The 57,671-nt window shown below is 48.3% G+C and carries 52 protein-coding genes and 1 pseudogene (2 of these 53 cut by a window edge); 42 read left to right on the top strand and 11 right to left on the bottom strand.

Going from position 1 to position 57,671, the window contains the following annotated elements; all coding sequences use genetic code 11:
• From Q0785_RS02640 to Q0785_RS02755, 24 genes and pseudogenes are all read left to right on the top strand, one after another.
• On the top strand, positions 1 to 510 hold the 3' portion of the coding sequence (locus Q0785_RS02640) for a TAXI family TRAP transporter solute-binding subunit (protein WP_298825005.1). 480 nt of this gene lie to the left of the window's left edge; only the last 510 of its 990 coding nucleotides appear in the window; its start codon lies off the left edge, out of view; its stop codon occupies positions 508 to 510.
• 28 nt (positions 511 to 538) lie between these two features.
• A complete protein-coding gene (locus tag Q0785_RS02645) occupies positions 539 to 964 on the top strand; it encodes a DUF1850 domain-containing protein (RefSeq protein WP_223636004.1) in 426 nt (141 codons plus the stop codon).
• Positions 961 to 2,988, top strand: a complete 2,028-nt coding sequence (locus Q0785_RS02650; protein WP_298825007.1) for a TRAP transporter permease — start codon at positions 961 to 963, stop codon at positions 2,986 to 2,988. Before Q0785_RS02645 ends, Q0785_RS02650 begins: the two co-directional genes overlap by 4 nt.
• Before the next feature lie 86 nt (positions 2,989 to 3,074).
• Positions 3,075 to 4,208, top strand: a complete 1,134-nt coding sequence (locus Q0785_RS02655; RefSeq protein ID WP_298825010.1) for a M20 family metallopeptidase — start codon at positions 3,075 to 3,077, stop codon at positions 4,206 to 4,208.
• A 217-nt stretch (positions 4,209 to 4,425) separates the two neighbouring features.
• Positions 4,426 to 5,274: a MurR/RpiR family transcriptional regulator gene (locus Q0785_RS02660; RefSeq protein ID WP_223635040.1), complete on the top strand. Its 849-nt coding sequence runs from the start codon at positions 4,426 to 4,428 to the stop codon at positions 5,272 to 5,274.
• Positions 5,275 to 5,404: 130 nt separating this feature from the next.
• A complete protein-coding gene (murQ, locus tag Q0785_RS02665) occupies positions 5,405 to 6,289 on the top strand; it encodes an N-acetylmuramic acid 6-phosphate etherase (protein WP_223635043.1) in 885 nt (294 codons plus the stop codon).
• Between the two features lie 24 nt (positions 6,290 to 6,313).
• Positions 6,314 to 7,693: a PTS transporter subunit EIIC gene (locus Q0785_RS02670; protein ID WP_298825020.1), complete on the top strand. Its 1,380-nt coding sequence runs from the start codon at positions 6,314 to 6,316 to the stop codon at positions 7,691 to 7,693.
• Positions 7,694 to 7,766: 73 nt separating this feature from the next.
• Positions 7,767 to 8,819, top strand: a complete 1,053-nt coding sequence (locus Q0785_RS02675; protein WP_298825024.1) for a MupG family TIM beta-alpha barrel fold protein — start codon at positions 7,767 to 7,769, stop codon at positions 8,817 to 8,819.
• Positions 8,820 to 9,069: 250 nt separating this feature from the next.
• Positions 9,070 to 10,698 carry a serine hydrolase gene (locus Q0785_RS02680; protein WP_223635054.1) on the top strand — a complete coding sequence of 543 codons (1,629 nt, stop codon included), beginning with the start codon at positions 9,070 to 9,072 and terminating at the stop codon, positions 10,696 to 10,698.
• A gap of 17 nt (positions 10,699 to 10,715) precedes the next feature.
• Positions 10,716 to 12,821: a glycoside hydrolase family 3 protein gene (locus Q0785_RS02685; RefSeq protein WP_298825028.1), complete on the top strand. Its 2,106-nt coding sequence runs from the start codon at positions 10,716 to 10,718 to the stop codon at positions 12,819 to 12,821.
• A 20-nt stretch (positions 12,822 to 12,841) separates the two neighbouring features.
• The gene (locus Q0785_RS02690) at positions 12,842 to 14,095 is read left to right on the top strand and encodes a DUF1343 domain-containing protein (protein ID WP_298825030.1); all 1,254 of its coding nucleotides are present in this window, start codon (positions 12,842 to 12,844) and stop codon (positions 14,093 to 14,095) included.
• Positions 14,096 to 14,371: 276 nt separating this feature from the next.
• On the top strand, positions 14,372 to 16,288 hold the full coding sequence (gene nagE / locus Q0785_RS02695) for an N-acetylglucosamine-specific PTS transporter subunit IIBC (RefSeq protein ID WP_298825032.1): 1,917 nt from the start codon (positions 14,372 to 14,374) through the stop codon (positions 16,286 to 16,288).
• Between the two features lie 64 nt (positions 16,289 to 16,352).
• Positions 16,353 to 17,513 (top strand): N-acetylglucosamine-6-phosphate deacetylase, encoded by a 1,161-nt coding sequence (gene nagA, locus Q0785_RS02700; protein WP_298825035.1) that lies wholly within the window; start codon positions 16,353 to 16,355, stop codon positions 17,511 to 17,513.
• 5 nt (positions 17,514 to 17,518) lie between these two features.
• A complete protein-coding gene (gene nagB / locus Q0785_RS02705; protein ID WP_298825038.1) occupies positions 17,519 to 18,259 on the top strand; it encodes a glucosamine-6-phosphate deaminase in 741 nt (246 codons plus the stop codon).
• Between the two features lie 5 nt (positions 18,260 to 18,264).
• The gene (locus Q0785_RS02710; RefSeq protein ID WP_298825041.1) at positions 18,265 to 18,987 is read left to right on the top strand and encodes a GntR family transcriptional regulator; all 723 of its coding nucleotides are present in this window, start codon (positions 18,265 to 18,267) and stop codon (positions 18,985 to 18,987) included.
• Between the two features lie 65 nt (positions 18,988 to 19,052).
• Positions 19,053 to 19,322 carry a phosphocarrier protein HPr gene (locus tag Q0785_RS02715; protein WP_298825044.1) on the top strand — a complete coding sequence of 90 codons (270 nt, stop codon included), beginning with the start codon at positions 19,053 to 19,055 and terminating at the stop codon, positions 19,320 to 19,322.
• 213 nt (positions 19,323 to 19,535) lie between these two features.
• Positions 19,536 to 20,348, top strand: coding sequence for an HTH domain-containing protein (locus tag Q0785_RS02720; RefSeq protein ID WP_298825047.1), 813 nt, complete (start codon positions 19,536 to 19,538; stop codon positions 20,346 to 20,348).
• Positions 20,349 to 20,434: 86 nt separating this feature from the next.
• Complete coding sequence (locus tag Q0785_RS02725; protein ID WP_298825050.1) at positions 20,435 to 21,649, top strand: PTS sugar transporter subunit IIA; 1,215 nt, start codon at positions 20,435 to 20,437, stop codon at positions 21,647 to 21,649.
• A gap of 39 nt (positions 21,650 to 21,688) precedes the next feature.
• The gene (locus Q0785_RS02730; RefSeq protein ID WP_223635081.1) at positions 21,689 to 22,126 is read left to right on the top strand and encodes a PTS sugar transporter subunit IIA; all 438 of its coding nucleotides are present in this window, start codon (positions 21,689 to 21,691) and stop codon (positions 22,124 to 22,126) included.
• 2 nt (positions 22,127 to 22,128) lie between these two features.
• Positions 22,129 to 22,398: a PTS sugar transporter subunit IIB gene (locus Q0785_RS02735; protein ID WP_223635084.1), complete on the top strand. Its 270-nt coding sequence runs from the start codon at positions 22,129 to 22,131 to the stop codon at positions 22,396 to 22,398.
• Positions 22,399 to 22,447: 49 nt separating this feature from the next.
• A pseudogene (locus Q0785_RS02740) lies at positions 22,448 to 23,732 on the top strand (PTS ascorbate transporter subunit IIC).
• Between the two features lie 23 nt (positions 23,733 to 23,755).
• Positions 23,756 to 24,748: a phosphotriesterase gene (locus tag Q0785_RS02745; protein WP_298825063.1), complete on the top strand. Its 993-nt coding sequence runs from the start codon at positions 23,756 to 23,758 to the stop codon at positions 24,746 to 24,748.
• A gap of 13 nt (positions 24,749 to 24,761) precedes the next feature.
• On the top strand, positions 24,762 to 25,496 hold the full coding sequence (locus tag Q0785_RS02750; RefSeq protein WP_298825066.1) for a creatininase family protein: 735 nt from the start codon (positions 24,762 to 24,764) through the stop codon (positions 25,494 to 25,496).
• A gap of 28 nt (positions 25,497 to 25,524) precedes the next feature.
• Positions 25,525 to 26,259: an SIS domain-containing protein gene (locus Q0785_RS02755; RefSeq protein WP_223635096.1), complete on the top strand. Its 735-nt coding sequence runs from the start codon at positions 25,525 to 25,527 to the stop codon at positions 26,257 to 26,259.
• Positions 26,260 to 26,524: 265 nt separating this feature from the next.
• On the opposite strand, the gene Q0785_RS02760 is transcribed toward Q0785_RS02755, so the two are convergent.
• The 4 genes from Q0785_RS02760 to Q0785_RS02775 form a co-directional block, all read right to left on the bottom strand.
• The gene (locus Q0785_RS02760; protein WP_223635098.1) at positions 26,525 to 27,847 is read right to left on the bottom strand and encodes a citrate:proton symporter; all 1,323 of its coding nucleotides are present in this window, start codon (positions 27,845 to 27,847) and stop codon (positions 26,525 to 26,527) included.
• A 179-nt stretch (positions 27,848 to 28,026) separates the two neighbouring features.
• Positions 28,027 to 28,734, bottom strand: coding sequence for a response regulator (locus Q0785_RS02765; protein WP_223635100.1), 708 nt, complete (start codon positions 28,732 to 28,734; stop codon positions 28,027 to 28,029).
• Positions 28,731 to 30,380: a sensor histidine kinase gene (locus Q0785_RS02770; RefSeq protein WP_223635102.1), complete on the bottom strand. Its 1,650-nt coding sequence runs from the start codon at positions 30,378 to 30,380 to the stop codon at positions 28,731 to 28,733. The genes Q0785_RS02765 and Q0785_RS02770 overlap by 4 nt, the downstream gene beginning before the upstream one ends.
• Before the next feature lie 334 nt (positions 30,381 to 30,714).
• Entirely contained in the window at positions 30,715 to 31,323 is a 609-nt protein-coding gene (locus Q0785_RS02775) for a YdhK family protein (protein ID WP_223635104.1), read from the bottom strand.
• Between the two features lie 134 nt (positions 31,324 to 31,457).
• Here Q0785_RS02775 and Q0785_RS02780 point away from each other — a divergent pair, with 134 nt between their 5' ends.
• From Q0785_RS02780 to Q0785_RS02790, 3 genes are read left to right on the top strand one after another with little or no spacing between them, the layout of a single operon-like run.
• Positions 31,458 to 32,444: a F510_1955 family glycosylhydrolase gene (locus tag Q0785_RS02780; protein ID WP_298825081.1), complete on the top strand. Its 987-nt coding sequence runs from the start codon at positions 31,458 to 31,460 to the stop codon at positions 32,442 to 32,444.
• A 34-nt stretch (positions 32,445 to 32,478) separates the two neighbouring features.
• Positions 32,479 to 33,867: a HAMP domain-containing sensor histidine kinase gene (locus tag Q0785_RS02785; protein WP_298825084.1), complete on the top strand. Its 1,389-nt coding sequence runs from the start codon at positions 32,479 to 32,481 to the stop codon at positions 33,865 to 33,867.
• Entirely contained in the window at positions 33,860 to 34,528 is a 669-nt protein-coding gene (locus Q0785_RS02790) for a response regulator transcription factor (RefSeq protein WP_298826116.1), read from the top strand. The genes Q0785_RS02785 and Q0785_RS02790 overlap by 8 nt, the downstream gene beginning before the upstream one ends.
• A gap of 324 nt (positions 34,529 to 34,852) precedes the next feature.
• Here the strand turns inward: Q0785_RS02790 and Q0785_RS02795 are convergent, their stop codons facing one another.
• The 4 genes from Q0785_RS02795 to Q0785_RS02810 all read right to left on the bottom strand — a co-directional run bounded on the left by Q0785_RS02795 (position 34,853) and on the right by Q0785_RS02810 (position 37,969).
• On the bottom strand, positions 34,853 to 36,331 hold the full coding sequence (locus Q0785_RS02795) for an FAD-dependent oxidoreductase (protein WP_298825087.1): 1,479 nt from the start codon (positions 36,329 to 36,331) through the stop codon (positions 34,853 to 34,855).
• Between the two features lie 669 nt (positions 36,332 to 37,000).
• Positions 37,001 to 37,327, bottom strand: coding sequence for a four-helix bundle copper-binding protein (locus Q0785_RS02800; protein ID WP_146558115.1), 327 nt, complete (start codon positions 37,325 to 37,327; stop codon positions 37,001 to 37,003).
• A gap of 100 nt (positions 37,328 to 37,427) precedes the next feature.
• Positions 37,428 to 37,682, bottom strand: a complete 255-nt coding sequence (locus tag Q0785_RS02805) for a hypothetical protein (RefSeq protein ID WP_223635116.1) — start codon at positions 37,680 to 37,682, stop codon at positions 37,428 to 37,430.
• A 29-nt stretch (positions 37,683 to 37,711) separates the two neighbouring features.
• Positions 37,712 to 37,969 carry an SHOCT domain-containing protein gene (locus Q0785_RS02810; protein WP_298825096.1) on the bottom strand — a complete coding sequence of 86 codons (258 nt, stop codon included), beginning with the start codon at positions 37,967 to 37,969 and terminating at the stop codon, positions 37,712 to 37,714.
• Positions 37,970 to 38,137: 168 nt separating this feature from the next.
• Between Q0785_RS02810 and Q0785_RS02815 the strand changes: the two genes are divergently transcribed.
• The 5 genes from Q0785_RS02815 (at position 38,138) to Q0785_RS02835 (ending at position 42,832) form a co-directional block, all read left to right on the top strand.
• Entirely contained in the window at positions 38,138 to 38,677 is a 540-nt protein-coding gene (locus tag Q0785_RS02815) for a GNAT family protein (protein WP_298825099.1), read from the top strand.
• Between the two features lie 505 nt (positions 38,678 to 39,182).
• Positions 39,183 to 39,908: an ABC transporter ATP-binding protein gene (locus Q0785_RS02820; protein WP_298825102.1), complete on the top strand. Its 726-nt coding sequence runs from the start codon at positions 39,183 to 39,185 to the stop codon at positions 39,906 to 39,908.
• Entirely contained in the window at positions 39,905 to 40,927 is a 1,023-nt protein-coding gene (locus tag Q0785_RS02825) for an ABC transporter permease (RefSeq protein ID WP_298825105.1), read from the top strand. The genes Q0785_RS02820 and Q0785_RS02825 overlap by 4 nt, the downstream gene beginning before the upstream one ends.
• Positions 40,928 to 41,776: 849 nt before the next feature.
• On the top strand, positions 41,777 to 42,061 hold the full coding sequence (locus Q0785_RS02830; protein WP_223635130.1) for a DUF5316 domain-containing protein: 285 nt from the start codon (positions 41,777 to 41,779) through the stop codon (positions 42,059 to 42,061).
• A gap of 18 nt (positions 42,062 to 42,079) precedes the next feature.
• Positions 42,080 to 42,832 carry a class I SAM-dependent methyltransferase gene (locus Q0785_RS02835; protein WP_223635133.1) on the top strand — a complete coding sequence of 251 codons (753 nt, stop codon included), beginning with the start codon at positions 42,080 to 42,082 and terminating at the stop codon, positions 42,830 to 42,832.
• Between the two features lie 597 nt (positions 42,833 to 43,429).
• On the opposite strand, the gene Q0785_RS02840 is transcribed toward Q0785_RS02835, so the two are convergent.
• Together Q0785_RS02840 and Q0785_RS02845 are read right to left on the bottom strand one after the other, a co-directional pair.
• Positions 43,430 to 43,786 carry a DUF1801 domain-containing protein gene (locus Q0785_RS02840; protein ID WP_298825118.1) on the bottom strand — a complete coding sequence of 119 codons (357 nt, stop codon included), beginning with the start codon at positions 43,784 to 43,786 and terminating at the stop codon, positions 43,430 to 43,432.
• Positions 43,787 to 43,799: 13 nt separating this feature from the next.
• Positions 43,800 to 44,318 (bottom strand): XRE family transcriptional regulator, encoded by a 519-nt coding sequence (locus Q0785_RS02845; RefSeq protein ID WP_298825121.1) that lies wholly within the window; start codon positions 44,316 to 44,318, stop codon positions 43,800 to 43,802.
• A gap of 159 nt (positions 44,319 to 44,477) precedes the next feature.
• On the opposite strand from Q0785_RS02845, the gene Q0785_RS02850 reads away from it, so the two are divergent.
• Both Q0785_RS02850 and Q0785_RS02855 read left to right on the top strand, forming a co-directional pair.
• Positions 44,478 to 45,788 (top strand): MFS transporter, encoded by a 1,311-nt coding sequence (locus Q0785_RS02850; RefSeq protein ID WP_298825124.1) that lies wholly within the window; start codon positions 44,478 to 44,480, stop codon positions 45,786 to 45,788.
• Positions 45,789 to 45,814: 26 nt separating this feature from the next.
• Positions 45,815 to 46,798, top strand: a complete 984-nt coding sequence (locus Q0785_RS02855) for an ornithine cyclodeaminase family protein (protein WP_298825127.1) — start codon at positions 45,815 to 45,817, stop codon at positions 46,796 to 46,798.
• 1,303 nt (positions 46,799 to 48,101) lie between these two features.
• Here Q0785_RS02855 and Q0785_RS02860 read toward each other — a convergent pair.
• Positions 48,102 to 48,662 carry a maltose acetyltransferase domain-containing protein gene (locus Q0785_RS02860; protein WP_298825130.1) on the bottom strand — a complete coding sequence of 187 codons (561 nt, stop codon included), beginning with the start codon at positions 48,660 to 48,662 and terminating at the stop codon, positions 48,102 to 48,104.
• Between the two features lie 114 nt (positions 48,663 to 48,776).
• Between Q0785_RS02860 and Q0785_RS02865 the strand changes: the two genes are divergently transcribed.
• The 8 genes from Q0785_RS02865 to Q0785_RS02900 form a co-directional block, all read left to right on the top strand.
• A complete protein-coding gene (locus Q0785_RS02865; protein WP_298825133.1) occupies positions 48,777 to 49,418 on the top strand; it encodes an alpha/beta family hydrolase in 642 nt (213 codons plus the stop codon).
• 695 nt (positions 49,419 to 50,113) lie between these two features.
• Positions 50,114 to 51,703: an alpha-glucosidase gene (locus tag Q0785_RS02870; RefSeq protein ID WP_298825135.1), complete on the top strand. Its 1,590-nt coding sequence runs from the start codon at positions 50,114 to 50,116 to the stop codon at positions 51,701 to 51,703.
• Between the two features lie 22 nt (positions 51,704 to 51,725).
• Entirely contained in the window at positions 51,726 to 52,601 is an 876-nt protein-coding gene (locus Q0785_RS02875; protein ID WP_290185399.1) for an ROK family protein, read from the top strand.
• A gap of 233 nt (positions 52,602 to 52,834) precedes the next feature.
• Positions 52,835 to 54,139: an ABC transporter substrate-binding protein gene (locus tag Q0785_RS02880; RefSeq protein ID WP_223635156.1), complete on the top strand. Its 1,305-nt coding sequence runs from the start codon at positions 52,835 to 52,837 to the stop codon at positions 54,137 to 54,139.
• A gap of 113 nt (positions 54,140 to 54,252) precedes the next feature.
• Positions 54,253 to 55,113, top strand: a complete 861-nt coding sequence (locus Q0785_RS02885; protein ID WP_223635158.1) for a sugar ABC transporter permease — start codon at positions 54,253 to 54,255, stop codon at positions 55,111 to 55,113.
• On the top strand, positions 55,113 to 55,928 hold the full coding sequence (locus Q0785_RS02890) for a carbohydrate ABC transporter permease (protein WP_191716359.1): 816 nt from the start codon (positions 55,113 to 55,115) through the stop codon (positions 55,926 to 55,928). The genes Q0785_RS02885 and Q0785_RS02890 overlap by 1 nt, the downstream gene beginning before the upstream one ends.
• A 12-nt stretch (positions 55,929 to 55,940) precedes the next feature.
• Entirely contained in the window at positions 55,941 to 56,960 is a 1,020-nt protein-coding gene (locus tag Q0785_RS02895; protein ID WP_223635159.1) for a LacI family DNA-binding transcriptional regulator, read from the top strand.
• A gap of 12 nt (positions 56,961 to 56,972) precedes the next feature.
• Positions 56,973 to 57,671, top strand: partial view of an alpha-glucosidase gene (locus tag Q0785_RS02900; RefSeq protein ID WP_223635161.1) — the 5' portion only. The gene runs 942 nt beyond the window's last position; 699 of the gene's 1,641 nt are visible here — the first part of the coding sequence; it begins with the start codon at positions 56,973 to 56,975; its stop codon lies off the right edge, out of view.

The following is a 57,671-nucleotide window of genomic DNA, read 5'->3' on the forward strand; positions in this document are numbered from 1 at the left end:
CAGAATTCCGGAGTGGAAGTGAATGCGCGTACGCTGTTGGAAGGCTACGGCATCACATATGACGACATCGATGTGGATTACCTGGGTTACGCGGAAGCGGCTGACGGCCTGCGTGCAGGACAAATCGACGCGGCTTTCCTGACAAGCGGCTTGCCGAACGCATCCTTGCTGGAGCTGTCTGAAACACTGGACATCCGCATGGTTTCCATTGCGCCGGAAGACGTTGAGCGTGTGGCGGAGGATCAGTCCTACTTTATCGCGCTTGAAATTCCAGCAGGAACTTATGGCAATGAAGAAGCCATTCCAACTGCAGCAATCATGAACGCTTTAGTGGTCCACTCGGATATGAGTGAAGACGACGTCTACGAATTGACTAAAACCTTCTTTGAAAATCTGGATACGCTGGAGAATTCCCACCAGGCAGCTGCCGACATCACTTTAGAAGCTGCACAGGAAGGCTTGGTAGCGCCGCTGCATCCAGGGGCACAGCGTTACTACGATGAGCAATAAAGTTTTGGCGGGAGGAGCATGTTTGATTGTGCTCCTTTTTTTCCTGTTTTGGCGGATTCCTGTCGTACAGTTCGACTTTGGAGAAGAACGTTATTATTTAAAGGAAACGGACTTTACGCTGCAGTGGATCCATTCAGTCGAAAAGGAAGAATGGCTGGAATTTTATGAACGGGACGGAGATAGTCTGCTGCTGGCGGAAACGAAGTTCAAAACTTACGGCGCGGGTGTTCCTTCTGATGGCGAAATCATATCTTCAGAAGATGGATATGTCCATATGAAGATCGGCCGCCTTTTCAATGAAATGAATTTGACGGTTTCCCGAAATGCACAAACGACGATCATCACAGCCGATCAGGAAATTCCGTTGTATGACTATACGGAAGACTATGAGCTTGTTGCAATCACGATTGAATTTATTCATCTTTGGAATTATGCAAGGGGGAACAAGCTATGACAAAAGACAACCGGGATTTGGACGTCGAAAGCGTTTCAGCCCATGAAGAAGACAAAAACATCAGCCAGGAAGTGCTGGAGAAATACGATACGGATGCCAAAGTCCGCAAACTGAAAAACCGCAAACTGGTCTTGTTGATTGCGGCGATTGCCATCGCCTACACCCTTTACCATCTATACGTGACCTTCAATCCGCTTCCTGCCCTCCAAGCGCGTTCCATCCACGTCGCCGTCGGTATGGGGCTGATTTTCCTGGTCTATCCGACATTCAAAAAGCAGGATCGCACGAAGATTCCATTCTATGATTGGATTTTGTTTATCTTCAGTCTGGGCACCGCCGGCTACTTGATGTATGAATACAACGACATCATGACGACGCGCGGCGGGATTCCGAATACATTGGATATCGTTTTTGCCATCCTGACCGTTGTGCTGGTTCTTGAGGCAGCACGGCGCGTAACCGGCATCATCCTGCCGATTCTCGCATTGGTGTTTTTGGCTTATCCGTTCATCAGCCATTTTGTCTGGATGCCGAATATGCTGATGACGCGGCCGTTCGACCTTGGCGATATTTTCGGCCAGCTGTACTTGAAGACGGAAGGTCTCTATTCGACGGCCATCTCCGCTTCCTTGCAATTCATTTTCCTGTTCATCCTATTCGGTGCATTCCTCGCCAAATCGGGAATGGGCCAATTGTTCAATGACCTTGCCATGGCCTTAGCGGGCAGCAAGCAAGGGGGACCAGCCAAAGTAGCGGTCATTTCCAGTGGATTCATGGGCAGCATCAACGGTTCGGCGATAGCCAATGTGGTCGGTACCGGTGCTTTCACCATTCCATTGATGAAAAAAATCGGCTACAATAAAAACTTTTCCGGCGCCGTAGAAGCGAGTGCCTCTGTGGGTGGGCAGATTTTGCCGCCGATCATGGGGGCGAGTGCCTTCATCATGGCGGAAACGACAGGGATAGCCTATGGTACAATTGCCCTTGCGGCTTTACTGCCGGCAGTGTTGTATTTCCTCGGGGTCATCATGCAGGTCCATTTCCGTGCCGGCAAAGAAAACCTGAAAGGCATTCCGAAAGCGGATCTGCCGAGAACCAAAGAAGTGCTGAAGGAAAAAGGGCATTTGCTGCTGCCGATTGTCGGTTTGATTTTCATGCTTTATACAGGCATGCCAATCGCTTACGCAGCATTCTATACCATCGTCCTGACAGTCATCATTGCGGGGCTCAGAAAATCGACGCGCATGGGTTTCAAGGATATTCTCGAAGCGATGGAAAACGGGGCACGCCAATCGCTGTCCGTCATGATCGCCTGTGCGGTCGTCGGCATCATCATCGGTGTGGTCAGCCTGACGAGCTTCGGTACCGTCATGACTTCAGCAATTACAAGCTTTGGTGCAGGATCGCTTTTCTGGACGCTGTTCCTGACGATGCTTGCTTCGATTGTTCTGGGGATGGGCTTGCCGTCCATTCCGGCTTATATCATCACAGCGACCATGACAGCGCCGGCACTTGCTGAATTCGGCATTCCGGTTCTGGTGGCACATTTGTTTGTCTTCTATTTTGGTATTTTCGCCAATATCACACCACCGGTCGCCCTTGCCGCATTTGCCGGTGCGGGGATATCCGGAGGCGATCCGATGAGGACCGGCTTGAACGCATTGCGCCTGTCGATCGCCGGTTTCATCATCCCGTATCTGTTTGTCTATAATCCAGCGATGCTGATGATCGACACGACAGATATCGCGGTCAATGCCACCGAATTTGCCTTGCCGCCGATATGGGAAATCCTGCTGATCACCATCACCGCCATCATTGGCATTATCGGGTTGAGTGCAGCAGCGGAAGGGTATTTCCAGACAAAGCTCAATGTCCTGTTCCGCGTCGTTCTCGGAGCAGGAGCGCTGATGCTGATCGTTCCGGAAACCTTGACGGATATCATCGGCCTGACGATTGTATTGGGAATTTTCGTCATCAATTTCCTGAAGAGCAAAAAAGAAAATACGGCAGCTGCTGCTTCGTAAACAATAGGTATATCGGCCGGACCGCAGATTTTCTGCCGTCCGGCTTTTTTTGATAGAATAAAGGGAAAATGGGAGGATCGGCGAACATGAAAGAATTCATTGAGGCAAACCACCAGCCGATGCTGGAATTGATAGAAAGCCTGGTCAACATCGACAGCGGCTCCTACCTGAAAAGCGGAATCGACCGCGTGGGTGAGGTTCTTGCAGAGGAATACAAGATGATCGGGTTTGATACAGAAGTACATGAGCAGGAGCGTTTCGGCAATAATCTGGTCATTCATCATCCAGAAGCAAAAACACCTAAAATTGTCATGATCGCTCATCTGGATACCGTATTTCCAGAAGGAACCGCAGAAAAACGGCCGTTCCATGTGGCAGACGATTTGGCGCACGGACCGGGTGTCATCGATATGAAAGCAAGCCACGCCACTGCTTTATTCGCCATCAAAGCTTTGATGAACAGCGGCAGTGAAGCTTATAAAAATGTGGTGTTGGTGCTGAATACGGATGAGGAAATCGGTTCTGTTGCATCCCGCAGCTTAATTGAAAGAATTGCCGCAGATAAGAAGTACGCATTGATATTGGAACCGGCACAAAACGGCCAGCTCGTCAGTGAACGCAAAGGAGGCGGGAAATACTTCCTGAACGTATTCGGCAAGTCGGCACATGCAGGCATCGAACCGGAAAACGGGGCAAGTGCCATTGAAGAACTGGCGCGGAAAATTCTCAAACTGCATGCGTTGAGCGAACCGGAAAAAGGCATCACAATCAATGTCGGCCTGATCAAGGGTGGAACATCAGTCAATACCATCGCACCTTTTGCCGAAGCGGGAATCGATTTGCGGATCCAAACACCCGAAGACGGTGAACGGCTGGACAGAGCCATCAAAGAAATCTGCAGCTACACTGAAACACCGGGAACGACAGTGGAATTGACCGGCCACATCACACGGCCAGCCTGGGTGTTGACGGAGGAATCGCGCCGCTTAATCGACATCATTGCCGAAGAAGGAGCTAAACTGGGTATGTCACTGAAGCATGAGAAGAGCGGCGGCGGATCAGACGCCAACCTGACGGCTCATATCGGCATTCCATCAATTGATGGTTTGGGTCCAGTCGGAGGCAATGCCCATCAGGAAACCGAATATTTGGTAGTGTCCTCACTGACTGAACGGACCTTGCTGCTGGCGAATGTGATTGAGCGGTTGAGTGGGGGATAAGGGGCCGCAGAGGAAAAATCGCTGAAGACGGAAGCTTTCCGGCAAACACAAAAGTTATCACGCTGCCTCCCCCTTCATTGAGATAATGGACTCAACATCTATCCGACTTTCATGTATGCTTGATAAGTCGAGTGAACTAAGATGTTTTACGCACCGCCTTTAAAATGGGGCCGTGTAATTGATAGATGACAGAAACAGAAGTACAGGGGGTTCAAAGATGACTTCTTTGATGCAAAAAATAAAAGACGTACTGCCGCAACTATCAGAGGCAGAAGGGCGGATCGGCGACTATGTTCTTGAAAATCCGGAAGCTGTCCCCCATATGACGACGAAAGAACTGGCGCAAAAATCAGGTGTTAGCGAAGCGACCATCATCCGTTTCTGCAAATCGATCGGCATCGGCAGCTTTAAATCCTTCAAACTGGCACTCATGAAAGATTTGACTTTAACAGATACCAGCCTCACCGATTTTTCGGTGCTGAACAAAAAGGATTCGCCATATGATCTTTTTCATAAAGTCATCCATGTCAATAAATCAGCGATTGAATCGTGCGCGGATTCCATGGACCGGAAAGAACTGGCCAAAGCAGTGGAAGCGATTCAGTATGCTAACAAAATTGTCTTTTTCGGTGTTGGGGGCTCATCTACGGCCGCAGTTGATGCTCAGTATAAATTCACCAAACTGGGCTATCACTCGATCACTTCCCTTGATTTTCATTATATGCTGTCGATTATTCCTCATTTGACGGAAAACGATGTTTTCGTGGCGATCAGCACTTCCGGAAAAACCAAGGATGTTTTAGAGCTCACCCGTTTTGCACAAAGAAAAGGGGCGACCGCCATCGCCATCACGACACTCAGTAAATCACCATTGTACAAAGAGGCTGACATCCGGCTATGCACACCAAATGTTGAACAGGACTTCCGTATTGGCAGCATTCCCTCGCGGATGACGCAATTGACAGTCATCGATACCTTGTATATGAGCATTTTCCATCATGTCGGCGAGAAGGTTTTGCAGCAATACTATGATGCCCGAAGTGAAATGGAAAATTTAAGAAGATGAAGAGCCGTAGACCCGGTTCTCTTTTTTTTGCTGTTATGAAATTTAAATTCACTATTTAGATAATTTATATTGACATTAAATTTCTTGGAGATAAAATGAAAACAAGAAATAAAAGTAAAAGGGTGATCTGATGCTGGAAAATCTATCCACAGAAAAACGCAATAACAACACCATGAAGATGGATGAAATGTCAGTGCTGGAAATATTGCAGACCATGAACCAGGAAGATCGTCTTGTTCCAAAGGCCATTGAAATGGAATTCGCCAACATTGAAGAGTCGGTACAAAAAGCCATACGTTCTTTTAAAGCAGGAGGCAGATTGATTTATATCGGTGCCGGAACCAGTGGTCGTTTGGGAATTTTGGATGCAGTCGAATGCGTTCCGACATTCGGTGTTTCACCTGAACAGGTTGTCGGAATCATAGCTGGAGGAACAGAAGCGATCAAAATAGCGATAGAAGGCGTAGAAGACAATCCTGAGCTGGGAATGGACGATTTGAAAGCGGTTTCTTTAACAGCTGATGATACGGTTGTCGGAATCGCGGCTAGCGGCCGCACACCTTACGTGATTGGTGCACTTCAATATGCCAAACAGATTGGGGCAGAAACGGTTGCAATGTCATGCAATAAAGGAGCGGAAATCAGCGGCTATGCCGATACGGCGATTGAAATCGAAACAGGAGCTGAAGTATTGACCGGTTCAACCCGTCTAAAGGCTGGAACTGCACAGAAGCTGGTTTTGAATATGATTTCGACAGCTGCAATGATCGGGATAGGCAAGGTTTACGGCAACCTGATGGTGGATGTACAAGCCACCAATGAAAAGTTGATTGAGCGCTCCAAACGGATTATTATGGATGCCGCCCAAGTCGATTATGCCACAGCACAGCGTTATTACGAAAAAGCGGACGGCCATGTAAAAACAGCGATTGTCATGAGTCTGCTGGATTGCACGAAAGAACAAGCTATCGAAAAACTGGAGGCAGCTGGCGGTTTTGTTCGAAAAGCTATATAACATTTAGGGGAGCGGAGGGGAAGTATGAAAAAAGAACAGCAAATGGCGCATGACATTCTCGCGAAAATCGGGGGAAAAGAGAATATCAATCAAGTAGCACATTGTATGACGCGGTTGCGTTTGTCGATTAAAGATGACAGTAAAGTAGAATTGAACGAATTGAAGCGTGTGGATGGTGTAATGGGTGTCATCGAAGATGATACACTTCAGATCGTCGTAGGTCCTGGGACCGTCAATAAGGTTGCTGCTGAAATGAGCAGTGAAACGGGATTGGCCATCGGTGAAATGGCGGATGTTGACGAAAATGATATGAATTTCACGGAAAAAGCTGCTTTGAATAAAGCTAAACTGAAGGAAAAGAACAAGACGCCTTTCAAGCTCTTTCTTCGCCGGGTCGGTAATATCTTCATTCCGCTGATTCCAGGTCTGGTCGCTTCAGGAATCATCAACGGTGCAGCCAACTTCGCTAAAAACGCTGGTGTGGATGCTACTGAAACCTGGATGCAGATTTTATTGCTGCTCGGAAGTACTGTATTCGCTTACTTGGCTATTTTGGTCGGCTGGAATACAGCCAAAGAGTTTGGTGGAACACCGGTACTGGGCGCTATTGCAGGAGGAATCTTGTTCAACCCGATGCTGGCGGATATCGTTATTTATGGAGAACCGCTGGTCGTCGGAAGAGGTGGATTATTCGGCGTAATATTTGCAGCTTGGCTGATGACATTTGTTGAGAAGAATGTACGTAAAGTGATGCACAGCTCTGTCGATATTTTATTTACACCTCTGATTACATTATTGGTTGTTGGTTTCTTCTCACTTTATGCAGTTGTCCCAGTCGCTGGGCTTTTATCAGATGGAATTATGACTGTGTTAACTTCGGTTCTTGATGTCGGTGGGGTATTAGCAGGAGGCGTTCTAGCCGGTTTCTTCCTTCCACTTGTTATGCTCGGCCTGCACCATGGTTTGACTCCGATTCACCTCGAGTTGATGAACACTGTTGGCGCGACAGCTTTACTGCCGATTCTGGCAATGGCTGGAGCTGGGCAGGTTGGTGCCACCATTGCAGTATATATAAAAACTAGAAATCAGCGTCTTAAGAACATCATTAAAGGGGCTCTGCCTGTTGGATTCCTCGGCATCGGGGAACCGCTTCTTTACGGTGTAACTTTGCCACTTGGCCGTCCGTTCATAACGGCTTGTATGGGTGCTGCATTTGGCGGTGCTTTCCAGGCAGTGATGCATACGGCAGCACTCGGAATAGGGGTGTCAGGCATATCATTGATTCCGCTTATTGCTGAAAGCAAGTATGTCTGGTACTTCGTCGGTTTGGTCGTTTCGTATATTTTTGGATTTATCTTCACCTATCTATTTGGATTCAAAGAAGAGATGGCAGAAGGGATTTAAGGAAAGGGAGAGAAATCTCCCTTTTTTTCTATTAGTTTAAAAGTATTTGAGCTATTGAAAAGGAGTTGGCACAATGCGTGGAATTTCGGTTTATTTGGGGGACGATTCGTTTCAGGAATTAGAACCTTATATTGAAAAGCTCAGCAAGCTCGGATTCACATCAATTTTTACTTCACTGCATATTCCAGAGGACGATCCATTGCTCTATAAGGAACGGCTACAGCAATTGGGGCAATGGGCTCTAAAGTTTGATATGGAACTGATGGCGGACATCGCGCCGCAGTCATTGGCTCATCTCGGTTTTAGTTGGGAGAGTGCGGAAGGTCTGTTGGAGTGGGGACTGACCGGGCTGCGGATTGACTATGGGATGGACGACAACGTAATTGCGGAGTTGTCCCACCGGATGAAAATTGCGTTGAATGCCAGTACGTTGACGAGAAGTGGATTGGCTGCATTGAATTCCGCTGGTTTGAAGCGGGATGCTGTTGAGATGTGGCATAATTTTTATCCGCGTCCGGAGACCGGTTTGGATTCCGTAGAGTTTGTGAAAACCAATCTATGGCTGAAAAGTGAAGGACTGACCGTGATGGCCTTCATTCCCGGAGATGGGATTTTGCGGGGACCAGTGCATAAGGGATTACCCACTTTAGAGGAACACCGGGACGCGGATCCTTTTGAAGCCTACCTGCATCTGAAGGATGAGGGCGCGGTGGATAGGGTGCTGGTCGGCGACATTACACTCAGTGATGACACCCTGGAACAATTTGGCGCGTTCCATGAAGGCGAAATTCTATTGAGGGCAAAAGCTTTGGTGGAGATGGAAGAGATGGATGTCCAAACCAATCGCTGGGATGCAGCGCGGGACTGCATCCGTTCCATGGAATCGCGCCAATACGGCTTAATCGGCACTCACCTATTGGAGCCGAACAATACCATTGCACGGAATAAAGGCAGTATTACGGTGGATAATGAGCGTTATAGCCGCTACCAGGGCGAATTGCAAATTACCAAAAGAGATTTACCCGCCGATGACAAGGTCAACGTCATCGGAAAAGTCATCAATGAAGATCTTTCGTTGTTGCAGTATATCAAGGGCGGCACGAAATTTCGGATAAAGTGGATTTGAACAAAGAAAGAGCAGCTTTTAACGAGCTGATCTTTCTTTCTTTTTTTGAAACTTAATTTCATGTTATATGATACTTTATGATTAGCTAAACTTCATCGAAGTAAGTAATTGGAAATAGAGTTAAAAATAAAATATTCGGAATATATTGTAAATACAGCTCCATTGGTGGATAGGCAGCCAATGGAGCTTTCTGTAGGCTTAAAGAATAACGGGTTTCGAATTATAAATTGATTTGATCTGGAGGGATAACATGAAGAAAGGGTTATGTTTTACAGCTTTAACAGCAGTCATGGCAGTTTCATTGGTCTTGCCATCGGCCAATCCAGCTTCAGCTTCATCGGCCAGGCAATGGGATTCACCGGCTCCGCTGTCTTCCGTGCTGCATAAAGGCTCAGCAAAAAGTGCGGGATTGATGGAAGAGCCACTGGAACAGATTGACGCAATGATGGAAACAGCAGTGAAAAACGGTACAGCACCTGGAGTTGTCGCATTTGCCGCAAAGAGCGGGCATATCGTGAAACACGAAGCTTATGGCTATTCAGCCCTCTACACAGATGACCAACAGACGAAGATGGCCAATCCGGTGGAGATGAAAGCGGATACAATTTTTGACGTCGCATCGATCAGTAAAATCTTTACGACTACAGCAGCAATGATTCTGTTTGAAGAGGGCCTTTTCAATCTGGATGATCCGGTTGCACTCCATTTGCCGGAGTTTGCAGCTAACGGGAAAGAAGAGGTGACCATACGGCAGCTGATGACGCATACATCGGGATTCACCTCGTGGGTGCCGCTTTATCAGCAGGAAGGCGGGCGTGAAGAACGGATTGAATACGCCCTACAATATCCGTTAGCCAATCACCCAGGAGAGAATTATACATACAGCGACCTCAATTTAATCACTTTGGGTGCATTGATTGAAAAGTTCTCAGGCATGGGCCTCGATGAATTTATCGATAAGGAGCTTACTGGTCCGCTTGGGATGGAAGACACCATGTATAATCCGCCAGCATCGCTGAAGCAACGAATTGCGGCAACGGAATTTCAGCCGGCAATCGGCAGGGGGATGGTATGGGGGGAAGTACATGATGAGAATGCATGGTCACTCGATGGAGTAGCTGGGCACGCCGGTGTATTTTCAACTGCTTTGGATTTAGGGAAGCTTGCCCATATGTTCCTGAATGATGGGAAATACGGCGGTCAGCGGATTTTGGAAAAAGAAACGGTTCGTTTGCTGGAAACCAATCAGATTCCTGAATTTCCCGGAAATGATCACGGCCTTGGTTGGGAGTTGAACCAAGGTTGGTATATGGATGCTTTATCGGATTCCTCGACTTTCGGGCACACGGGCTACACAGGGACGAGCATCGTCATCAACCGCGACAATCACACTACGGCCATTCTGCTGACTAACCGTGTGCATCCATCGCGGACGACAGTATCAACTAATTTTATCAGACGTGATTTCGCTCGGGCAGTAGCCGATTCAATTTCAGCTCCACTGAACAAAAAAGATGCAGCATGGTTTACGGGATATGGGGATCACCTTAATCATCAGATGACTGTCGCGACAAACGGAGCTTCGAGCCTGACCTTCGATGGATGGAACCGCATTGAACAGGATTCCGATTATGGCTATGTGGAAACATCCATGGATGGCACAAGCTGGAGCGAGGCTGTTCTTCAATTGACAGGAGACAGTGAAGGGTGGAAGAAGCATGAAATTAGGCTGCCGAAAGAAACGCAATTTCTCCGTTTCCGCTATGTCACGGACGGTTCAGTCAACGGCCGCGGCTTGTATATCAGAAACCTTAAAGCAGATGGCAAGGAAATAGAACCGTTAGATGAACAGAACGACTGGACATTACGCAATTATTGATCAAAGGGGGATGGGAAATGCACAAGCTGAAGAAAATTCTTTTGGTGCCGGCGTTACTCGCGGCACTAGTCATTTCATCATTATTTACAGGAAGCGGACAGGCCGCCGCAGCTAGTCCGGTTACAGATTTGGTGATTCTGCAGAATGTACCTGAAGTCGCAGTAGGTGGAGTGGGGAAAGGCCTCCAACTCCAAGCAGTGCATCTCTATGAGGACGGGCAGTACATGCTGGTTTCGGAAAACCTGACATGGGAGTCTGTCAATAAGACGGTGGCATCTGTAGATTCACAGGGAAACGTTGAAGTGTCAGGGAAACCAGGCAAAACGTTCATCACCGTTTCAGATGGATCATTTACAGATAGAATTTCGATCCAAGTAAAACCGGATGCCAAAGTAAAAGGCTTAAAAGGCAAGCCGCCGCTTAGCACTTCGGTGATCAAGGAAAGCGGCGATCGCTATGATTTGGTCAATAGGGCGGTAGGACAGATGACCATGGAAGAAAAAGTCGGGCAGATGCTGATGCCGGATTTCCGCAACTGGAAGGGGCAGAATGTAACGGAAATGCTGCCTGAAATCGAGCAATTGGTCAAAGAATATCATCTTGGCGGAGTGATCCTGTTTCGTGAGAATGTGGTGACGACTGAACAGACAACCAAACTGGTTACAGATTATCAGGCGGCAGCCCAAAAGCATAGCTTGCTGATGACCATCGATCAGGAAGGTGGCATCGTCACGCGTCTGCAGTCAGGAACCGATATGCCGGGAAATATGGCGCTTGGGGCAACACGTTCAGCTGAACTTACCCAGAACATTGGAAAAGCCATTGGTGAAGAATTGTCGGCACTGGGCATCAATATGAACTTTGCACCATCGTTTGACATCAATAACAATCCGGATAACCCGGTGATTGGTGTACGGTCGTTCGGTGAGAAGCCGGAACTTGTCGCTGAATTGGGAGTCGCTTATACAAAAGGACTTCAGGAAACAGGAACCGCTGCGACTGCAAAACATTTCCCGGGACACGGGGATACAGCGGTTGATTCGCATCTCGGCCTACCGGAAGTTCCTTATGATTTAGAACGCTTGAAAGCTGTTGAATTGTATCCGTTCCAAAAAGCAATGGAGGCGGATATTGATGCCATTATGACAGCACATGTCACCTTCCCGAAAATTGACGGTACAAAAGTCATTTCACAGAAAGATGGCACTGAAATCAACCTGCCAGCGACGCTTTCCTACAAAGTACTGACAGAATTGATGCGGGAGGAAATGGGATATAAAGGGGTTATTTTCACGGATGCGCTGAACATGCAGGCCATCGCTGACCATTTCGGGCCGGTGGATGCTGTCATTCGTGCAGTCAACGCAGGGACCGATATCGTACTTATGCCGGTCGGACTTGAAAGTGTGGCAAATGGCCTTTACGAAGCGGTTCGTTCCGGTGAAATAGCGGAAGAGCGCATCAACGCATCGGCAACGCGCATTCTCAGCCTGAAAATGAAGCGCGGTATCCTGAAAGAGGAATCGCCGGTTTCATTGGAGGAAAAAACGGCAAATGCCTTGCAGGTTGTCGGCTCTGAAGCTCACAAGCAAGTAGAAAGAGAAGCGGCTGAAAAATCCATCACTCTTGTAAAAAATGAAGGCGTGCTGCCGTTGGCACCAGCGGCTGAAGATATGCTGGTGGTTGTCGGCAACATCTATTCAGATGAATTGTACGCTGGATTAAAAGCACGCCATGACAATACGATGTGGATTGAAACAGGTGCACCGTTAACCGCGCAGCAGCTGGAGACAGCCAAATCGGCAAAGGCGGTTATCGTCGGTACTGCCACATCATCACTGTCACAGCGCTCACCAGAGAGCGCCCAAATGAAACTGGTCAATCAGTTGGTTGCAGAAGTGGAAGCGCCAGTGATCGGCGTCGCAGTCCGCAATCCTTATGACATTATGGCATATCCTGAAATTGATGCCTATTTGACGCAATACAGCTTCCGGACAGCAAGTTACGAGGCGATGGCTTCAGCAATCATGGGCGAATTGGCTCCGACCGGTAAATTGCCGGTGACCATTCCGAACCTTGCGGGTGAAACGTTTTATGAATATGGCCACGGCTTAAGCTACTGACACTAAAAGGGGGAATAACTTTGAAAAAGTGGATTGCCTTACTGACGACTATTTTGCTGGTATTGACTTCATTGTCCATCGCATTTGCCGACCATGATCGGGGCAATGGAAAATCCAAGGATAAGCGGAAAGACCATAAGGAATTTGAACTTGGAATTGAAGTGCTGATGGAAGAGCAAAAAGAATTGATAAGTGGAAAGAACGTCGGATTGATCACCAATCCGACAGGTGTCGATCAGGAATTGAACAGCATTGTCGATCTTCTGGACAAGGATCCGGAAGTCAACCTGACCGCACTTTATGGACCGGAACATGGTGTTCGGGGAGACGCGCAGGCAGGGCAATACGTCGATTATTATATCGATGAAGTGACAGGTGTGCCGGTCTATAGCCTGTATGGCAAAACGCGCAAGCCGACACCTGAAATGCTGGAAGGTATTGACGTACTGATTTTCGATATTCAGGACGTGGGTGCACGTTTCTATACCTACATCTATACCATGGCTTTAGCTATGGAAGCTGCAGAGGAGCAAGGCATTCCATTTATCGTATTGGATCGCCCCAATCCGCTTGGCGGCACAAAAGTGGAAGGACCTGTGCTTGATCCCGCATTCGCTTCATTTGTCGGACAATACGCCATTCCACTTCGCCACGGCATGACCGTCGGCGAACTTGCCGAATTCTTTAATGCCGAAATCGGAATCGGCGCAGATCTGACAGTGGTGGAAATGATGGGATGGAAACGTAATTCCTTCTATGATGAAACCGGTCTGCAGTTTGTACCGCCTTCACCGAATATGCCGACACTTGATACTGCGCTAGTGTATCCGGGCACGGCTTTGATAGAAGGAACAAATGTCTCAGAAGGGCGGGGCACGACGAAGCCTTTCGAATTTATCGGAGCTCCTTTCATCAACAGCACGGAACTTGCTGAAGCGTTGAATGCGCTGGAGTTGCCAGGCGTCAGTTTCCGCGCAGCATCGTTCACCCCGGCATTTTCCAAACATGCCAGCCAGCTATCGCATGGCATCCAGGTCCATGTGACGGACCGCGAATCTTACTTGCCGATAGAAACCGGATTGCATATCGTCAAAACCATTTACGACCTGTATCCCGAACAGGTGCAACTGACTGCTTTCTTCAATAATCTGATCGGCAATGACTGGATCAGCCAAGGCATAAAGGAAGGCATGACAGTAGAAGAAATGAAAGAACGCTGGCAAGGTGAACTGAAAGAGTTCAAGGAAGTCAGAAGAGAATACCTACTGTACTAAGAAATGAAGAAGTTTCCCCATAATGGGATAGAGAAGCAGAGAGGAGGGAATCATCTTCTTTCTGCTTTTTACTATGGAGTTTTAAAATTTCCGTTTAAAACCGGTTGATGGAAGAAGTGAGGACCAAGCTTCCCTTATAAAAAAATAATATAAAAATTTGTAGTTCCTTTAAAGTAACCGCTTACTTTATTTCCGCTAACGTTAAAATTGGTATAGACAACTATACCGATAATGGATATAGTGAAAATTAAGAATACATAAAGGGGTGGAAATTTTATGTTCAGTTTTCTGCAGAAAATAGGGAAATCCTTGATGTTCCCGATCGCTACCTTGCCGGCTGCGGCTTTGCTGCTGCGCTTTGGTCAGGATGATTTGCTCGGCATTCCGTTCTTATCGGCTGCTGGTGCAGGGATTATCGACAACCTGGCAATCATCTTCGCCATCGGAATCGCGATGGGACTTGCCCATGACGGCAACGGGGGAGCGGCTTTGGCCGGTGCCATCGCTTATCTCGTATTGACTTCGGCAATCGTCACAATCAACGAGTCGATCAATATGGGTGTTTTCGCCGGTATTTTATCCGGTATCGTCGGAGGTCTTTTATACAATAAATTCTATAATGTGAAATTCCCGCAATGGCTCGCTTTCTTCGGCGGCAGGCGGTTTGTGCCGATCATCACTGCGGCGACCATGACCGTCCTGGCCGGTGTGCTGGGCTATGCATGGCCGCCGGTTCAGGCAGGCATCGATAATGCGGGTGACTGGATTTTAAATGCCGGCATGTTCGGCGTCGGCGCTTACGGTTTCCTGAACCGCCTGTTGCTGCCGACTGGTTTGCACCATGTCATCAACACTGTGGTCTGGTTTGATTTCGGGACCTTTACAGATGCCACGGGAGAAGTGGTGCGCGGAGAAATCAACCGTTTCCTGAAAGGGGATCCCACGGCAGGGCCATTCCTGTCCGGCTTCTTCCCGATCATGATGTTCGGTCTTCCGGCAGCCTGTCTTGCCATGTACGTGGCAGCTAAGAAAGAGCGGAAAGCCCTTGTCGGCGGTATGCTTTTCAGTATCGCCTTTACATCATTTTTGACAGGGATCACAGAACCGATTGAGTTCTCATTCATGTTCCTGTCGCCTATCCTCTATGTTGTCCATGCCTTATTGACGGGCGTCTCGATGATGGTCGCTTATGCCTTGGATGTTCATCACGGTTTCGGCTTTTCTGCCGGAGCGATTGACTATGTGCTGAATTATGGACTGGCCACCAATCCATTGATCCTGCTCGTGATGGGGCTCGTCGTCGGAGCGGTATACTTTGTTATCTTCTACTTCCTGATCATCAAGCTGGACCTGAAAACACCTGGCCGTGAAGATGAGGACGAGGAAGGTGCAGAAAATGCCGGTTCCGGCAATAAAGCTGTGGATGTCAGAGCCTACAATACGATTGAAGCATTGGGTGGTGCCGCTAATATTACGGCTGTGGATTATTGCACGACACGCCTGCGCATGACAGTCAAAGATTCCGATTTAGTGAACGAAAAAGACCTCAAGCGCCACGGGGCTATGGGTGTCATGAAAATCAACAAAACCAATGTCCAAGTGGTTATCGGAACAGCTGTCGAGTTTTTGGCAGATGCCATGAAGCCGCGTTTGGAAAACGGCAATCCGGCTCCAGAAGATGTTTCGGAAGCCGCAGCCATTGAAGAAACCGTCAGTGATGAACCGGCTATGAAAGAAATCATCGCCGCTGATTTTGAAATGCCGATCCAAGGCAAAATGATTCCGTTATCGGAAGTGCCGGACGAAGTATTCGCAAAAGGCATGATGGGACCTGGTTTTGCCATTCTTCCAACGGGCAACGTCCTTCACTCACCAGTAGACGGGCGTGTGGTCAGCGTTTTCCCGACCAAACATGCAATCGGCATTGAAACGGATACCGGAATTGAAATTTTGATCCATGTCGGACTCGATACGGTCAAACTGAAAGGCGAAGGTTTTGAGACATTAGTGGAGCAGGGGCAGCTGGTACAGCGCGGAGACGCCTTGCTGAAGCTTGACTTGGAATTCCTGAACGCCAACGCGCCTTCTGTTGCAACACCGGTTATTTTCACCAACCTAACCGAACAAAAAGTTACTGTCATGAAAGAGGGCTTCCAGGAACAGGGAACTGATTCCATCCTGAGAGTCGACTAATAAGAGACGAAAAACCAGGGATATCCACAGCGATTTTCCTGGTTTTTCGCAAGGAGTGGTCCAGATGACTAAAAGCATATTGATTTCCGGCATCACGATTGCGGATGCTGTTGAAGAGAGTTTTACAGGGGATATCCTCGTGGAAGGCGGAAAAATAAGCCGTGCCGCAGAAACAATTGAAGCGCATGCTGATCTCCATGTGGATGCAACCGGCAAAAATTGGATGGCGTTTCCTGGGTTTATTGATGTCCATATCCACGGTGCTGCGGGACACGATGCCATGGATGCTACACCGGAAGCGTTGAATGGCCTGGCTGGTGCGCTGCCGAAAGAAGGCACAACGAGTTTTTTGGCGACGACGATGACTCAAACGGACAAGGCCATTTCGGCAGCATTGGAAAACATTCGTGAATTCCAGGCTCAGGAAGGGCAGGCTGAAATGCTGGGCGTCCATCTGGAAGGGCCGTTCATTTCCGACAAGCGCGCAGGCGCACAGCCGATTGAGCATATCGCCGAACCGTCCTATCCATTATTCCGGAAATGGCAAAAGCTCAGCGGTGACCAAATTCGGCTGGTGACGCTGGCTCCGGAAACGGCAAACGGACTGTCGTTCATTAAAAGCCTGGCAGACGAAGGGGTGGTTGCGTCGATTGGCCATTCAGACGGAACACTCGAGGAAGTACAGGCCGCTGTCCGTTCGGGCGCGAGCCATGTCACTCATCTGTACAATCAGATGAGCCCATTCCATCACCGCAATCCGGGAGTGGTGGGTGCTGCTTTGACAGAGGACGGCTTATCGGTGGAAGTGATCGCAGACTTCATCCACAGCCATCCGACTTCTGTTGAATTGGCTTTCCGCCAAAAAGGTGCAGAGCGATTGATCCTCATCACCGATGCCATGCGTGCAAAAGGACTGGCGCCTGGGGTATACGATTTAGGCGGACAGGATGTGCAGGTCACCCAAAAGGATGCGCGGCTTGCCGATGGCACATTGGCCGGCAGTATCCTGACGATGGAGACAGCGGCCAAAAACATCCAGTCGATCACCGGCTGCAGCCTGAACGAGCTGGTCGCCATGACTTCCGCCAATGCGGCGAAAGAGCTGGGCTTTGCGAATAAAGGCAGATTGCAGGCTGGTGCGGATGCCGATGTGACGATTCTTGATGACAATTTCAATGTCCAGATGACCATATGCAGAGGAACGATCGCTTATACGAAGGAGTGACTGTGATGAAACTGATACGAGTCGAAAACTACGAAGAGATGAGCAGCAGGGCGGCACAATTGGTGGAACAGCAAATCCTGGACAATAATCACTCGGTGCTGGGGCTCGCAACCGGATCGACACCGCTCGGCCTCTACGAAAAACTGATTGAAGGCGTTCGGGAGCGAGGAATTTCCTACCGGCATGTCCAAACCATCAATTTGGACGAATACCGTGGGCTGTCTGGTGACCATCCGAACAGCTATCGCCATTTCATGAATGAAAAACTATTCCGGCACATCGATATTGCGCTGGAAAACACCCATATTCCAAATGGCAAAGCATTGCCGGTGGAAGCGGAATGCAAGCGTTACGAAGAGTTGATCGATGAAGTCGGACCGCCTCATCTGCAGATACTGGGTATGGGAACGAATGGCCATATCGGCTTTAACGAGCCAGGAACGCCGGAGACAAGCCTGACCCATTGCGTGCAGCTTGAAGCATCTACACGAAACAACAATGCACGTTTTTTCAGCGACCGCGACAGAGTGCCGACCCACGCCATTACGATGGGGATCCAGTCGATCCTGAAAAGTGAAAGGATTCTCCTGCTGGCTTCCGGCAAAAAGAAAGCGCAAGCGGTGAAGCGCTTTTTGGACGGCCGCGTCAGCAAAGATTTTCCCGCTTCATTTTTATGGAAACACAATAATGTTACACTGATTGTAGACCGGGATGCCTACGCGCTGGCAGAGGCAGAAGAGGAGTGAACGCTGTGCTGGACAAACAATCGCCGATTCCGATTTATATTCAAATAGAAGAGCAGCTGAAGCAGAAGATCGAGCAAGGCGACTTTCCGATCGGCACAGCGATTCCCTCTGAACGCGAACTGACCGAGCGCTTTGGCGTCAGCCGGATGACCGTCCGCCAATCCATCACCAATCTGGTTAATGATGGACTGCTGTACCGGGAAAAAGGGCGCGGCACATTTGTGGCTTCCCCGAAAGTGGAGCAGCCATTAAATGGCTTGACGAGCTTTACGGAGGATATGGTGGCGCGTGGGATGGTGCCGAGCAGCAAGCTGATCGGCTTTGAAATCCTGGAGCCGGAATCGGACATTGCGGCTGACTTGCAGCTGGCGCAAGGAGACAAAGTCTATTTTGTGGAACGCATCCGTTTTGCGGACGATAAACCGATGGCCATCGAACGCACCTATCTGCCGGTCGAACGCTTTCCTGAGCTGGACCAGGATTCCTTCCAGGGCTCATTGTATGCGATGATCGAAAAAGATCACCAGCTGACAATCAGCCGCGCCATCCAGCGCATGGAAGCGGGGCTTGTGAAAAAAGAAGACGCGGAGCTGCTGCAGATCAAAGCACCCGCAGCCATTCTGATGATTGAACGCATCAGTTATTTGGCCGGTGAACAGCCATTCGAAGTGGTCCGCAGCACGTACCGTGCAGACCGCTACAAATTTACGACTGACATCAAGCGTTAGACGCACAGGCTTTCGAACCAATGAAGTTCTGAAGAAAAGAAACCAACACTAGAGGAGAGAAAAGTATGATTGAAAAAAGCTATACGATCACAAGCGAAGAAGGTCTTCATGCACGCCCGGCATCAAAATTAGTGGGAGCGGTATCACCGTTTTCCGCAGATGTAAAAATGCTTTATAAAGAAAAAGAAGTTAACTTGAAATCCATCATGGGCGTCATGTCACTCGGCGTTTCAAAAGGCAACAGCATCACCATCACAGCTGACGGCAGCGACGAAGAATCCCTGATGGCCAAAGTCGACGAATTGATTGTGGCTGAAGGGCTTGGAAAAGCGTAAGCAGCTGTTGTGGACACGATGAAGTAACCTGATAAAGCAGTCAAAATCCTAGGATTTTGACTGCTTTTTTTTTTTTGCACAGTCCAGTTTTGCACAAAACAAGAGGAAGCATTTGGTCTCCACTTTTTCTTGAATTGGGTATATAGTTTAGTTAACTAAATATTCAGATTAATTAATTCTGTTTAACACTTTAAAAGAAAGAAGGGGTGAAAGATGGTTCTGGATCAACGCAGCCAAGCTATACTATCGCATTTATCCCGGGCCCAAAGTTATGTGACCGTTAACGAAATCATGGAAACTTTCAAGATTTCCAGACGCACCATCTATTACGACATCGGGAAAATCAATGATTGGCTGGAAGCACAGGAACTTCCGGCCGTGCAACATGTACGTTCAGCCGGATTTCAATTGGATCAAAAAATAGCAATTGAAATTCCAGAGAAATTAGGTGCGATGGAGAACTGGCAGTATGAATACTCGGTAAAAGAACGGAGAGCTTGCCTGGTTCTTTATTTATTAGCTAGAAATAAGCCTTTGTATCTGGAGCATTTAACGGAGAAGGTAAGGGTCAGCCGAAATACCACAATTGAAGACGTGAAAGGGTTAAAGAGTGAATTAGGAAACTATGGACTGCAGCTGGAGTTCGACAGGAAATCCGGATATGTCATCAGTGGGATGGAAGAAAACAAACGCAGGGCAGCCGTCTTTTATTTGCAGCAGTTTATATTCAAGCAAACTTGGCAGGGGCTGCTTAGGCGATTGCCGATCATTTTCAATGGACAGAACGGAAAAACTGATTCTTTGGCAGTTGAAACAGCAGAAGAGGTTAAGAAAATCATTGCTGACAGTGAAAAAGAATTAGGCATCCGATATACAGATGATTTTCTTCATAGTTTGTCTTTCATGTTCCTCCTATTTGTCCGCAGACTTGAGCAAGGCAAAAAAATTGAAGTTGACCCCATCGAACGTCAAGTATTGTCAGAGTCAAAGGAATACGAAGCTGCTCAAAAAATAGCTGAAAATTGACTGCTTTGTTTCAAATTGCATTTCCCGAAGAAGAGGTTTTCTATATTACCAAACATCTCCTGAGTTCAAGAGTCCAATTTTCGCCAATGATTTTCGAAAACGATATTAATCAAAGCGACAAAGTTCTATTGGATGTAGTGACCAAAATGGTTACCGATTTTCAAAAGTATGCCTGCCTCCTTTTCGAAGATCGGATAGAGGTCGAACGAAATTTATTGTTGCATGTCAAAACAGCATATTATCGGGTGTTATATGGGTTAGAGGCTGATATCAGCCTAGAAGCCTCGATTAAGGAAAAGTATCCGGATGTATTCCTGCTTACGAAAAAAGTATCCAAGCATTTAGAGAAAGCCACTGGAAAATCGATCAATGATGGAGAACTTACCTTGATTGCAGTCCATTTTGGAGGCTGGATGGAAAAGATGGGCATAAAACCGGCCACTCGAAAAAATGCGCTAGTCGTCTGCAATACGGGAGTTGGAACTTCACGTCTGCTGCAACATCAATTAGAAGGGCTATTTTCGACGGTCGACATCATTGGTTGTGTGTCGTTGAGGGATTATGAAGAAATGGAGCATCAAGCAGACTTTATCATTTCAACCATACCACTTGCTGAAAAAGAAAAACCGGTGTTTGTTGTCAGTCCCATATTGACTGAAGCAGAAAAAGAACGGCTGCTGAAAAAGGTAAATGTCCATCTCGGTGTAAAGGCTCCGCAGCCCAATTCGTTAACGGTGGTGATGGACATCATCCGGCAGCATGCCGATGTAAAAGATGAAGCGGCCTTAAAGAATGAATTGCAGTATTACCTTCAACAGCAGCCGCTGAAGATGAAAGAAGTGAATAAACCTGACTTGAAAGATCTCCTGCCGATCGCCCACATTCAATGCCTTCCCACAGTGAGAGATTGGCAGGAGGCCATCCGAAAAGCTGCTCAGCCGTTACTACAGGAAAAGTCGATAACTAAAGACTACATCCAGGCGATGATAGATCCCTTACTTGAAATGGGGCCTTACGTAGTAATTTCGCCTTATGTAGCCATTCCACACGCCCGTCCCCACGAAGGAGTGGGAAAACTGGCGATGAGTTTGTTGCAGTTGAAGGAACATGTACCATTTTCACAGAACGGCACCCATCCGGTGGCACTGGTCATTGTGTTGGCGGCAATCGATGGAGACAGCCACTTGAAGGCATTGCGCCAGCTGACCAAACTTCTGAACAATAACAAAACAAAAAATCAACTGATGGATGCGGAATCTCCTGAAGAGATTTACAGCGTGGTTGCCTCCCATTCGGAATAACTGGTTTTGGCGATCCCCAATAGAGAAAGGAATTTTGCTATGAAATTTTTGGAACAGAATTTGGTGGCACTTGACCTGCCGGCAGCCACTCCGGAAGAAGGAATCCGTGCGGCAGGAGCTTTGCTGGTGGATGAAAATTTAATTGAACCGAGATATGTCGATGCCATGGTGGAGTCCTATCAGAAAAACGGCCCATATTTTGTATTGGCACCTCAAATAGCAATGCCGCATGCCCGGCCAGAAGATGGTGTTAAAGAAGCATCCGTCTCATTTGTCCGGTTAAAGGACTCAATTGAATTTGGAAGTGAAACCAATGATCCGGTCCGTTTCATTTTTGCTTTAGGAGCATCTTCAAGCGAAGAGCATCTGCTGGTCATGAAGAAAATTGTAGCTCTTTTAAGCAAACCTGAAAATGTAGAGAAGTTGAAAGAGCTGTCCAGCTATGAAGAACTACAACAAATTATAGGGAGGAATTAACAATGAAGATTTTATGTGTATGCGGTCTGGGACAAGGAACAAGCTTAATTTTAAAAATGAATGTGGAAGAAGCATTGAATGAAAAGAATATCATGGCGGATGTCGAACATATCGATTTGTCCTCAGCGACGAGCATGTCAGCTGATTATATCATCACCAGCAATGAGTTGGCTGAAAGCCTCCAGGATCAGCCGGCAAAAGTAATTGTGGTAAACAACTATTTCGATGTAGAAGAAATCAAATCGGCGATAGACGCCAATATTGCGCAATGAAGATAGGCAAACAAACAGCAAATAAATTACTAAGCGGGGGAGAACGGCTATGGATATTATTTTCTGGTTAGCGAATAACGTGTTCGGAACTCCGGCCATCTTATTGGGGATCATTGTCCTAATCGGTTTATTGCTTCAAAAAAAGACGGCCAGCCAAAGAGTAAGTGGAACCTTTAAAGCGGTTATCGGCTTCCTGATCATCAGTGCCGGTGCCGGCATCATCGTTGGTGCGTTGACGGTCTTTGAACCACTTTGGAAAGAAGTGTTCAATCTGTCAGGGGAAACATTGGGTGAATACATGGGCCAGGAAATGTTCAATAACGATTACGGCAGCGCAGTCACATTGGCGATGACTTTAGGGTTCCTATTGAACGTTTTGCTTGCCCGTTTTACCAAGCTGAAATACATCTATCTGACCGGACATATGATGTTTTGGACAACAACGATTTTTGCAGGGATCGCAGTTCATACCTCTCCTGATGTATCGTTTTGGAGACTAGTGATTTTCCTGTCAATCATTATGGGGATTTATTGGACCGTACAGCCGGCATTGACACAACCATTCATGCGGAGAATCGTGGGGAATGACAATATTGCCCTAGGACATACATCAGCCTCCGTCGCATTGCTGGCGGCGTTTGGCGGAATGCTTTGGGGCAATAAAGAAAATGATTCAGAGAAGATCAATTTGCCGAAAGGCCTGGAATTCTTGAGAGATTCCAATGTTATCACGGCATTGACGATGGGTTTGTTGTGCCATCATCGTATCTTTCAAAGATACTCCGGGCGCGGCAGAATTGGTAGCAAGTTCGGGCAACCAGAGCTTCATCGTCTACGCCATCATCCAGTCATTTACGTTTACGGCAGGGATTGCAGTGGTGCTGACAGGTGTTCGGATGTTTATCGGTGAAATAGTTCCAGCTTTTAAAGGAATCGCGACAAAAATAGTTCCTGGCGCTAGGCCGGCACTTGATAATCCGATTCTCTTTCCATATGCACCGAATGCCGTCATTCTCGGGTTTCTCGGTTCATTTGTTGGGGCCTTGTTGTGGCTGGTGGTTCTGGGCAATGCGGTAGGCTATATCTTTGTACCGACGATGATCGTCTTGTTCTTCCACTCTGCTTCGGCCGGTGTCTTCGGCAACTTAACAGGCGGTGTGCGGGGAGCGGTGATGGGTGGATTTGTCACGGCGACGATTGTCGCATGGGGCCAATTCATCACGGTCCGCTTTCTGCTGTCTGATACAGTTCCGGACACCGCAATGTGGGCAGCGGATTCGGATATGTTCATTTTGGGACCGATTGTTCGTTTGCTGGCTCAATTGCTGCTGTAGTCTTTAATGAAGGAGGGAGAAAAATGGCTTTTGTTCGGACATTACGCGGGGACATTCGGCCGGAAGACCTTGGGTTTACTTATTCCCACGAGCACATTGTCTGCCGTCCGGCCTATTGGATTGAAAAACAAGCGGATGACCTGTTGCTCGATGACAAGGAAAAATCCAAACTGGATGTCGCAGACTTTAAACGCTATGGCGGCAAGTCGATCGTCGATGCAACAGCGGTCGACTATGGCCGGGATGTCCAGGCGGTCAAAGAGATTTCAGAGGAATTAGACATCCATATTGTTGGGACAGCGGGTTTCAATAAAAGCTTTTTATGGGATGCCGGAATCAGTGAGCGGTTAAAACCGGTCCTCGGCGATTACCGGACCTACAGTGAATGGATCGACGCAGCAAGCGTCAACAGACTGACTGATTTTGTCATACGGGAAGTGGAAGAGGGGCTTGAAGGCACGTCCTACAAGGCAGGACAAGTGAAGTTCGGCACAGGCTACAACCGGATTTCGCCCCTCGAAGAAAAGACGTTGCGGGCTGTGGCGCAGGCTCACCTGGAAACGAAAGCTCCGCTTCACTCGCATACAGAAGCCGGAACGATGGGACTTGAGCAGATCGAACTGCTTCAGTCGGAAGGCGTTGACCTGTCCTATATGAGCTTCGGACATATGGACCGCAACCCGGATCCCTATTACCACGAACAGATTGCGAAAACCGGTGCATACCTGAGCTTTGACGGAATCGCAAAAATCAAATACGCACCTGAAAGCACACGCATCCAGTGCATACTGGAACTGGTGAAAAAAGGTTATGAAAACCAAATCCTGGTCAGCGGAGACACGGCCAGGAAGTCTTATTACAAGCATTACGATTACGGGCTTGGGCTTGAATGCATCATAGCGAAATGGGTGCCGCGGTTTATTGACGACGCCAGCCGCCAGGGTTTTGAGGGAGAAGCACTGATCCATAAATTCTTCGTCGAAAACCCAAAGCGGTGTTTCACGTTCAATAAGTAGGAGGCGAACAGCTTTGATTTTTCAAAATGAGAATTCTTATGAAATAAAAGAAAAAATCGAACAAAGCCAAGTGGCGATCCTGCCGCTTGGAGCGGTTGAAGCGCATGGTCCGCATTTGCCGCTCGGGACGGACAATTATTTAGCGGAACAGCTGGCGGAAAGAGTGGCCGGGAAAACGGGTGCTTTGGTATTGCCGACCTTGCCGTATGGCCAAGTATGGAGCTTGAAAAACTTTCCTGGCAGCATCACTGTCAGCAATCAATCCCTGATCAGTTTGCTCTGTGACATCGGTGTGAGCCTTCATCATCAAGGTTTCCAAGTCTTCGTCATGCTCAATGGCCATCTCGGAAATGCTGTGGCAATCAAGGAAGCAGCTCGCCAACTATACGAGACGGTGCCAAATCTGAGAGTGCTGTACCTATTCTATCCGGGCGTCAAAAAAATCACAGATGAGCTGAGGGAAACCCCATCGGCCCATGAGAGCTACTTCCATGCCTGTGAAATTGAAACTTCCTATATGTTATATTTGGCAGAGCAGTATGTGGACATGACCAAAGCCGTCTCCGACATACCGGACATCCCAATGAGTGCAGACGTGACACCGACTCCTTGGGAAGAGTTTACGGCTACTGCAGTTTTGGGAGATGCGACATTGGCGACTAAGGAAAAAGGAAAAGCTATTATTGAAGTCGCTTTGGCCAACATGGTGAAACTGATTGAAGAAGCAAAACGATCTTTAGGGAAATAGAAACTTACAACCGTATGGAGCTGATACAATGCTAAGCAATTACTTCAAGCAGGCACAGGAACGGCTGGAGCTTGTCGAGAAAAATGAAAAACAGGCGATGCTGGAAGCGGCAGGAAAAGTGGCGGCCGCGATTCAGGCGGGCGGCATCATCCAATTATTCGGCTGCGGGCATTCGCATATTTTGACGGAAGAAGTGTTTTACCGCGCCGGCGGATTGGTGCCGATCAAGCCGGTTTTCGTGGAGCCGCTGATGCTCCATGAAGGAGCGGTCCAATCATCCCAGCTGGAGCGACAGAATGAGTATGCGGCAGGTTTCCTGAAGGAACAGGATTTCGGTCCGGATGATGTGGTCTTTGTGATCTCCACTTCCGGCCGCAATCCGGTGCCGGTGGACGTCGCAGCATCCGCACGTGAAAATGGGGCATTCGTCATCGGCATCACGTCGCTTGCGTATTCGGGCAGTCAGCCTTCGCGCCACAAAAGCGGCAAGTACTTGTTCGACTCGGTGGACCTGGTCATCGACAACCATTCAGTGGCAGGAGACGCAATCCTGTCGTACGAAGGTGTCGACGTTCCGTTTGGCCCGACATCGACCGTCGTTGGCGCAACAATCCTGAATGCCGTTTTTGCGGAAGCCATCAAGAAAATGGCAGATGCCGGCTTTCCACCACCCATTTTCCTCAGCGGCAATATCGACGGGGCAGATGCACACAACACGCAGCTGATCAACCAATACAGTGAGCGGATTCCGCTGCTGTCTTGAATTCTTTAGCGCACGGCAGCGATTTTTCTGCCGTGCTTTTTTGTGCATTCAGGGCTGAGCGTGCATAAGTTAGTTTGTGCGTGCGTATTTTTTGGTAAGCGTGCATAAACTTTTTTGAACGTGCATATTTTTCAATAAGCGTGCATAAATTAGGAAAAGCGTGCATATTGTATAAAATACTTCCTCAGGACGTTTGAAAATTCAACAAATCTCCACAAAAAAAGCCAGCCACAGGTCAACTGTGTCTGGCTTCTATACTATTTTCTTACACAACACCGATCAAAATCGAAATTCCAAGCAATACAATGCTGAATCCCCACATGATTGGGAGGGAGTAGCGGATATGGCGGCCCATTTCGAGCCCGGCCAATCCGAGTGCCAGCCAAAGCGCCGGCGAGAACGGGCTGACGAACGTGCCGATGATGTTGCCGATGATCATAGCGTAGGCAGCGGATAGCGACGACACGCCAAACGCCGTAACCACCTGTTCTACAATCGGGAACAATGCAAAGTAATAAGCGTCGGTACTGAGCAATAAATCGAATGGAACGCCGAAAAATCCGATGATGATGTGGAGATACGGAATGACGAAAGCAGGCAAAACTTTCACCAAGTCATTGGCGATCGAATCGAGCATCAAGGTGCCGTTCAGAATGCCGAGGAACGAACCGGCCGCCAAAATGATGGCTGCCATCAACAATGCGTTCGGTGCATGATCTTTGATGCGCTCCATCTGATCTTTCATGTTCGGATAGTTGAGCGGCAATGCCAAACTGACGCCGATCATGAAGGCAAATCCCGCAGGAATGATACCCCACACGAGAACACCGATGACGGCTACTGCAAGGATGGTATTGGCCCACAAAAGTTTGGGACGGCGCAAGGAAGCGGCTTTCAAAGACGCTTCATCTTGTGCCCCTTCGACAAGCGGCTGCGCTTCTTCGTAAATTTCTTGATTGAAATCTCCGCGTTTGGCGATCAGGCGTTTTTCACGGATGGCCAATAAAACCGCAAGTCCGATCAGCAGCACTAAGCCGATCACCTGGACTTTGATCAATGGCCGCCAAAGTTCTGTGACATCGACGCCCAGAACAGCGGCGGTGCGGCCAAGGGGACCGCCCCATGGCAGCATGTTCATGATGCTGGCGGACATCCCGACCAGCAACAGCAGTAAGTAAGGGTTCATTTTCAAGCGTTTGTATAATGGCAATAAAGCCGGGATACTGATCAGGAAAGTGGAAGCGCCTGATCCGTCAAGCTGTGCCACGGCTGCAATCAACACGGTTCCGATTGCCACTGCAATAACATTGCCTCGTGATACGGCAATCATCTTATTGATCAATGGGTCAAACAAGCCGACATCCTGCATGATGCCGAAAAATAGGATAGCGAAGATGAACATGATGACGACGCTCATCACGGACTCGATGCCGCTATTGAAAAAATCACCGATTTCTGCAAAGCTGAATCCCGCAACAAAGGCAGCGACAATCGGTACTAGGACGAGCGCAACGATGGGTGTGATTTTATTGCTGATGAGCAATGCGACAATGACCACAATAGTCAATAATCCAATAATACTTAACATGAAAATTCCTCCTCGGGGCTAAAAGTTTAAAATGAAGGAAGAATTGTAACCGCATACAAAATATGTATTCAATACAAAATCCTTCTGCTTCTAAGTTATGGGTCTAAACTTAGCACAGAAGGATTTGAAAAATAAGATTATTCAATTAAGGGAACTAATGAGCTTTTTGATGGTTTTGATCATTTTGTCCACGGAATGTAGCGCCGTTCGGGACGGCCGATCTCTCCGTAATTCAATTGTGCTTTGGCTTCGCCGATGGATACGAGATGTTCCAGATAGCGCCGGGCAGTGGAGCGGCTGACGCCGACCGCTTTTCCTGTTTCCATGGCGTTGATGCCTGCTGGAGTTGAAGATTGCAAAATTTCCATAACACCGACCAAAGTCAGCTGATCGATGCCTTTAGGCAGTTCGCCATCAACTGTTTCCGAAAGAATGGCAATGGGCTCGATGCCGATCAGCCTGTCGATGTCCGTTTGTTCCAGCTCCTGGCGGGAAGCGAGAAATGCTTTTTGTTCGCTGTACCGCAGAAGGGATTGTTCGAGGCGGGAAAAATCCACCGGTTTGATGAGGTAATCAAAGATGCCGCAGCGCAATGCCTCTTCAATTGTTCCCGCTTCCTTCGCAGCCGACAGCATGATCACGTCGATCGGGTGGAAGTTGCTGCGGATTTCCCGAAGCATTTCAAGACCCCTACGGTCAGGAATAAAAACATCCAGCAAAATCAGATCCGGCAATTCCTGGCTGTTGGTGAGGAAGTCCATCGCTTCATCGCCTGTCTTCGCGACGCCGGCCACTTGGTAGCCCGTGACCTGTTCCACCAGTTGCCGGTTGATCTCGGCTACCCGAAAATCATCTTCAATTATCAAAACATGGAGCTCCTGTTTCATAAGTTATTCTCCTTTTTCGGTAATGAAACGACAAAGCAGGCTCCGCCGAGTTCACTTTCTTCTGTATGCAGTTCGCCGCCGGCAAGGGCGATCAGGTGTCTGGTGGTACTCAAGCCATAGCCGCGGTCCCTGCCCGGTTTCGATGAAAAACCTTTATCAAATAAAATCGGCGCTTGTCCGTTTGGAATTCCCGGGCCTGAATCGTCGATTTCAAGCAAAATATCATCTCCGACATCCGTGAAGTACAACGCAATCTGCTTTTTGTCAGGCGCACAGTCTTTCACAGCGTCCAGCGCATTGTCGATCAAGTTGCCAATCGCCGTCAGTAAAGCGCGGCTTTGCGGCTCCGATAAAGTGGTCTTCAGCCGGCTATCGGGATCAATCACCAGTTGGACCTGTTGCTCGCTTGCTTGATTGAGCTTGCCGATCAAAATGCCGCTGATCAACGGATCGGCCACTTTGTCGATGACCTGTTGAATCCATTCCTGCTGAATATCATGCTCCAGTCGAATAAAATCAAGCACTTCCTGTTTTTTATTCAAATGGACCAGCCCTGAAATGGTATAAAGTTTATTGGAAAACTCATGCGTCTGGGCACGCAATGCATTGGCATACTGCTTTACATGCGACAGCTCTTTCGTCAGCCTGTCGATTTCGGTTTTATTGCGGAAAGTGGAAACGGCGCCAACCAGCGTATCCTCATAATAAATCGGACCTGAATTTACATAGACCGCATAGCTGCCATAGACCTCTTCCTGATCAAAGTGACTCGTACGGATTTTCAGAATATCCGGCAAATCAGAAGTGGGGAGGACTTCCCGGATCGGTCGGCCAATGAGTTTGTCTACATCCTGGCCGTTGCCGAAGAGCAATTGCTGTGCCATCTGATTGAGCAGGGTGATTCTCCCAGTATCGTCGACTGCGATAATGCCTTCATGGGTCGACTGCAGGATGGTCTCTTTCTGAAACAGCAGGCGGGAAATTTCCTCAGGCTCGAGTCCATGCAACTTCCGCTTGATATAGGTGGCAATTGCGATAGCCATGACAATTGCGGCAGCGCCGATGATCACCAGCATCAACCATAATTCATGGTTATAACCGCCGATCAGCGTTTGGATATCATTTGCAAGAAAGCCGACCGAGACCACACCGATAATGTCATTTCCTGAGTAAACCGGTACCTTGGCGCGCAGCGAATTGCCGAGAGAACCGGTAGCCTTGGAAACGTAGGAATCGCCGTAGAGCAATGCGCGTTCATTGTCTTCACCGACCATTCTCTTGCCGATCTGCTCGGGATTGGGGTGGGAATAGCGGATTTCATCCGTATTGCCGATGACGATAAACTCGGCATTGGTGGACTGCTGGATCGGGGAAACAAGCGGCTGGATAATTGCCGCCGGATCTGCTGTTTCAAAGGCGAGTGCAATATCGGGATTGAGGGCCACACTCTCTGCCACACTCAACGCCTGCTCACCAAGCTGCGTTTCCAAGGCATCGGTGATGAAATAATCGAGGAAAATACCGATGACCAGGACAATCGCCAAAATCAGAAAGCCGATCAAACCGATCATCTTCATCTTCAGGTTCACTGCTTTAGTTGGCTGAAAGGGCCGCTTCTGGATATCGGCTTTGTGAAATTGGATCATGGTGCAGAGCTCCTTCAAGCGTATGTGCTTTTTTGTAATAATACCATAGGTGAGAGAACGGGGATTGAGGCTTCCTGCGGAGATATCGCTCTTTTAAAGGACTAAGCTTGTTCAGCATCGGCTGATGGGAGTGGAATCGTCTCTTACGACTGCAAATTCGGCCGAGCGCCCATAAAATCTCCTGAACGCCCATAAATTTCGCTGACCGCCCATAAATCCATCGGAACGCCCACAAACCGGATGAAGACACGAAAAACACAGCTATGCTTAGGAAATCTGTTCATCCAAAGACAAAAAAAACATCCCCCGCGCAAAAACGCAGGAGATGTCTCATTTATTGTGCAGATAATTCACTTTCGGTCACCCATTTGTGGTTGGTGACGGCTTCATCAGTATCGGTCGTTGTAAAGTCGACCATGTAGACAGTGGTTTCTTCGGCAGAATCGATGATGGCAGTGGCGCCCTCCATGCCTTCCATATGGTCTGTGGCAATGACGGCCTCATCACCGGCTGAAAGGGGCGTATCGCCAGCATCCTCCAACTCTTCGTGGATGACCCATTTATGGTTTTCGACCGGCTCGCCGCCGGTAGTCGGTGTAAAGCTCAAGGCGTAAACGGTCGTGTCGTAGGCACCGGTGATAGTCGCTTCAGCCCCATCCATGCCGGGCATATGATTTGCACTCATGATTGCCTGGCTGCCAACTTCAAATGTTGGATTTTCAGCTTCGGCCAGCCCTTCCGGCACTTCTCCATCGCTGGAATGTTCCATGCCTCCATGCCCCATATCTTCCTCATCCATATTTTCATCCATTTCTTCAGTCATCTCGACCTGATTGTCCGGATCGGCTGGGTTTACCGCGTCTTCTTCCGTATCTCCACATGCCGCTAACGTAATCGCGGTTAAAGTTGACATCGTCATCAACAAAAATTTATTCTTTGTCATTGAAATCCCTCTTTCTTCACTATAGTCTGTACACTGTACCCACATAGTGTGCAAATACTGTGCAGAATCTGCACAAAAAATCAAAACTTTTCTAGTACAATAATAGAAAGTTGAACGACGGGAGGACGATTGAGATGAACAGAAAATGGATAGTGGCACCGCTTCTAACGGGCCTGCTGCTTGCAGGATGTGGAGAAGATGATGTGCCGGAGCCGCCAGAAGCAGGAACCGCTGTGGATAATGAAGCCGCTGAAACCAACGAAACAGATGGAACTGCCGAGACTTCAGAGGATTTTGAAGTCGGGTTCGATGGCCGCATGGACCATGTCCACGGTATGGGCTTTATCGAAAATGAGGAAGGGCTGTATTTTGCATCGCATCATGGTTTGAAGATTTACCGCGACGGGGAATGGCTGGAAACCAGTGAACATTTCCATGATTACATGGGCTTCAACGCAGTCGATGACGGCTTTTTTACATCCGGCCACCCAGGTCCTGGATCGATGATGCAGAATCCGATCGGCATACAGCGCAGTAAAGACGGCGGCCGCTCACTCGACCACATGGGTTTTGAAGGGGAAACCGATTTCCATGGCATGGCGGTCGGCTATCGCAGCCATCACCTCTTTGTCATGAATCCGCAGGAAAATTCACAGATGGGGCCGGGCTATTTCCGGAGTGAAGATGAAGGGAAAGAATGGAAAGAGGTGGAAGGAGCAGGACTCGATGGCGAAGTTTCTTCTTTTGCGATGCATCCGGATGATTCGCAATTGATTGCTGCGGCTACCACGGAAGGGATTTTTCTGTCTGAAGACGGCGGTGACAGCTTCACTCCGGTGACGGAAGAGGGGATTTACGGAACCGCTGTGTTCTTCGGAGAGAGCGCATTGTATTATGCGACATACGGTACACAAGCTGAGCTTATCACGTATACTTGGGAAAACGGCGAACAACAGGCACTCGAATTGCCAGATCTGCCGGAGGATGGCATCCTGTATATCGCAGAAAATCCATCCAACACGGATGAGCTCGCCATCTATACAGCGGCTGGCCATGCTTTCATTTCCGAAGACGGGGGAGGCAGTTGGAACCAAATCTTGAATGCCGGACAAGTAGAATGATGGTGAAAAATGTTTTGTAACGGCGGAGGTTCGTATGTTCAATAAATTATCCTTGAAAATTGGCTTATTGTTTTTTATCTTTATCTTAATCATTGAAGCGTTTTTGTTTGCGACGCTTTACTTTACCCTGGTCAATGAACGCGTCGACGAAGTGATGGAGAATTTATTGGCACGGGGTGAGACGCACAGTGATGTGTTGGAAGACAGTTTTGAGGATATGACGCTTGCCCATGTCGGCATGATGGAATCGGCTTCTGATTTTATTGTGGTAATTACAGACGAAGCAGGCGAGGTCATGGTCAATTCGGATGCCTTGGAACCTGAAATGCTGGTAATTCTAAGGCATACTGATTTTGAAGATACGTCGATTGACGGGGAGATAATAGAAGAAGATTGGCAGGACAAGCGTTATATCGCGACAGACAGTCCGATTACGATTGATGGAGTGCACGCGGGCCATGTCTTCATGTTTGCGCCGACCGACAATATCGAGCGCATCATCGGCCATCTGAAAAACCAATTTCTCCTGGTCGGCATCATTACGGTCATTTTGACCATCATCACGATTCTTTTGCTGTCTCGTCTGATCACTTTGCCGCTGATTCGCATGAAGGAAGCGACCGAGCAATTGAGCCAAGGCAATAACCAAGTGGATCTGACGACTGACCGAAACGATGAACTGGGGGAGTTGGCGAATGCCATCACCAAATTATCGACGGATCTCGACCGGCTGAAAAATGCCCGCAATGAATTCCTATCCAGTATTTCGCATGAATTGCGGACGCCGCTTACCTATATCAAAGGCTATGCCGACATTCTGGACCGGCCGGACACCACGGAGCGGGAACGCGAGGAGTATATGGGCATTATCCGTGAAGAGGCGGCTCACTTAACCCTGCTGGTCGGGAATTTATTCGACTTGGCGAAGCTGGACCGCAATCAATTTACGATTGAACAAAAAAATGTCTCCATTGCAGAATTATTGAAGTCGGTAGCGGTATTGGTCAAATCCGCATTTGATGAGGAGAAAATTGAACTGTCCATCAGCTGCGGAGATGAGGTGCAGGCCTTCATCGATTCTGAGCGTATTCAGCAGGTGCTGTTGAACATTCTGGACAATGCCCGTAAGCATTCCTCAGCAGGCGACCGCGTGACGGTGGAATGCTGTCAGGAAGTGAACGGCATCGCCATCCGTATCAGCGATGAAGGGCAGGGGATTCCTGAAGAAGAGCTGCCTTTTGTTTTTGACCGGTTATACCGAGTGGAAAAATCGAGATCGCGCGAACGTGGCGGTTCTGGACTCGGCCTGGCGATTGCCAAGGAAATCGTTGAATCGCATGGTGGACGGATCCGCATCGACAGCCAGTTCGGCAAAGGAACGGCTGTTACTATCCGATTGAAAAGGGGTGGAGACCATTCATAAAGTGCTGCTGGTGGACGATGAAAAACGGATGCTCGATCTGGTGGCGCTTTATTTGCGGCCGCATGATTATGCCTGTACAAAAGCTGATAGCGGCAAACAGGCGCTGGATTTGTTGAATAATGAAGTGTTCGATCTGGTGCTGTTGGATATCATGATGCCGGATATGGATGGTTGGGAAGTGTGTCGGGAAATCCGTAAATCCTCCAATATACCGATCATCATGCTGACGGCCCGTGAGCAGCAGGAAGACATCGTCAAAGGCCTGCGTCTTGGAGCAGACGATTATATGACCAAACCTTTTGGCGAAGAGGAGCTGCTTGCGCGGATGGAAGCCTTGCTGCGCCGCAGCACCCCTGCAAAGCGCATCGAATTGGACGGCTTGGTCTGGGAAGAGGACCGTTTCGAATTGAATTACCATGGGAGACCCATCCATCTGACACCAAAAGAATTTTCAATGCTCGGTCTCCTGATGAAAAATCCCAATAAAGTCTTCGAGCGCGATCGTCTGCTGGAATTGATATGGGGCTTCGACTCGGAAACGGAAGGGCGCACAGTCGATTCGCATGTCCGCAACATTCGCGAGAAAATTCGGCAGGCCGGCTTTCCGATCGACGAACATTTCCTGACGGTGTGGGGTATCGGTTATAAATGGGTCAATTAGAAAAACCGCTGCAGAAATTTTCTGCAGCGGTTTTTTTCGCATGGCAAGTTCTTTCTGCCATGCTTTTTTTGGGTATTCAGTTAGGGGTGGTTGTGGTCCTAATCGTTCGCAAATCTTGTTGAACGACTGCAAATTCGGCTGAGCGCACGTAAATTCATTTGAACGATTGGAAATCATTCTGAACGGTTGCAAATCTCCCTGAACGACTTCAAATTCGCCGGACCACCCGGAATAGGAATGCTGAGCCGAGCCGAGCGCATATAAATGCCCGGCATAAGGCTTTTTCGTCAAAATCTGGCTGTTCTTCTCTCAAAAACCAAAAACCTACACCAATCGCTCGCCCGACACCGACCGGGCGGCATGGATTCCGCTGGCCGCCGCCCCAATCGTTCCACCGCCCGGGAAAATGTGGTCGCCGCAGACATAGAGATTCGGCAAACCGGAATGGTGCGAAATGGAATTGAACAGAGCTGCATCCAAAGTTTGAGGAAAGCCGCCAACAAAACCGTTCGGCCGGCCGGCGAAACGTTCCCACGCTTTCGGTGCACCGCTTTCCATATGGATAACCGCATCGCGGAATTCAGGGATAAGCCCCTGAATGGCCTGGAGCATTCGCTCCGTTAAAACCGCCCGCGTTTCTTCGTATTTTTCCTGAGTGTCCCACTCTTCAACACGGGAATGCGTGGAAATCGTCACGGTCTGGAAGCCTTCAGGAGCGCGCAGCTCATCACCCGGAACAGACGAAGACATGAAGAAATGGCCGCCTTCAGCAAGCCCGTCCCCTGTTGAAATCTGTCGGAAAGGAGGCAACGGTTCTTTTAGCTTTCTTGATTCGATTGCGAGATACAGGGTGAGCGTCGTCCAGGTTTCTCCGGCAATGCCGTCACGCAAAGAAACCTTCAGCTTGGACACCAGTTCCGTGGCCATAATCTTCGGAAGCTGCTGGATCGGAATATTTAGAATGACATCCGTCGCTTCGTAGACATTGCCGCGATGATCGGTCGCCATCCAAAGATCGCCCCGCCGTTCCAGCTTTTCAAGCGTGCGCCGTTTTTTCAGCACGCCGCCATTTTCTTTCAGGCTGTCGCCCATCAATTCGGAAAAGCGGTACAAGCCGCCAGGCACGTAATATGCGCCTTCGTGATAAATATCAAGCGCCACCGCCGCCAATAAATACGCCACATCTTCACTGCCGGTCTGCATGCTGTCGATCAAAAGACCATCAAGCATGTGGCGGAATTCCTGCAAGTCACCAAGTCCATGTTTTTTCAGCCGCTGTCCGAGGGTTTGATTGAAGAAAGGCAGGAGCTTAATGTGCTTGGGACGCATGGATTTTGCGAGGAATGTCCATTCATGTGCCGTTGCAGGAGGCAGGGAAGGGAGCGGATCCATCAAGGTCCGGACAATGGCGGCGGTGTGGTGAATTTCCTTGTAGAACGCACGGATGGCGTCGCCGTGCTGGGGGAAATGCGCTGCGATGCCATCGACATGGCGGGCACGGTCTTTATGGAACACGAAGGTCGCTTCCGGATGGACCATTTCCATGACAGGCTCGAGTGGTTCGATGGCCATCGGTTTGCCGAGGTAATGGAAGACGCGGTCGTGGATGCCGCCCGGTTCAAGGCCCATCCCGAGCGTGGCGCCAGCGGGAAATAAATACTTGTTGCGTTTGAATTTACCGGCGCAGCCGCCAAGTTCCGAAGAAGCTTCAAGCAGCGTCACCGGCCATCCTGCTTTTGCGAGCAATGAACCCGCGGTCAATCCACCGATGCCGGCGCCTATCACCAATACTGTTCGTGTCATCCGAATCCACCCCTTTGGTTGCTGAAGAAAATCTAAGTCTTAACTTTTTAGTTTTGTGGGGAAGCTTAATGGGCGCCTCCGCTTTTCTTGGTGTCCAGCTGCAACGGCCAGCTCCTCGGGTCATAAGCCACTCTGGCTATGCGGCAAAGAACGCCGCTTCGTCAGATCGTCTTATGCCTTTCGGAGCTGAACGGCCGTTTCCGCTTTTCTCGGTGTCCAGCTCCGGCGCCCAGCTCTTTGGGTCATAAGCCAACCCGGCTGTGCGGCTGAAAACACGCCACTTCGCCGGTCTGTCTTATGCCCGGCAGAGCTACATGGGCGCCTTTGCTTTTCTCGGTGTCCAGCTCCGGCGCCCAGCTCTTTGGGTCATAAGCCAACCCGGCTGTGCGGCTGAAAACACGCCACTTCGCCGGTCTGTCTTATGCCCGGCAGAGCTACATGGGCGCCTCCGCTTTTCTCGGTGTCCAGCTCCGGCGCCCAGCTCTTTGGGTCATAAGCCAACCCAGCTATGCGGCTGAAAACACGCCGCTTCGCCGGTCTGTCTTATGCCCGGCAGAGCTACATGGGCGCCTTTGCTTTTCTATCATTATGGCGAAAATCCACTCACCCTGCCAATACAAAAGCCCGGCTGCCGGGGAATTCCCAGCAGCCGGGCTTTCGATATGAAAATTATGCTACGTTGCGGCAAGCTTCTGCGCATTTCTTACAAGCTTCTGCACATTTCTGGCAGTGGTCGTGGTCATGTTTTGCACATTCGTCGCCGCATGCTTCACAAATAACCGCGCATGCCTGCGCCAACTCAGCTACAAACGGTGAGTTGCGTGTAATCGCATGTTCCAGATATGCACAAATATCTGCGCATTCGCGGTCCAGACGAATACATTGTGCCATCATCTTCACGTCATCTTCCTGTAGGCAAGCGTCAAAACAGTGGTTGCACGCTGCTGCGCAATCGTGCAAGGTTTTAATCAGTTCTGCATGTTGTTCATGTGCCATCAGTAAAACCTCCAGTTTCAGATTTTGTTCTGTCCCTTTCTGGTTTCCCTTTAAATTGTCAATTAAACGAAAATTGAGAAAGTCCATAAAATCTGCACAATCAGTTTTCCGGTGGCCCTTTTAAATTACGCAGCTGTTCTTCATATTCCTCTTTACTGATTTCGCCATTGACATAGCTTTGACGCAGCGCTTCAGCCGCTTTATTCGTTTCGCTTGGTTCGGTTTGTGCTGATTTATTTCGTGCTTTGATCAATGTGAACCAAAGAGCGGTCCCAATCGCAACCAACAGCACGATAAATGTAACAGCGATGGTCACGCCAAGCGCCTGGTTTCCAGGGGTGAAAAATTCTCCCATTGCCTTCAACTTCCTTTCTTTAATGAATGTTATCTTTTTTTCGGCGGTGTCTCCAAATTTTTCATGCGCTTCTGAAACTCTTCTTCACTAATTTCGCCTCTGTCATACTGCTCTTTCAGCAGCTTTGATTGTTTGTTCTGAGGAGGCAAAATATCACGGGGCATGCCTTTACGGCTGGTGTAGACCACCAATCCAATAAACGCTATCACCAGAAAAATCAGGAACAACAGCATCCATAGGTATAATGGAATTCCCAGATCCAGAGAATTCACATCGATAAATTCCACGTTATCACGCTCCTCTTTGAAATAAAGTCACGCTTCGTTATAAGTTCATTTTACACGTTTACCCCAGTGAATATGAGAACAAATGAAGAATTGATAAAGGAATAAATACGAATGGAAAATTCTGATAGTTATGCTACGATATATTTACCTATAAAAGGAGGAATTTCTATGTTCGTACATAAAATTGACGAAGATCTATCACTCAAATTGCAGGAAATGCGTGATGCAGAACGAATTTTCCAGCTGACTGACGCATCACGTGACCATCTGAAAGAATGGCTGCCATGGCTGGATTTCACTACGGAATTGAAAGATACCCAAGAATTCATTAAATCCGGCAGCAGTAATTTTGTCGAAGGCAAAAGTCTGGGAGCAGTCATCCTCTACAAAGGCGAAGTTGCTGGAATCGGCGGATTCAACAGCATCAACCAGGCCAACAAAACCGCTTATATCGGCTATTGGCTTGGCCAGGAATATCAGGGGAAAGGCATCATGACACGCGTCGCCAAAGCGCTGACCGATTATGCGTTAACTGACCTTAAACTCAATAAAGTCGAAATCCGTGCAGCGGTCGGCAACCACAAAAGCCGCAGCATCCCTGAACGTCTCGGCTATACAGAAGAAGGCACCATCCGCCAGGCCGAATGGCTGTACGACCGTTACGTCGACCATGTGGTATATGGCATGCTCGCGTCTGAATGGGGATAAGAAAAGCGGAGGCGCCCATGTAGCTCTGCCGGGCATAAGACAGACCGGCGAAGTGGCGCTTTTTGCCGCATAGCCGGGTTGGCTTATGACCCAAAGGGCTGGGCGCCGGAGTCTGGACAACTAGAAAAGCGGAAACGGCCGTTCAGCTCCGAAAGGCATAAGACGATCTGGCGAAGCGGCGTTCTTTGCCGCATAGCACGAAAAGTGAAAGTGCCTGGTCAGCTCTGACCGGCATAAGGCAGCCCAGCAGAGTGGCGTCCTTTGTCACTCAGGTGGGTTGACTTATGACCAGAAGAGTTAGGCACTTGCAACTGGACATAGGGTTGGCTTATGACCCAAAGAGCTGGGCGCCGGAGCTGGACACCAAGAAAAGCGGAGGCGCCCATTAAGCTCCGGCACTCCCAATAAAAAAAGCAAAGCAGCACACTCGCTGCTTTGCTTTTTTTGAAATGAGCGTAGAATACGAAGTAATAGCAAGCTTTTATTTCGACTGGAGGGAATGCACATGAACAGCAGCATCTCCATCAACAAGCTCAGCAAAGCTTATGGCAAAACGGAGATCCTCAATCAGGTGGATCTGCAAATTGCGGGCGGTGAGATTTTTGGGTTGATCGGACCGTCGGGATCGGGGAAAACCACGCTGGTGAAGATGATTGTCGGCATCGATTCACCGAGCAGCGGGACGGTTGAGGTTCTCGGCAAGCGGGTGCCCAATCTTTTGTTGCTGCAGGACCTTGGCTATATGGCGCAATCGGACGCGCTGTATCCGGAACTGACCGGCAAAGAGAATTTAAGTTTTTTCGCTTCACTCTATAAAATGAAAAAGTCCCGTTTAAAAGAACGAATCGCCTATGCAGCAGATTTGGTCCAGTTGACCGATGAACTGGGCAAGAAGGTCTCTGCGTACTCAGGTGGTATGAAGCGGCGATTATCATTGGCAATTGCATTGGTTCATGATCCGAAAATCCTGATTCTCGATGAACCGACCGTCGGCATCGATCCGGAACTCCGGCTGTCGATCTGGAGTGAGTTGATGCTCTTAAAAAGAGAGCAGGGCAAGACCATCATCGTAACGACCCATGTCATGGACGAAGCGGAAAAATGCGACCGTATCGCCCTTGTGCGTGAAGGCGGAATTCTGGCTTCCGGCACACCGGCTGAATTGAAGAAGGTATACGGTGCAGCTGATTTGGAAGGTGTCTTTTTGCAGGCGGGGAGAGGTGCGCTATGAGAATTCCAGTTTTAATCAAACGGATCATGCTGCAGCTGCTTCGTGACAAACGGACAATGGCGCTGCTGTTTTTTGCGCCGCTCATCGTTCTGACCTTGATGTATTTCTTTTTCAACGGTGACAATGAAAACCCGCAGCTCGGCGTTGTCGGAGGTAACGTCCAGCTTGTGGCCGCTTTGGAAAATGCATCGATTGATGTCATTTCCTACAACGAGGCTGACCGGCAAACCATCATCACAGATGAACTCGACGGTTTACTGGAAGTGGATGAAGGTGGATTCCAAATCACGCTGGAAAATAATGACCCAAGTACATCGAGGGTTTTATTGATGCAAATCACGCAGGCAGCAGCCATGCAAAGCGGAACTTCGGCACCCGCGAGCATCGATGCGGAATACATCTATGGAGATGCAGAAACCGAGTTCTTTGATGTTCTTGGTCCGATACTGGTCGGCTTTTTCGTCTTCTTTTTCGTATTTTTGATTTCTGGAATCGGTTTGCTGAAAGAGCGGGTCTCCGGAACCTTGGAGCGGTTGCTGGCAACACCGATCCGGCGCTGGGAAATCGTTTTGGCTTATCTGATCGGCTTTGGCATTTTCGCCATCATCCAAACCGTCATCGTCGTGTTCTACTCGATTCAGGTATTGGATATGGTCATGGTCGGACAGGTTTGGCATGTCATCATCGTCAACTTGATGCTGGCTTTAGTGGCATTGTCCCTCGGGATACTGCTGTCGACTTTCGCATCTTCAGAATTCCAGATGGTCCAGTTCATCCCAGTTGTCGTGGTCCCGCAAATCTTCTTCGCTGGCATCATTCCACTCGAAGGAATGGCCGATTGGCTGCAGAACATCAGCCGCATCATGCCGCTGTACTACGCGGCTGATGCCCTGAAAGCCATCATGTACAGAGGGGAAGGGTTGACGGACGTAACCGGCAATCTGCTGGCGCTCGCTACTTTTGCGGCGATTTTCATCTTCCTGAACATCATCGCTTTGAAGCGTTACCGCAAGCTATGAAATAAAACAGGGCTGTTCGCTGCCGCGGACAGCTTTTTATATAATGAAATTTAGCTTTTGATGATTTTTTAAGCGAAAAGAGGCGGCTAAAGAAAATCAGCTATTTCGATTAGGGGAGAGCAGTTCGCGCTCTTGAACTGGTGGTATGAGGGGAGGATAGAGTCCGGCCGCATGAATATGTGTGGGGGAGGAAAAGTGTAAGATAGAGAGATGGAAAGTTGCTGTAGAGGAGTAGGAAGTTCATGTATAGAATGAAAACTTTCATGTAGCCATCCAATATTCATGTAAGAGTTCGAAAAGTTCATGTAGAAGGTGGAAAACTTCACTTTAAAACCATAATTCATCATGTAGCCATCCAAAACCATCATGTAGAAAGATAGAGTTCATGTAAGAATCCAAAAGATTCATGTAAGAGTCTCAGATGTTCATGTAGAAACCCGTATTTTTCAGGTAGCCATAACAAAGCCATGTAAGAACTCTCAATTTTCATGTAGAAGCTAGAAAATTTCACTTTGAAACGGCAAACTGTCATTTAGCGATTCGAACTCATCATGTAGAGAGATAGAATTCATGTAAGGATTCAAAAAGTTCATGTAGAAGCTTCAAACTCTCATGTAGCCACAACAAAAGTTCATATACCCAGACCAAATTTGTGTAAGAACGCTTAATTTTCGTGTAGCAAGGAGAAAATCTCACTTTGAAACTCCAAGCCATCATCTAGCCATCCAAAACCATCATATGGAATTCAAAAATAAGCGCCAACAGCTACCTCTGGCAGGCTACATTTGATAAAATTGATGTGTTGGAGAAATTTAAATAATTCACAGTATCTAAAGGAGAGAAAATAGCATGAAACATTTTCTAATTGGAACAGTCATCGCTTTAATTGGCGTATTGATTGCGTATTTGATGAACGACTGGTCGTTGGTTTATATCATTAGCGGCATCGTTGCCGGCGTCGCATTGATTTGGGGCGTGTTGGCATTGGGAACTGGCAAGAACAAGTCGTCAAGAACAACAAGTTCAGAAAAGCGCCGGGAAAAGCAACAACGTGTGACGAAGATGAAAAATTGGGTATTGTTAGCTGTACCGAATATCATCGCCGTTATCGTGAACTTAGCTATGATTTCATAAAGCGGATGGGGTGAGGAGTTGTTAGGGTATTACAGCAGGTTATCATCTGAAGTCTATGACCTCGATAAGCCGATCGGCAGTTCATTTGGGGACATCGAATATTATATGGAGCGGCTGGCTTCGTGCAAAGGGCGAATCCTGGAGCCGGCCTCAGGAACTGGGCGCTTGCTTGTTCCGTTACTGGAAAAAGGATATCAAGTCGACGGCTTTGATTTATCGGAGGAAATGATTGAAGTATGCCGCAGAAACTGCAAAGAGCGGGGACTGGCACCAAAATTGTTCAACGCAAAAATGGAGTCGTTCTCGATTGATGCAAAGTACGCGGCCATCGTCATTCCAACAGGGACATTTCTGTTGCTCCACGAACGCGAAAAATCGCTGCAGGCATTGCAGAATTTCTACAGCCATTTGGAGACAGGCGGCCGTTTGATCGTCGATTTGCATGTGCCTTCAAACATCGAGATCGAGAAAACTTCGACTCGAACGTGGCAGGCTGCTAACGGCGACACGCTGACTGTGGAAAGCAAGAAAATCGAAGTTGATTGGATCCAGCAGTATTTCGTTTCGCAAGGACGTTATGAACGTTGGCGCGATGGCCGATTGATCGAGACGGAACTCGAGCGTTATCCGATGCGCTGGTATGGTGTCGAGGAATTCAAAACCATACTTGAAGGAATCGGTTTCAACGAAATCAGCGTTTCAACAGGCTACCAATTTGGTGAGTACCCAAAAAATGCAGACTCCATTATTACTTTTGAAGCGGTAAAATAGAAAAACGAGGCGGAATTCGCCTCGTTTTTTCTATTGGTTAAATATGTAGTTTTCATCTCTTTGTCTAGCAAGCCTTAACGGCTGCCTTCGCTTTTCTCTATTGTCCAGACTCCGGGAGCAACCTCTCGAGTCGCTTCAGCCTTTCCAGCAATGACTGAAGAACGCCATTACCGGGAAGGCTTCCAGCGCTTGTCGGAGCTACACGGCTGCCTCCGCTTTTCGTATTGTCCAGACTCCGGCGCCTAGCTCTTCGGGATGTAAGCCACTCTGGCTGTGCGGCTGAAAACATGCCGCTTCGCCAGATCGTCTTACCCCTGTCAGAACTGAACAGGCGCCTCCGCTTTTCGTATTGTCCAGACTCCGGCAGCCAGCCCCTCGAGTCGCTTCAGCCTTTCCGGCAATGGCAGAAGAACGCCATTACCGGCAAGGCTTCCAGCGCTTGTCGGAGCTACACGGCTGCCTCCGCTTTTCGTATTGTCCAGACTCCGGCGCCTAGCTCTTCGGGATGTAAGCCACTCTGGCTGTGCGGCTGAAAACATGCCGCTTCGCCAGATCGTCTTACCCCTGTCAGAGCTGAACAGGCGCCTCCGCTTTTCTCTATTTCCTATTCAATTCCACTGCATCCCAGATCAGCAGCTTCAGTTCGTCGGTCCGGATTTCGTCGGTTCGGTTCAGCCGGACATGGCGCATCTTTTTGCCGTCGCCTTCCAGCAGGTTGGATTCATCGCGAAGTTCCGCGCCGCGGTAAAAGCCGAAATTGACGTGGCTTTTGGCGGTTTGCATATAGCACACGAGCCCTTCTTTAGCATAGCTCGGCTTGGACCATTTAAAGCCTTCGTCCATCTCCGGATAAGCCTCAAATACCAATGTGCGAAGCTGCGCCACGATTTCCTGTGTCGGACTTTCCAAGCCTTCGATAAATTCATCTACTTGCGGATCTTTGATCGGATGCATAGACGGACTCCCCTTAATTCGTTTTGGATGATACCAGTAAAAACCGTACATCTTGTTCTGTTAAGTTGAACCAATAATGCTTTTTGCGTGCATCAAACAGGGTCGACTGCTGTGGTGCGAGCTCGGTGCGTTCGCCTTCGACTTCGACAGTCAACACCCCATCCACAACGAATAGGAATTCATATCCGCTGTGGGCGAAGGGGTTGCCTTCTGAATCGCCTGGTTTCAAAGTCACCAGCATCGGCACGAAGTTTGCTTCGTTAACGCCTTGCGACAGATCTTTGTAATAAAACCGTTCGAGGCGTGTGGCCCAATCGATTTCCTCGCTTTCATTCGTAAAAAACAAACTGGGATCTACATTCAAGGCATCTGCTATTTTACGCAGCGACTCCAATGTCACGCTCGACTTGCCGCGCTCGACCTGCGACAGGAAGCTGATGGAGACATCGGTCTTCTCCGCCAGCTCTTTCAAGGTCATCTTCCGCTCCTTGCGAAGGCTTTTTAATGTAATCCCAATCGTTCCGTCAGACATGGAGAAACCCCTCTTTGCTAAATGTTCTGCCTTCATCATACCGTAGATAGAGGAGAAATAAAATTGTGACAGGATATTGACAGAATATTGCTAACTGACTAAACTGTTGAAAGGGAGAATTAAAGTGTCACTTCAATTTATTCGTAAGGGGGAAATAAGATGGATAAAAAGCAAACACGTAAAGTTTTAACGGCAAGTCTCGTGGGGAGTTCGATTGAATGGTTTGATTATTTCTTATATGGAACAATGGCGGCATTGGTGTTCAATCAATTGTTTTTCGTCAATGAAGATCCAACGGTTGGGCTGATGCTCGCTTACGCTTCTTTCGCACTATCATTCTTTATCCGTCCATTCGGCGGCATCATCTTCAGCCATATCGGCGACCGTATCGGCCGCAAAAAGACGTTGGTCATCACTTTAAGTTTAATGGGCTTTGCAACATTTGCCATGGGGCTCCTGCCGACCTATCAGGCAATCGGCGTCGCGGCACCAATCCTGCTGATTACACTTCGCCTGATTCAGGGTCTTGGCATCGGCGGCGAGTGGGGAGGAGCATTGTTGCTTGCGACTGAATATGCACCTCCTGAAAGACGCGGATTTTTTGGCAGTATCCCTCAGATGGGCGTCACTATCGGGATGGTGATGGGAACTTTAGCATTATACATCATGACTTTATTGCCGGAAGCGGCGTTCATGAGCTGGGGCTGGCGTGTACCGTTCATCTTGAGTGCGTTCCTTGTGGTCTTTGGTCTGTGGATTCGTAAAGGTATTGATGAAACTCCCGAGTTCAAGGCGGTTCAGGCATCAGGAGAAATTCCGAAGTTGCCGATTGTGGATACCTTGAAATACCATTGGCGTGAAGTGTTGATTGCCATCGGTGCAAAAGTTGTCGAAACAGCGCCGTTCTATATTTTCGGAACTTTCGTGGTATCGTATGCGACAACAAACCTTGAATTTTCGAGAACAGCTACTTTGGCGGCCGTGATGATCGCGACTGTCATCACGACGATTTTGATTCCAATCATGGGTTCATTGTCCGATCGTATTGGCCGTAAAAAGATGTACGTCACGGGATCAGTGGCAATGGCTCTATTCGCATTCCCGTACTTTTGGATGTTGCAACAAGGATCTGTAACCTTATTGATCGTTGCAACGATTATCGGACTTGGTATCATCTGGGCGCCGATCACCGCAGTTCTTGGCACCATGTTCTCAGAAATTTTTGATGCCAAAGTACGATACACGGGAGTGACGTTAGGCTACCAGATTGGTGCAGCTTTGGCAGGAGGAACGGCGCCTTTAGTCGCCACATTCCTGCTGGCCACATTCGATAATTCTTACGTACCGGTAGCGCTTTACATCATCTTGACAGCCGTCATTTCGTTATTGTCTATCTGGGCAGTAAAGGATTTGAGCGGCAAACAAGCTCAGCCACAACCAACACTAGTAACAAAAGAAAGCCGCGTTTAGGCGGCTTATTTTTTAGGAGGCTTTACATGCTTATCATCAATGAACAGCAGATTCAGCAGCAATACCATATGGCGGATGCCATCCGTGACGTGACGGAAATGCTGCGCGCCAAGCAGCAGGGGGGAATCAACAGCCCGCATCGCACCGTCCTTGATTTTCCGGAACGGCAGGCATCAGCGCTGTACATGCCAAGTGCGGATATGGCGAATAAAATCTCAGGCGTCAAAATCGTCACCATCTTCCCGGAAAATCCGGCGCAAGGCAAGCCGACTACCCAGGGCGTCATCCTGCTATCGGACGGCGACAACGGCGAGCATGTCGCCATGATGACGGCTTCGTATTTAACCCGTTTGCGTACAGGAGCGCTCAGTGGCATCGCGACCGATCTGTTGGCACGCAAGGAAAGCCGTGTACTGACCGTCATCGGTACTGGCGCGATGGCATTCGAGCAAGTGCTGGGTGTACTCGCTGTACGGCCGATCGAAAAAATCATCCTGGTCAACCGGACACCGGAAAAAGCGGAACGCTTCGGTGAGCGCCTCGTGGCATTCGGTGTGGAAATTCCGTATACGGTCGAAACCATCGTTTCGTCAGCGGTCCAGCAGGCAGACATCATCTGCTGTGCTACGCGGTCGAACGAGCCGGTCTTTAATGGAGAAGACTTGAAGCCAGGCACACACATCAACGGCGTCGGCTCCTATTTGCCGAGTATGCGCGAAATGGATGAAACGACCATCCTGCGCGCGAATAAAATCGTTGCAGATGACATCGCCGGCGTCAAAGATGAAGCAGGCGAGCTCATCCACAGCGCGAACAGCGGTGCCTGGTCATTCGACCAGCTGCATGCAGAACTTGCGCAATTGGTTGCCGGCGACATTGCCGGACGTGAAGCAGAATCCGAAATCACTTTCTTCAAATGCGTCGGCGCCGCTTATTTCGACTTAGCCGTCGCCAAAGGCGTCTACAGTAAAGCTAAAGCGAGCGGAGCGGGAACAGACGTCGAGTTGTAAAGTTGAGTTTAAGGAGCATCCCGTAAGCGGCAATTTGCGCTTGCGGGATTTTTAAAGTGAAGGTTTTAGGTGTTTAGGAGAAGATTTTTGGTTTTTACCTGAAGATTTCGAGCTTCTACATGAATATCGCGTGGCTACATGACGAATACAGGTTTCTACAAGAGGATTCGAAGCTTCTATGTGAAGTTTACGAGTTTCTACATGAAGATTTCGAGCTCTTATACGAATGTTGCGTCGCTACATGACGAATACAGGTTTCTACAAGAGAGTTTGAGTCTTCAATGTGAAGTTTACGAGTTTCTACCTGAAGTTTTCGAATGCTTACATGAATATCGCGTGGCTACATGACGAATATAGGTTTCTACAAGAGAGTTTGAAGCTTCTATGTGAAGTTTACGAGTTTCTACATGAAGTTTTCGAATGCTTACATGAATATCGTGTGGCTACATGACGAATACAGGTTTCTACAAGAGAGTTTGAGTCTCCAATGTGAAGTTTACGAGTTTCTACCTGAAGTTCTCGAATCCTTACATGAATATCGCGTGGCTACATGACGAATACAGGTTTCTACAAGAGGATTCGAAGCTTCTATGTGAAGTTTATGAGTTTCTACATGAAGTTCTCGAATGCTTACATGAATATCGTGTGGCTACATGACGAATCCGGGGTTCTACATAAGAGTTTGAGTCTCCAATGTGAAGTTTACGAGTTTCTACATGAAGTTTTCAAGCTCCTACATGAACTTGATGCGGCTACATGAAAAATATGGCTTTCTACATGAGATTCAGCAACTTCTACATGAATTTTTTCCGTCTCTATGGGGATGTCCGCTACTAGTAGTTCCCACCATCCAAGTTCAAGCCCATCAAAAGAAGCAGTTCGCTTGCGCAAACTGCGTTTCACTAAGTTGTATCGCTGTCTGGTTAGAGTTTGTTCATTAGAAGAAAAAGGTGCCTGCTTCTTAGGGACAAAAACAAATTTCGTCACACTGCAATTTAATGCAAATCCACAACATTAAAGCGCATTTATAATAAAACAAGGTTTACAAATAAATATAAAGAATTTACATGAAAAAGTTACTCTCTTCATGGTGTTTTTGTATAATGATGGAAAGCAGCTGCGAAATTTCAATAGTAAGCGATAAGATGCAGCTTTAGCAGCCGTACCAAACTGGCAACGAAATTGTACCCGGGGCTGGATCACGGGTAGACAAAAAAGAGTTCTATTCCATCAACAGACTGAACAGAATCCTCGCGGAGATTAAAAACAAAGATAAAAGCAATACGCCGGAAGCGCATTGCTTTTATTCTTCGATATGGCCGATGGCTTTTGCGGGATTGCCGCCGACGATGGAATTGGCAGGCACATCTTTAGTGACGACAGCACCCGAAGCGATGACCGCATTGTCGCCGATCGTGATACCGGGGTTGATGACAGCGCGGCCTCCGATCCAGACATTATGGCCGATGGTGACCGGCTTGCCGAATTCTCTGCCGGAATTGCGGACTGCTGGATTGAGCGGATGGGTCGCCGTGTAGATGTGGACACCTGGTGCAATCATACAGTTGTCGCCGATCCGGATTTCGCAGACATCCAGAAATACACAATCGAAATTGGCATAGAAATTTTCACCGACGTGGATGTTGAAACCGTAATCGCAGCGGATGGTCGGTTCAGCATGGAGGAGTTCGCCGGTCGAGCCGAATAGTTTTTTCAGCAGGGTGGTTCGGTCCTGGCCATCCATTTCAGTGGTTTCGTTGAACAAACGACTGAGCCGACGGGCGTTCATACGGTTTTGGCGCAATTCGGAATCCTGCGGGTCGTACATTTCACCCGCCTGCATCTTTTCTTTTTCCGTTTTCATTCGTCAACCTCCTGCGAAAATAATGGTAAATCGATTGTATCATAGCTAATTCAGAAAATATTTAGTAAACTTATGGAATATTCTTTATAATAGAGAGAGACAGGAGTGGGAGTTATGAAAGCGATTGACAACAAAGTCACCGGCTACAAAGGAATTGAGGTTCCTTACACGGTCGTGTTGACGGAAGATTACACGAAAAAATTGGCCATCTTTTTGCCGGGTGCCGGATATACCGCAAAGAGTCCGTTGTTCCATTTTGCAGAAGAGATTTTTTTAAATGAAAACTACGATGTCCTGCGGGTCAATTACCAGTACACGGACAAAGCGTACAATGATTTCACCATGAAGGAACTGTCCGAAGCGATTGTCCATGATGTGCGCCTGGTGATCAGTGAAGCGCTGAAAGGCAGAAACTATCAGGAATTTTACCTGATTGGAAAATCACTTGGCACCATTGCGATGAGCGCCGAAATGAGACGTTCTGAATTCAGCGAAGCCAAAGCCATTTGGGTGACGCCGTTATTGAACCAGCAAGAAGTCCTCAATACAATGGTCAATAGCAAAAATCCGGCGCAATGCTATATCGGCGACAAAGATCGCTACTACTCGCCGGGTGCATTCGAATTGCTGAAAACCAATCCGAACTTGGAGTCGACCTTGTTGCCGGATATCAACCACCGATTGGATTGTGAAAATGATCCACTCAAATCCATCGATGCCTTGAAGCAGATCATCGCTGGGATCAAGAACTTTTAATGGGAAACCGTCCGTGTAATTGCGGTCGGTTTTTTTGATGGGCTTCTACCAGCACAAGTCGCCTCGCTACATGACGAGGCGAGGCTTTTACATGACGAATCGGCGTTTCTACCGTAATCATCACTCTCTACATGATGTTACCGGGCTTCTACCAGCACAAGTCGCTTCGCTACATGATGAATTGAGCGTTCTACATGAACAATCCGCGTTTCTACCGGGATTACCACTCTTTACAGGAGGTTGCTGGGTTTCTACAAGCGCAATTTGCCTCGCTACATGAATAAGTAAGGTTTCTACATGAAGAGTCAGCGTTTCTACCGGAATTGCCACACTCTACCGGAATTCGCCGGCTTTCTACAAGCACAAAACGCGCTGCTACATGAAGAGTCGACTGTTCTACATGAACAATCAACGTTTCTACTGAAATCGTCACTCTCTACCGGAAGTTATCGAGTTTCTACAAGCACAAAACGCGTCGCTACATGAATAAGTAAGGTTTCTACATGAACAATCCGCGTTTCTACAGGAAAAGAAACTCCATAAAAGCATCCCACCAAAACATGCTATAAACTTTGAGCTATTTTAAATCGAAGTTCATGCGAAAATGGAGACATCGCCAACATTTAGTTGGCAATTCTGCAAATTCATGTATGATGTTAGAATAATATTCACTTTAAGGGGAAGAGGGGATTTTGATGGCAGAATGGTGGAAAAAGTCGACGGTGTATCAAATTTATCCGAGGAGTTTCATGGATTCGGATGGAGACGGCATCGGCGATATTCGCGGTATTATTCAAAAACTTGATTACTTGCATGAGCTTGGTGTGGATATCCTTTGGCTGTCGCCGGTCTATGATTCACCGAACGATGACAACGGCTATGACATCCGCGATTATTACCAGATCATGAAAGAATTCGGCACCATGGCGGATTTTGACGAATTGTTGGAAGGGGTTCATGCTCGCGGCATGAAGCTCGTTATGGATCTTGTCGTCAATCATACGTCCGACGAACACGAATGGTTCAAAAATCATCCGGACTTTTACATATGGCGCGACGAGCCGACGAATTGGCGTTCATTCTTCAGTGGCTCGACATGGGAATTCGAGAAAGAACGCGGCCAGTATTACCTGCATTTATTTTCCAAAAAGCAGCCGGATTTAAATTGGGACAATCCGGAATTGCGTGAGGCGGTCTACGAAATGATGCGTTGGTGGCTCGATAAAGGGGTAGATGGCTTCCGCATGGACGTCATCAACATGATTTCAAAAGTGCCGGTCATGCATGATGCACCGGGCGGCGACGGCAGCCATCAATTCATGAATGGTCCGAATGTCCACACCTACTTGAGAGAAATGAACCAGCAGGTGCTGTCGCAATACGATATTGTTACGGTCGGTGAAATGCCGGGCACAACGCCGAAAGAAGCGCGCGAGTACACGGCTGCAGAAAACCGCGAACTCAATATGATTTTTACATTTGAACATATGGGGCTCGATCAGGCGTCTGGCGAGAAATGGGATTTGAAGCCGCTGAAATTGACGGACTTGAAAGAGAATTTGGAAAAATGGCAGCATGGCCTCCATGATGAAGGCTGGAACAGTTTATACTGGAACAACCACGACCAGCCACGCATCGTTTCCCGTTTCGGCAACGACACGGACTACCGTGTGGAATCGGCGAAGATGCTCGCTACATGCCTTCATTTTATGCAAGGAACGCCTTATATTTACCAAGGCGAAGAACTTGGGATGACCAATGTGCGCTTTGATTCGATTGCCGATTACAAAGACATCGAAACAGTGAATATGTACGCGGAAAAAAGCGAAGCCGGTATTCCGCACGCTGTCATTATGGAGAAAATTCATGTTAAAAGCCGCGACAACGCCCGGACGCCGATGCAATGGTCGGCTGAGCCGAACGGCGGATTTACAACCGGGACGCCTTGGCTGAAAGTGAACCCGAATTACACGGAAATCAATGCTCTGCAGCATAAAGATCCAGAGTCGATTTATCAGTATTACAAAAAACTGATCGGTTTCCGCAAAGACATGGACATCATCACGCACGGCAATTTTGAACTGCAGTACCGCGAAGACGATGAACTGTTTGCCTACACGCGTTCATGGAATGATGAATTGCTGACGGTTTACTGCAATTTTTCGGACCAGCCAAAAGCGGCAGCTCGCCCTGAAGGCCATGTGCTGATCGGCAATTACTCAGCTGATGCCGGTGAAGGGGATATTTTGTTGAGACCGTACGAAGCGGTTGTTTATTACAAATAAAAGCGTAAATGGAGGAAAAGCTATGGCAAACGTATTAGGCGTCGACATTGGTGGAACAAAAGTCCGCATGGGTGTCATTGATGACAAGGGACAGATTTTATACGACGAACAGATTCCAACCGAGATTCCGTTGTACCCGTATCTGGAAGCGAATATCCTGCGCATGCTGGAGGCGAGGCCAGAAATCGATGCAATCGGCATCGGCACACATGGCTTTGTCGATCCGAAGCAAGGCAAAGTCATCTATGCTGCGGAAACATTACCGGGCTGGACCGGCACACCAGTTAAGGAATGGCTGGAGAAGGCAACAGGAAAGCGCGTCGAAGTGGAAAACGATGCAAATGTTGTCGCACTTGCGGAAGCGAAGTTTGGTGCGGCGCAAGGACTGGACCGCGTGGTCGTCTTAACGCTCGGCACAGGCCTTGGCGGTGGCGTGTTATGGGACGGAAAGCTTTTGAGCGGCGGCCCTCATGGAGGAGCAGCTGAACTTGGCCATATGATCCTTTATCCAAATGGCGTGAAATGTGCATGCGGAAGACTGGGCTGCAGCGAAATGTACGTTTCCGGCACGGCATTGCGCCGCCGGATCCGCGAAGCGGGGCTGGACATCACGCCGCCTGAACTGTTTGAGAATGCGGAGAAAGATCCGGCAGCAAAAAAAGTAGTGGAAGAGTTTACAGGCGACTTGGCCCTTGTCATCAGCAGCCTGCAGGCAGCATTTGATATGGAAATGGTCATTATCGGCGGCGGTGTTTCCGAAGCAGCGGACTTATGGATGGAGCCTTTCCAACGGCAGCTCAAACCGATGTTATTGAATCCGTTGCAAGTGGAAGTGGCGCGTTTTGAAAACGATGCAGGCATTTTAGGTGCTGCATTGCTGGTGTTGGAAAATGAATGATCCGCAGAAAAGCAGTGACGGCCTAAGAGCTGTTGCTGCTTTTTTCTGCTCGTGCTAAAACGCAAATTAAGCAAAAAAAAAATGAAATAATTTTAAATTACATATTGTGCAAACGTTTTCATGGTGGTATGATACAAATAATTAATTATTGGAAACACGCTTCAGAGAGTTTCCAATTTTTATTTACGACTTTGTGCAAACGATTGCATAAAAACCAAAAGGGGGAGTTTGGGATGAAGGATTTTAAGTTCAGCAAGGGGTTAGTGGCATCATTGATGTTGTCGGCAGCAGTATTGGCGGGGTGCAGCAGCGACGGGGAAGAAGCTTCAGGTTCAGGAAGCGAAGATCAGGTAACGGTTGATATTTTCCAGTTCAAAGTGGAATTTAAAGACCAGTTTGAAGACGTAGTGGCGCTTTACGAAAAAGAGAACCCGGACGTCAATATTGAAATCACTACCGTCGGAGGCGGAGAAGATTATGGCGCGGCACTTCGTTCACGCTTTGCATCCGGAAACGAACCGGCAATCTTCAACATCGGTGGACCTCAGGACGTTGCGGACTGGAAAGACAATTTGTCTGACTTGGCTGAAACAAAAGCAGCGGGAGCCGCACTTGAAGGCACGCTTGACGGCGTAACGGTTGAATCTGAAGTGCTTGGACTTCCTTATAACCAAGAAGGATACGGCTTTATCTACAACACACGCCTGTTTGAAGAAGCTGGAATTGATCCAGCGTCGATCACAGATTTCGCATCACTTGAAGAAGCTGTGAAAACATTGGATTCGAAAAAAGACGAATTGGGACTTGAATCGGTTTTTGCTTTCCCAGGAAAAGAAGCCTGGGTAACAGGACTTCACTTATCGAATACATTCTTGGCACCTGAATTCGACAACAATGTATTGGCGGCATTTGACGCAAAAACTGTCGACTTTAAATACGCAGACGGGTACAAGAAAATCGTCGATCTGCAAAACGAATATTCGAAACAACCGACTGTGAGCCTTGATTATTCTCAGCAAGTCGAAGAATTGTTCTCTCTTGAGCGTGTAGCGATCATCCAACAAGGAAACTGGGCTTACGGCTCAATCGCTGGAATTGACCCTGAACTTGCAGACAGCGGTGTCGGCCTGATGCCGATTCCTGTAGAAGGTCTGGATAACGCAGGCTTACCGGTTGGCGTACCGATGTACTGGGGCGTAAACAAACAAGCGGACGAAGATGTCATCAGAGAATCAAAAGAATTCTTGGATTGGCTTTATACTTCAGACGCTGGAAAAACAGCGGTAGTGGAAGACTTTAAATTCATTCCTGCCTATGAAGGGTACGATACTTCAAAAATCTCCGATCCAATGTCGAAAGCGATTTATGATGCATCCGAGTCAGGCAACACAATCGGTTGGGTGTTCATGGGCTATCCGACTGGATGGGGTGAAGATGAACTTGGCGCAAGTATCCAAAAATACTTGAGCGACGAAGCAAGCTGGGACGAAGTCATCGAATCAGCTAAAGAAGCTTGGAAAACAAGCAGAGCTGAATAATAACATAACAATCCGGTTTTCATCATGAGCGTGATAAACAAAGTAGCCTCTGTGCTACTTTGTTTTGTTACCGGAGCTTTCATGGAATGAGTTAAGGAAGGAAAGGTGCCTACATGCGTACAAAAGATTTATCCTATTGGTTGTTCCTCGCCCCCGTTTTACTTGCGCTAACGCTGGTTGTCATCGTTCCGATGCTGCTTGGAGTTTATTATTCATTCACTTCCTGGAACGGTATTGTAACTGGTGAATTCGTCGGTTTACAAAATTACATTGATTTGTTCAAAGATGAGCGGTTCTTGGATTCTCTGTGGTTCACAACAAAATTCTCGATTGTTTCAGTTATCCTGATCAACATCATCGGACTGTCGCTGGCATTGCTAGTGACGGGACGCGTCCGTTCAAGCAAATTATTGCGTACAACATTCTTTATGCCGAACTTAATCGGCGGATTGATCTTAGGATTCATTTGGCAGTTCATTTTCATCAAAGTGTTCGCCAGTGTCGGTGAAATTATCGGCATGGAAAGCCTGCAAGGGTGGCTGTCTACAACAGACACGGGATTCTGGGGCTTGGTTATTTTGATGAGCTGGCAGATGGCGGGGTACATCATGGTCATCTACATCGCTTATTTGGAAGGGATGCCGAAAGAATTGCTGGAGGCTTCTGAAATTGACGGAGCTTCCACATTCCAGCGTTTCCGTTACATTGTCTTCCCGCTGGTAGCGCCGGCGTTCACGGTCAGTATGTTCCTGACGCTGTCCAACTCGTTTAAATTGTATGACCAGAACTTGTCGCTGACAGGCGGCGGACCTTACAACTCAACTGAAATGGTGGCAATGGAAATCTTCAAGACTGCGTTCACACAAAATGCCTTCGCCTATGCGCAGGCCAAAGCGGTTATATTCTTTGTCATCGTTGCCATCATCGCTCTTGTTCAAGTTTATCTGAACAAACGCAAGGAGGTTGAAATGTAATGCGGAAAAAGTGGGACATCAAACTGGAAGTCCTCGGGGGATTATTAGCACTTTTATGGCTGGCCCCTTTTTATCTCATGTTCGTCAACTCGTTCAAATCAAAAAAAGAAATATTCATGGATACCATCAGCCTGCCGGCAGAATGGAACTTCGATAATTACATCACCGCTTTCGAAGAGCTTGATTTTATGCGTACGCTTTTCAATTCACTGCTGATCACTATCGTCAGCGTGGTTTTGATCATCGTCTTCTCTGCGATGGCTGCGTATGCGCTGTCCCGTGCGAAAAGCAAACTCAGCACGGTGCTGTTTTTTGTATTCGTTGCAGCGATGTTGATTCCATTCCAGTCGGTCATGATTCCGCTCGTGACGGTATTTGGCCAATTTGAAATGCTGAACCGCGGCGGCTTGATTTTCATGTATCTCGGATTCGGTGCAAGCCTATCGATTTTCCTTTACCACGGCGCCTTGAACAATGTTTCGCGCTCGCTGGATGAAGCAGCAACAATCGACGGAGCCAACCGCTGGCAGGTATTCTGGTACATTATCTTCCCGATTCTGAAGCCGATTACGGTGACTGTGGCGATCCTGAACATTATCTGGATTTGGAATGATTACTTATTGCCGTCATTGGTCATCAACACCCCGGGAAGCGAGACAATCCCATTGAAGATGTTCTTCTTCTTTGGGGAATATACGAAACAATGGCATCTGGCGCTTGCCGGCTTGACGCTTGCCATCATTCCAGTTATCATTTTCTACTTTATTGCACAACGTGAAATCATAAAAGGCGTATCGGATGGAGCAGTAAAATAAGGGGGCAGCATCATGGCAGTCACGATTAAAGACGTTGCGAAACAAGCTGGCGTGTCGCCGGCCACTGTGTCCCGTGTCATCGCCGATAATCCACGAATCAGCAGCAAGACCAAACAAAAAGTACGGGAAGTCATGGAAGAACTGGGCTACTTCCCGAATTTCCAGGCCCGTAATCTGGTAGCGAAAAAGAGCCAGACTCTTGGCATCGTTATGGAAAATTCGGCGACACTGGCATTTCAAAATCCTTTCTTTCCGGAAGTGCTGCGTGGCATTTCAACACGTGCGCACGGCAGCCAGTATGGCTTGTATTTGTCGACAGGCGCTACACAGGAAGAAATCCACAGGGAAGTCGTGGAAATGGCACAAGGAAAACGAGTCGACGGCATCATCCTGTTGTATTCGAAAATCGGCGATCCGGTTATGGAATACTTGGGACAATGCGGGTTGCCGTACTCTGTAGTTGGACGTCCGTATAAAGATCCGGAAACCATCTCGTATGTCGACAACGATAACATCAACAACGCCAAAGAAACGGTGGAATATTTGATTAGCCTCGGACATCAGCATATCGCTTTTGTTGGAGGGGCTACGGATTTCGTCGTTTCGCTGGATCGGCTGGAAGGTTACCGGCAGGCACTGGACCAACACGGCATCCCCTTTGTTGAAGCCTACGCAGTGAACCAGGAACTCATGCAAGGCAAGGAACGCGAAGCAATCCGCCAGTTGATGGCGCTCGACGTGCCGCCGACAGCCATCGTCACACATGACGACATGGTCGCATACGAAGTGATCGGCTACCTTGAGGATCTGCAAATCAGAGTACCCGAAGACATTTCCATCATCGGTTTCAACAACCACGCCATTTCAAAACATTTAAAGCCGCCGCTCAGCACCGTAGACATTTCCATTTATGAACTCGGGCTGCATGCAGCGGAATTGGTATTAGAGAAAATAACGGACGAATCGGTGCCTCCAAAGCAAGTCGTGGTTTCATCCCGGCTGATTGAAAGAGGATCTTGCCGCCGTCTTTGAGAGGGATCGGATATGAATAAAAAATGGTGGAAAGAAGCAGTCGTCTATCAGGTTTATCCGCGCAGCTTCATGGATTCTGACGGCAATGGCCTGGGCGACATCAACGGCATCACAAGCAAATTGGATTACTTGAAAGAATTGGGCATCGATGTCATTTGGGTATGTCCGATGTACAAATCGCCGAATGACGACAATGGGTACGACATCAGCGATTACCAGGCCATTTTGGAAGATTTCGGAACCATGGAGGATTTCGACCGCCTGCTGGAAGAAGTGCACGCGCGTGGCATGAAATTGATCATCGACTTGGTGATCAACCACACGAGCGATGAACATCCTTGGTTTGTGGAATCGCGTTCCTCCCGCCACAATCCGAAGCGTGATTGGTATGTCTGGCGCGATGAGCCGCTCAACTGGGAAAGCATCTTTGGTGGACCGGCTTGGGAATACGACGAAAAGACCGACCAATATTACTTGCATGTCTTTTCAAAAAAACAGCCCGATTTGAACTGGGAAAACCCTGAAGTCCGCAATGAACTCTTTAAAATGGTCAATTGGTGGGTAGCGAAGGGCATCGACGGATTCCGCGTAGATGCCATCAGCCACATCAAAAAAGAGTACACGAACGTTCCGGATCTGGACGGCCATCTCTTTGTACCTTCATGGGAAAAGATGATGAATGTCGACGGCATCCAACCGCTGCTTCAGGAA

The organism is uncultured Planococcus sp. (assembly GCF_947501725.1).
In the GTDB taxonomy this organism is placed as follows: Bacteria; Bacillota; Bacilli; order Bacillales_A; family Planococcaceae; genus Planococcus; species Planococcus donghaensis_C.

Coding starts and splice junctions, on each gene's coding strand:
- Q0785_RS02650 (WP_298825007.1), top strand. CDS start 961: ATGACAAAAGACAACCGGGATTTGGACGTCGAAAGCGTTTCAGCCCAT.
- Q0785_RS02655 (WP_298825010.1), top strand. CDS start 3,075: ATGAAAGAATTCATTGAGGCAAACCACCAGCCGATGCTGGAATTGATA.
- Q0785_RS02660 (WP_223635040.1), top strand. CDS start 4,426: ATGACTTCTTTGATGCAAAAAATAAAAGACGTACTGCCGCAACTATCA.
- murQ (WP_223635043.1), top strand. CDS start 5,405: ATGCTGGAAAATCTATCCACAGAAAAACGCAATAACAACACCATGAAG.
- Q0785_RS02670 (WP_298825020.1), top strand. CDS start 6,314: ATGAAAAAAGAACAGCAAATGGCGCATGACATTCTCGCGAAAATCGGG.
- Q0785_RS02675 (WP_298825024.1), top strand. CDS start 7,767: ATGCGTGGAATTTCGGTTTATTTGGGGGACGATTCGTTTCAGGAATTA.
- Q0785_RS02680 (WP_223635054.1), top strand. CDS start 9,070: ATGAAGAAAGGGTTATGTTTTACAGCTTTAACAGCAGTCATGGCAGTT.
- Q0785_RS02685 (WP_298825028.1), top strand. CDS start 10,716: ATGCACAAGCTGAAGAAAATTCTTTTGGTGCCGGCGTTACTCGCGGCA.
- nagE (WP_298825032.1), top strand. CDS start 14,372: ATGTTCAGTTTTCTGCAGAAAATAGGGAAATCCTTGATGTTCCCGATC.
- nagA (WP_298825035.1), top strand. CDS start 16,353: ATGACTAAAAGCATATTGATTTCCGGCATCACGATTGCGGATGCTGTT.
- nagB (WP_298825038.1), top strand. CDS start 17,519: ATGAAACTGATACGAGTCGAAAACTACGAAGAGATGAGCAGCAGGGCG.
- Q0785_RS02715 (WP_298825044.1), top strand. CDS start 19,053: ATGATTGAAAAAAGCTATACGATCACAAGCGAAGAAGGTCTTCATGCA.
- Q0785_RS02720 (WP_298825047.1), top strand. CDS start 19,536: ATGGTTCTGGATCAACGCAGCCAAGCTATACTATCGCATTTATCCCGG.
- Q0785_RS02725 (WP_298825050.1), top strand. CDS start 20,435: ATGATTTTCGAAAACGATATTAATCAAAGCGACAAAGTTCTATTGGAT.
- Q0785_RS02730 (WP_223635081.1), top strand. CDS start 21,689: ATGAAATTTTTGGAACAGAATTTGGTGGCACTTGACCTGCCGGCAGCC.
- Q0785_RS02735 (WP_223635084.1), top strand. CDS start 22,129: ATGAAGATTTTATGTGTATGCGGTCTGGGACAAGGAACAAGCTTAATT.
- Q0785_RS02745 (WP_298825063.1), top strand. CDS start 23,756: ATGGCTTTTGTTCGGACATTACGCGGGGACATTCGGCCGGAAGACCTT.
- Q0785_RS02755 (WP_223635096.1), top strand. CDS start 25,525: ATGCTAAGCAATTACTTCAAGCAGGCACAGGAACGGCTGGAGCTTGTC.
- Q0785_RS02760 (WP_223635098.1), bottom strand. CDS start 27,847: ATGTTAAGTATTATTGGATTATTGACTATTGTGGTCATTGTCGCATTG.
- Q0785_RS02765 (WP_223635100.1), bottom strand. CDS start 28,734: ATGAAACAGGAGCTCCATGTTTTGATAATTGAAGATGATTTTCGGGTA.
- Q0785_RS02770 (WP_223635102.1), bottom strand. CDS start 30,380: ATGATCCAATTTCACAAAGCCGATATCCAGAAGCGGCCCTTTCAGCCA.
- Q0785_RS02775 (WP_223635104.1), bottom strand. CDS start 31,323: ATGACAAAGAATAAATTTTTGTTGATGACGATGTCAACTTTAACCGCG.
- Q0785_RS02780 (WP_298825081.1), top strand. CDS start 31,458: ATGAACAGAAAATGGATAGTGGCACCGCTTCTAACGGGCCTGCTGCTT.
- Q0785_RS02785 (WP_298825084.1), top strand. CDS start 32,479: ATGTTCAATAAATTATCCTTGAAAATTGGCTTATTGTTTTTTATCTTT.
- Q0785_RS02795 (WP_298825087.1), bottom strand. CDS start 36,331: ATGACACGAACAGTATTGGTGATAGGCGCCGGCATCGGTGGATTGACC.
- Q0785_RS02800 (WP_146558115.1), bottom strand. CDS start 37,327: ATGGCACATGAACAACATGCAGAACTGATTAAAACCTTGCACGATTGC.
- Q0785_RS02805 (WP_223635116.1), bottom strand. CDS start 37,682: ATGGGAGAATTTTTCACCCCTGGAAACCAGGCGCTTGGCGTGACCATC.
- Q0785_RS02815 (WP_298825099.1), top strand. CDS start 38,138: ATGTTCGTACATAAAATTGACGAAGATCTATCACTCAAATTGCAGGAA.
- Q0785_RS02820 (WP_298825102.1), top strand. CDS start 39,183: ATGAACAGCAGCATCTCCATCAACAAGCTCAGCAAAGCTTATGGCAAA.
- Q0785_RS02825 (WP_298825105.1), top strand. CDS start 39,905: ATGAGAATTCCAGTTTTAATCAAACGGATCATGCTGCAGCTGCTTCGT.
- Q0785_RS02830 (WP_223635130.1), top strand. CDS start 41,777: ATGAAACATTTTCTAATTGGAACAGTCATCGCTTTAATTGGCGTATTG.
- Q0785_RS02840 (WP_298825118.1), bottom strand. CDS start 43,786: ATGCATCCGATCAAAGATCCGCAAGTAGATGAATTTATCGAAGGCTTG.
- Q0785_RS02845 (WP_298825121.1), bottom strand. CDS start 44,318: ATGTCTGACGGAACGATTGGGATTACATTAAAAAGCCTTCGCAAGGAG.
- Q0785_RS02850 (WP_298825124.1), top strand. CDS start 44,478: ATGGATAAAAAGCAAACACGTAAAGTTTTAACGGCAAGTCTCGTGGGG.
- Q0785_RS02855 (WP_298825127.1), top strand. CDS start 45,815: ATGCTTATCATCAATGAACAGCAGATTCAGCAGCAATACCATATGGCG.
- Q0785_RS02860 (WP_298825130.1), bottom strand. CDS start 48,662: ATGAAAACGGAAAAAGAAAAGATGCAGGCGGGTGAAATGTACGACCCG.
- Q0785_RS02865 (WP_298825133.1), top strand. CDS start 48,777: ATGAAAGCGATTGACAACAAAGTCACCGGCTACAAAGGAATTGAGGTT.
- Q0785_RS02870 (WP_298825135.1), top strand. CDS start 50,114: ATGGCAGAATGGTGGAAAAAGTCGACGGTGTATCAAATTTATCCGAGG.
- Q0785_RS02875 (WP_290185399.1), top strand. CDS start 51,726: ATGGCAAACGTATTAGGCGTCGACATTGGTGGAACAAAAGTCCGCATG.
- Q0785_RS02880 (WP_223635156.1), top strand. CDS start 52,835: ATGAAGGATTTTAAGTTCAGCAAGGGGTTAGTGGCATCATTGATGTTG.
- Q0785_RS02885 (WP_223635158.1), top strand. CDS start 54,253: ATGCGTACAAAAGATTTATCCTATTGGTTGTTCCTCGCCCCCGTTTTA.
- Q0785_RS02890 (WP_191716359.1), top strand. CDS start 55,113: ATGCGGAAAAAGTGGGACATCAAACTGGAAGTCCTCGGGGGATTATTA.
- Q0785_RS02895 (WP_223635159.1), top strand. CDS start 55,941: ATGGCAGTCACGATTAAAGACGTTGCGAAACAAGCTGGCGTGTCGCCG.